The sequence below is a fragment of the Pseudarthrobacter siccitolerans genome (assembly GCF_001046895.1).
In the GTDB taxonomy this organism is placed as follows: domain Bacteria; phylum Actinomycetota; class Actinomycetes; order Actinomycetales; family Micrococcaceae; genus Arthrobacter; species Arthrobacter siccitolerans.
Genome location: NZ_CAQI01000044.1, coordinates 168031 through 224998 on the forward strand (window position 1 = coordinate 168031; position 56968 = coordinate 224998).

Consider the following 56968-nt stretch of genomic DNA (forward strand, 5'->3'; position numbering starts at 1 on the left):
GAAGAAGCCGGTGGATTCAATCACGATGTCCACGCCCAGCTCGCCCCACGGGAGGTTCGCGGGATCGCGCTCTGCCAGGACCTTGACGACGTTGCCGTTGACGACGATGTTGCCGTCCTTGACCTCGATGGTTTCCTTCAGGCGGCCGCCCACGGAGTCGTACTTGAACAGGTGGGCCAGGGCCTCCGGGCTGGTGAGGTCGTTGACTGCAACGATCTCCAGGTCCGCGCCCTGTGCCAGGGCTGCGCGGAAGTAGTTGCGGCCAATACGGCCAAAGCCGTTGATACCAATACGGGTCGTCACTTTTTCAGTCTCCTTGGTGCTTTGAGAAGCACAACTAGTTGAGCGGGCTATCAAGCCAACTAACAGATCCCGCACGCCATTGGGCAGAGATGATTTACAAACGGAGGGCGACCAGCCTCATTGCTGAAGGCTAACCGCCTTCCGTGACCTATCTTACGTTTAACTGGGTCCGCCCCCGCAAGTGCGGGGGCGGACGGTCCACATCGCGGTTGGTTTAAGTCCGAATGTGAAGTTTGTTACACCGGGGTGCAGCCCGCTACCGGAGGGTGATGAGTCCGGTGGCGTTGGTGCGGGCAGCTTCGAAGCGCTTGGCGACGTCGGCCCAGTTCACGATGTTCCAGAACGCCTTGACATAGTCGGCCTTGACGTTGACGTAGTCCAGGTAGAAGGCGTGCTCCCACATGTCCAGCATCAGCAGCGGGGTGGTGCCCAGTGCGGTGTTGCCCTGCTGGTCGTACAGCTGCTCGATGACCAGGTTGCCACCGATGGGCTCGTAGGCCAGGAAGCCCCAGCCGGAACCCTGCAGGCCGAGCGCGGCTGCGGAGAACTGGGCACGGAACGCGTCGAAGGAGCCGAAAGCGTCGTCGATGGCAGCAGCCAGCTCACCTTCGGGCTTGTCGCCGCCGTCCGGGGAGAGGTTGTTCCAGAACACGGAGTGGTTGATGTGTCCGCCGGTGTGGAACGCGAGGTCCTTGGACAGCCGGTTGATGTTGGCGAAGTCGCCCTTCTCGCGGGCTTCGGCCAGCTGGGCCAGGGCGTTGTTGGCGCCGGCCACGTAGGCGGCGTGGTGCTTGCTGTGGTGCAGCTCCATGATGCGCGCAGAAATGTGCGGCTCCAGGGCAGCGTAGTCGTAGCTGAGTTCAGGCAGTACGTACTCGGTCACAAAATCCTCCAATATCGTGGACCCTTGGTCCGGTTGGTAACTCTCGGATTGTGCATCCGGGCGTCTGGCGCCCGGAATCTTTTTGATTCTATGGGCCGTTTACTCGTCCAGCATTTCCGGCGTCACATTGGCGTCCGTTCCCGGGATGCCCAGGTCAAGGGCACGCTTGTCCGCCATGGCCAGCAGCCGGCGGATCCTTCCGGCGATGGCGTCCTTGGTCATCACGGGATCGGCCAGCCGGCCCAGTTCGTCCAGGCTTGCCTGCTTGTGCGCCACCCGGAGTTCGCCGGCGTACTTCAGGTGCTCCGGCACGTCGTCGCCGAGGATCTCCAGCGCCCGGTCAACCCGGGCGCCTGCAGCGACGGCGGCCTGCGCTGAGCGGCGCAGGTTGGCGTCGTCGAAGTTGGCCAGGCGATTGGCCGTGGCGCGGACTTCCTTGCGCATCCGGCGTTCCTCCCACACCATCAAGGCATCGTGGGCGCCCATCCGGGTGAGGAGGGCAGCGATGGTATCGCCGTCGCGGATGACCACACGGTCCACACCCCGGACCTCGCGGGCCTTCGCCTGGATGTCCAGGCGCCGGGCGGCGCCCACCAGGGCCAGCGCCGACTCCGGGCCCGGGCAGGTAACCTCCAGCGAGGAGGAGCGGCCGGGTTCGGTCAGTGAGCCGTGGGCCAGGAAGGCACCCCGCCACACTGCTTCGGCGTCGGCTGCGGAGCCGTTGACGACGGCGGACGGCAGCCCCCGCACGGGGCGGCCCCGGCCGTCCAGGAGCCCTGTCTGCCGTGCCAGCGCCTCGCCGTCGCGCACCACACGGACCACATAGCGGCTGGCGCGGCGCAGTCCCCCGGCGGAGACCACAATGATTTCGCTCTGGTGCCCGTAGACTTCGGCGATGGCCGCGCGGAGGCGGCGGGCCGTTGAGGCCAGGTCCACTTCGGCTTCGATGACGATCCGGCCGGAGATGATGTGGAGCCCGCCGGCGAAGCGCAGCATGGCTGAGACTTCCGCTTTCCGGACTGATGACTTCTTGATGTCCAGACGGGAAAGTTCTTCCTTGACTGATGCTGTCAGTGCCATGGCACCTTCCTAACTGTTCCCGAAAATGTCGTGGTACGCCGTGGCCAGACGCAGGGGGTCATGGACGGGTCGGCGGCCCGACGCCCCTACTTTACCCAAGACAACCTCGGCTCCGATCATCGCGGCGGCCTTCTGGAACTCCGGCAGGTCGGGAACGGACGCGGGGTCGGCGAGGACCACGTCAACGCTGAACTCCGGGGCGTACCGCCGCAGGACGTGGAGGTGGTCCGCGGCCGTCATGCCGCTGGTTTCCTTGGTGTCTGTGGCCAGGTTCATGGTCAGGAGGCGCTTGGCCGGGGTGTGGCACAGCGCCTGCCGCATCTCGGGGAGCAGCAGGTGCGGCAGCACGGAGGTGTACCAGGAGCCCGGTCCCAGGATCACCCAGTCCGCCAGTTCGATGGCGGAGAGGGCTTCCACGCAGGCGGGTGCGGCTTCGGGCAGGAGGCGCACCGCCTCCAGCGAACCGGCCACGGCACACCGCGCCTGGCCATGGAGGGTCTCCAAATGGGAGGTTCCGTCCGCGGCGGTGACCCGCACGTCGCCTTCGATGGTCAGGGGCTCGGTGGACATGGGCAGGACCTGGCCGCGGGCCCCGAGCAGCGCGCCCGCCCACCGGAGCCCGGCGACGGCGTCGCCAAGCAGCTCCCAGAGAGTAACGATCAGCAGGTTCCCCGTGGCGTGGTCGTCCAGCGAGCCGCCCGGGCCCTTTCCAGGGCGGAAGCGGTGCTGCATAACATCCCGCCACGTTCGGCCCCAGTCCGTGTCGTCGCACAGGGCGGACAGGGCCATCCGGAGGTCTCCCGGCGGGAGGACGCCGTACTCGTCACGCAGACGCCCGGAAGATCCGCCGTCGTCCGCCACTGTGACGATGGCCGTCAGCTCACTGGTGAGCAGGCGCAGCGCCGAGAGGGAGGCCGACAGGCCGTGGCCGCCGCCAAGCGCTACAACGTTCCGCCCTTTGACCTGCGGGTTCGCGGCCGTCGCGGCCGGTGGAACCAGCGGCAGGGCACCGGTGAAGAGCGACATTACTCCCGGCCCAGGTCCCGGTGCGTGGTGGTCACGGTGACGCGGGGAAACTGGGCCAGTTTCTTGGAAAGCTCGACGGCGACCGCCACCGAGCGGTGTTTGCCGCCCGTACAGCCCACGGCAATGGTGGCGTAGTGCTTGTTCTCGCGGCGGTAGCCGTCCAGGACGGGCTCCAGCGCCATGACATAGCGGTCCACGAAGTTCTTGACGCCTTCGGCTTCGAGGACGTAGTCGCTGACGTCCTTGTCCAGCCCGGTGTGCGGGCGCAGCTGGGGCACCCAGTGCGGGTTGGGGATGAAGCGCACGTCCGCCACGTAGTTGGCGTCGACCGGCAGCCCGTACTTGAAGCCGAAGCTCATGATGTTCAACCGCAGGGCCACCGGGCCGGTCTCACTGAAAAGCTCGGTAATGGCGGTGGCCAGGCCGTGGACGTTGTAGCCCGAGGTGTCCAGCACGACGTCGGAGCTGTCGCGCAGTTCCTGCAGCAGCTCCCGTTCGGCGGCGATGCCGTCGAGGATGCGGCCGCCGCCCTGCAGGGGGTGCGGCCGGCGTCCCTGTTCAAACCTGCGGACCAGCACATTGTCGCTGGCATCGAGGAAAAGGACGCGGAAGGTCACACCGCTGGCAGCCAGCGCGCCCAATGCTGCGCGGATGTCCGCGAAGAGTCCCTTGCTGCGCACATCGATGACCACGGCCAGCCTGGGGATGGACTGCGGCGCGTGTGAGACGAGCTCGGCGAGCGTGCCCAGCATCTGCGGCGGCAGGTTTTCCACGACGTACCAGCCATGGTCCTCGAGCGCGTCAGCAGCTGTACTCCGCCCGGCTCCGGACATCCCGGTGACCACCAGCAGTTCCGCTTCGAGCGGCTTGACGGGCTGCATCCCGTCCTCGCCTGCTCCGGATTCCGCCGTTGTGTCTGCCATTAAGTCCGCCCCGTTTCTTCAGTTGCCTGGTGGGGCGGCCTGCGTTGGCCCGCACCCCTCCCCAACCCTAGCTAAGAATCGCTGAAGTCCGCTAAGTTTCAGTGGACGTGGCTGGATTTTGGTCAATCTACTGAACTTTTTGCGCACTCCGGCGTGGCCCGGAACACCGTCAGGTTTCGATGACCTCGCCGGTGGTCATGTTGATCGCGGGCACCGGGGCCGCTTCGGGTCCGCTGCCGGAGAAGTGGTTCACGATGGCGCTGGCCAGGGCCGGGCCGATGCCCTTCGCTTCGGAAAGTTCCGCAGCCGACGCTGCCTTGACGCCTTTGACGGATCCGAAGTGCGCCAGGAGGGCTTTCCGTTTGGAAGCTCCCAGCCCCGGTACGCCGTCCAGGGCGGAGACGGTCATGGCCTTTCCACGCTTCTGCCGGTGGAACGAGATGGCGAACCGGTGGGCCTCGTCGCGGATCCGTTGCAGCAGGTACAGGCCCTGGGACGTGCGGGGCAGGATCACGGGGAAGTCGCTGTCCGGCAGCCAGACTTCCTCCAGCCGTTTGGCCAGGCCCACCACGTAGACGTCGTCGATCCCAAGGTCCGCGAGGGCGCGGGCCGCTGCATTCACCTGGGGCTTGCCGCCGTCCACCACCACCAGGTTTGGCGGATAGGCGAACTTGGCCCGCGGCGCCGGCGTGGTGGTGTCCAGCAGGGCGCCGTCCTGCCGGACCGCTGCGTCAGCTGCTTTCGCCTGGCCGGGTCCTGCCTGGACGGGTTCTGCCTGATCCGGTCCAGCTCCTGCAACGCCAGGGTCTCCTGCGTTGAGGACGGATTCGTCCACCTGCGCCGACTTGTCCTTCAGGTAGTGCCGGAACCGCCGGGTGAGGACGTCGTGCATGGCCGCAGTGTCATCGGACGCCGCGTCGCCGGTGATGGAAAACTTCCGGTAATCGGACTTCTTGGGCAGCCCGTCCTCCACCACCACCATGGAGGCCACGACGTTCGTGCCCTGCACGTGCGAAACGTCAAAGCATTCGATGCGCAGCAGCGGCACGGGCAGGTCCAGGGCCTCCTGGAGTTCCTGCAGCGCCTGGGACCTGACGGTGAGGTCGCCGGCGCGGCGGGTCTTGTGGAGTTTGAGGGCATGTTCGGCGTTTTCGCGGACCGTGGACATCAGCGCGGCTTTGTCGCCGCGCTGCGGCACCCGGATGTCCACCTTGGCGCCGCGCATTCCGCTGAGCCAGACCGTCAGTTCCGCCTCGTTACTGGGCGCGACAGGCACCAGCACCTCGCGGGGCAGCCTGCCGTGGCTCTGGTCCTCATCCCCGTACACCTGCTGCAGGAGGTGTTCCACCAGGTCAGGAGTGGTGGAATCCTCCACCTTCTCCACCACCCAGCCGCGCTGGCCGCGGATCCGGCCGCCGCGGACATGGAAAACCTGGACGGCGGCTTCCAGCTCGTCCTCGTGGAGGGCGAAGACGTCAGCGTCGGTGTCTTCCGCGAGTACCACCGCGTTGCGTTCAAAGACCTTGCGAAGCGCGGTGATGTCATCGCGCAGGCGCGCCGCCCGCTCGTAGTTCAGCTCGGACACGGCTTCGGCCATCTGCTTTTCCAGCTTACTGATGAAACGTTTGGCTTCGCCGCCCATAAATGCGCAGAAATCCTCGGCGAGGGCCCGGTGGTCGTCCGGCGAGATCCGGCCGACGCAGGGTGCGGCGCACTTATCAATGTAGCCCAGCAGGCAGGGCCGGCCGCTGGCCTCGGCGCGCTTGAACACGCCGGCACTGCAGCTGCGGACCGGAAAGACGCGGAGCAGGGTGTCCATGGTTTCCCGGATGGCACCGGCGGTGTAGGGGCCGAAGTAGCGGGTGCCCTTTTTCTTGTCTCCGCGCATCACCTGCACCCGCGGATACTTTTCGCCCATGGTTACAGCGAGGTAGGGGTAGGTTTTGTCATCCCGGAAGACAACGTTGAACCGGGGCTTGAATTCCTTGATCCACGTGTATTCCAGCTGCAGCGACTCCAGCTCGCTGCCTACCACGGTCCATTCCACACTGCTGGCCGCATGGACCATGGCATAGGTCTTGGGCAGCAAACCGGCGGGGTTGGCGAAGTACGAGTTCAACCGGGAGCGGAGGCTTTTCGCCTTGCCCACGTAGATAACGCGTCCGTTCGGGTCGCGGAACCGGTACACCCCCGGGTTGGTGGGAATTTCGCCCGTTTGGGGCCGGTAACTTGCTGGATTTGCCACCTATCCATTCTACTGAGGCACGCGGGGTGCCTTGGCAGGCAGGGCAGCTAGTCGATGACCTTGCTCTGGTTGTAGCTGGCGGAGCGTTCCTGCCCGCTGAGCTCGGCGACGGCGTCCATGATGCGGTCCGTGACCTGCCTGCGGGCCGGGAGCGAGTGGTCCGGCCCGGTCTTGTCGAAGTACAGCGGCTCCCCCACCTTCATGGTGAAGTGTTGCGGCCGGACTCCCTTTTCGCCGGCGCGCTGCAGGTTTTCGGTCCCGATGAGACCCACGGGGATCACGGGGGCGCCGGTGGTCAAGGCCAGCCAGCCCACTCCGGTGCGGCCGCGGTAGAGGATGCCGTCGCGTGAACGGGTCCCTTCCGGGTAGATGCCGATTCCGCGGCCGGACTCGAGGATGTCCATGAGGGTCTTGAGAGCCTGGACACTGGCGGCCTGTTCGCCGCGTTCCACCGGGATGGAACCCACCGATTCGAAGAAGGCCTTCATGACCTTGCCCTTGACGCCGCCCGTGGTGAAGTACTCCGCCTTGGCGAAAAAGGCGACCGGGCGGGGCATCAGCGCCTGGACAATGACGCTGTCAAAGAAAGAGAGGTGGTTGGGTGCCACGATGAAGGGCCCGTCGGCGGGGACGTTTTCGATGCCGACGACGGTGGGCCGGCAGGTGCCGGCAATCAGGCTGCGCGTGGTCCAGCGGACAGCTTCAAACATTTCCATCGTTGGTCACCTCGCTCATTGCGGCCGAGTGGATGGATTCAAGGCGGTCTATAGTGCCCACCAGTTCGTCCGCGGTTGCCACCACGGCCACAGCTCCGGCAGTCTCCAGTTCGCCGTCGGGTGCGAAACCCCAGGCAACCCCGATGCAGTCCAGGCCGTTGGCGATGGCACCGGCGACGTCCTGCGCGCGGTCCCCCACCATCAGCGCGTGATGCGTGCCCAGGTCCTTCAGGGCGGCAGCGATGATTTCCGTCTTTCCGACCGGGACCCCGTCCACGGCAGACTCGTCATCTGCCGAGCCGTGGATTCCCTGGAACAGCCCGTCGATCCCGTGATGTGCCAGGACGGTGTGGGCGAGCCCCTGGGGTTTCTGGGTGGCCACGGCAATCGGCCGGCCTGCAGCCACATAGGATTCCAGCACTTCGCGAACGCCCGGATAGAGGCGGCTCTGGCCGATTCCGGTAGCCACGTAGTACTCACGGTAGCGGCGGATAACCTCATCCAGCAGCCCGGCCGGAACCCCGGCCACGTTCAGCAGCGAGTCGCTCAGCTTCGGGCCGATCATCGCTTCGAGCAGTTCCTGGCCGGGAACTGGAAGCCCCAGCCCCTGAAGGGCCGCAGCAATTCCATCTGTTATCCCACCGGCCGGATCGACAAGAGTGCCGTCCAGGTCAAAGATCACGGGCACTGTTGTTTGAGTCACCGGGTTAGTTTCTCATGACAGCACTCGTGCCTGAAACTCGCATTCCCGCCACGGAATATTTCCGCGGCGGGTAGGCGATCTATGGCAGGATTTCGGCCAGGAACGCAGCAGTGTGGCTGGTGGTGGACTTGGCGAGCTGCTCAGGCGTGCCGGCAGCGACAATCTGGCCGCCTCCCGAGCCGCCGTCGGGACCCAGGTCCACAATCCAGTCGGCACTCTTGATGACGTCCAGGTTGTGTTCGATGGTGATCACCGTGTTGCCCTTGTCCACCAGTCCCTGCAGCACCATCAGCAGCTTGCGGATGTCCTCGAAGTGCAGGCCTGTGGTGGGCTCATCCAGGACGTAGACGCTGCGTCCGTTTGACCGCTTCTGCAGTTCCGCTGCCAACTTCACGCGCTGGGCCTCGCCGCCGGAGAGTGTGGTGGCAGGCTGCCCGAGCCGGACGTACCCAAGCCCCACGTCCACGAGCGTGTTGAGGTGGCGGGCGATCGGAGAAAACGCCGCGAAGAACTCGGCGCCCTCCTCGATGGGCATGTTCAGGACGTCCGCGATGGTTTTGCCCTTGTAGTGGACTTCCAGCGTTTCGCGGTTGTAGCGCGCACCATGGCACACTTCGCAGGGCACGTACACATCCGGCAGGAAGTTCATCTCGATCTTCAGGGTGCCGTCACCGGAGCATGCCTCGCACCGCCCGCCCTTGACGTTGAAGGAAAAGCGCCCGGGAAGGTAACCGCGGACCTTCGCTTCGGTGGTTTCGGCGAAGAGCTTGCGGATGTTGTCGAAAACGCCCGTATACGTGGCCGGGTTGGAGCGCGGCGTCCGGCCGATGGGGCTCTGGTCGACGTGCACCACCTTGTCCAGGTGTTCCAGGCCCTGGACCGTTTTGTGCCGGCCGGCAACCTGCTTGGCGCCGTTGAGCTTGTTGGCCAGCACCTTGTAGAGGATTTCGTTGACCAGGGTGGACTTGCCGGACCCGCTGACGCCGGTCACGGCGGTGAAGAGACCCAGCGGGAACGCGGCGTCGACGTTGACCAGGTTGTTTTCCCGGGCGCCGATCACCTTGAGTTCACGCTTTTTGTCGTACTTCCGGCGCTTCTTGGGGACCTCAATCTTCTTCCGCCCGGACAGGTAGTCGCCTGTCAGCGAAGCCGTGTTTTCCAGCAGCTCCTTGTAGGAGCCGGAGTGGACCACCTGGCCGCCGTGCTCGCCGGCGCCCGGTCCAATGTCCACCACCCAGTCGGCGACATGGATGGTGTCTTCGTCGTGCTCCACCACGATGAGCGTGTTGCCCATGTCGCGGAGCCTGGTCAGGGTGTCGATCAGGCGCCGGTTGTCGCGCTGGTGCAGTCCGATGGACGGTTCGTCGAGAACGTACAGGACACCCACCAGGCCGGAACCGATCTGGGTGGCCAGGCGGATGCGCTGGGCTTCGCCGCCGGACAGCGTGGCGGAGGGCCGTTCGAGATTCAGGTATTCCAGCCCGACGTCCAGCAGGAAGGTCAGGCGTGCCTGGATCTCCTTCAGCACCTGATGCGCGATCTGCGCTTCGCGGCCGGTCAGCACCAGGTTGTTCAGGAAGTCGGCGCAGTCCCGCATGGGGAGGGCGGCGACGTCGGCAATGGACTTGCCGTTGATGAGAACCGACAGGGACGCAGGATTGAGGCGTGCGCCGTTGCAGGCAGGGCAGGGAATCTGCCGCATGTACTCTTCGTACCGGTCGCGGGCCCACTCGGAGTCCGTCTCGCCGTGTTTCCGGTGGACGTACTGGATGGCACCTTCAAAGCCGGTGCTGTATTTCCGTTCGCGGCCGAACCGGTTCTTATACTGCACCACCACTTTGTGGTCCTTGCCGTGCAGCACTGTCTGCCGGACATCACTGCCCAGCTTCTCCCATGGAGTGTCCATGGAGAAACCGAGTTCCTTGGCGAGGCCTTCGAGGAGCCTGTTCCAGTACTCGGTGGTGGCAGTGCCCAGGGACCACGGAGCGATGGCGCCCTCGGACAGCGAAAGCTCGGGGTTGGGGACGATGAGTTCCTCGTCCACCTCCAGCTTGGTGCCGATGCCGCTGCAGGCCGCGCAGGCGCCGAACGGGTTGTTGAACGAGAAGGACCTCGGTTCGATTTCGTCAATCGCCAGCGGATGCTCGTTGGGGCAGGCCAGGTTTTCGGAGAACGCCCGGAGCCGGTGGGGATCGTCAGCTTCGAGGTCCACGAACTCGGCGAGCACCCTGCCCTCGGCCAGGCCCAGCGCGGTTTCGATGGAGTCGGTGAGGCGCTGGCTGATGCCTTCCTTGACCACCAGGCGGTCAACCACTACTTCGATGGTGTGCTTGAACTGCTTTCCCAGCTTGGGCGGGTCGTTGAGCTGGACCAGGTTTCCGTCCACGCGGGCGCGGGAGTAGCCCTTGGCGGTGAGTTCCTTGAAAAGGTCAACAAACTCCCCCTTCCGGCCGCGCACCACGGGAGCGAGGACCTGGAAGCGGGTGCCTTCGTCCAGCTCGAGCAGCTGGTCCACGATCTGCTGCGGTGTCTGCTTGGCCACGGGCTCGCCGCAGACAGGGCAGTGCGGCCGGCCCACGCGTGCCCAGAGCAGGCGCATGTAGTCGTAGATCTCGGTGATGGTCCCCACGGTGGAGCGGGGGTTTTTGCTGGTGGACTTCTGGTCGATGGAGACTGCCGGGGAGAGCCCCTCGATGAAGTCGACGTCGGGCTTGTCCACCTGGCCGAGGAACTGGCGGGCATACGCGGAGAGCGACTCGACGTAGCGGCGCTGGCCCTCGGCGAAGATGGTGTCGAAGGCGAGGGAGGACTTGCCGGAGCCGGACAACCCGGTGAAGACGATCATGGCGTCCCGGGGCAGGTCCAGGTCCACATTGCGCAGGTTGTGCTCCCGCGCCCCCTTGACCACCAGGCGGGACAGGTCCGGGCGCTTGGGCGCGGCGGACCGGGCCAGGGAAACTTCAACGGATTGGATGGCAGATTCTTCAGCTACGGCTTTAGGCACCCACTAATGCTAATCGAAAACTTCTTCGAACACCCACGCGGGGCGCTCAGCCGCCGTCGTAGGCCGCAGCCAGCAGCTGTACGGCCTCTGCGAACGAGGCGCCCTGGGCCTTGGCGGCGGCCGCATAGTCTGCTGCCGCGGCGGACAGGCCGCCCAGGCGCTCGTCGCGGGCGCAGACAACGGTGCCGTTCCTTCCCCGGGTGGCCACGACGCCCGCAGCTTCCAGTTCCTTGTAGGCCCTGGCGACGGTGTGGGGAGCGACGTCCAGCCGTTCCGCCAGTGCCCTGACGGCGGGGAGCCGGGTTCCCGGCGGCAGCTTTCCGCCGTCGGCCAGGTGGATTACCTGCAGCCTCAGCTGCTCGAACAGCGGTACGGAACTGGCTGCATTGGGCTTCCACGTCCCCGGGAACTCGGCCGGCGCGTTCAAATGCCGGCCTCGAGCGCGCCGCTGCGTCCCGCCTGCAGCGTGAACTGTGCGTTGTAGAGGCGGGTGTAATAGCTGTTCGCAGCGAGGAGGTCCCGGTGGGTGCCCTGCTCGACGATGCGTCCGTGATCCATGACCAGAATTAGATCAGCGTCGCGGACTGTGGACAAACGGTGCGCAATGACGAAGCTGGTCCGGCCCTGGCGCAACCGGTGCATGGCCTGGCGGATCAGCAGTTCCGTCCTCGAGTCCACGGAACTTGTTGCCTCATCGAGGACCTGTACGGGACGGGCCGCCAGCTGTGCCCGGGCGATGGTGATCAGCTGCCGCTGTCCCTGGCTGAGGCCGTCGCCGCCGTTCTCGAGGACGGTGTCGTACCCTTGCGGCAGCGACCTGACAAAGCGGTCCACATAGCTGGCCTCGGCAGCGGCAAGGATGTCCGCCTCGGTGGCGCCCGGCCTGCCGTAGGCGATGTTTTCCCGGATGGTGCCCGCAAACAGCCACGCGTCCTGGAGCACCACGCCGAAGCGGGCCCGCAGGCAATCGCGGGGAACCTCGGCAATATCCGTTCCGTCGATGGTGATCACGCCGGCATCCGGTGCACAGAAGCGCAGCAGGAGGTTGATCACCGTGCTCTTGCCGGCCCCGGTATGCCCCACCACAGCCACCGTCCGGCCCGGTTCCACTGTGAAGGACAGGTTGCGCACCGCGGGCGCTGCTCCCTGATACCCGAACGTCACATTGTCGAAGACGATGCGGCCTTCCGTGCCTTGGGCGTCTGGAGCAGGAGGCGCACCTGCAGCCGGGGACGGCGCGTCGGCGGGCTCCTCCTGCGTATCGAGCAGTGCGAAGACACGGGCCGCCGAGGCCGCGCAGGACTGCATCAGGTTGAGCATGCCGCCGATCTGGCCAACGGGCTGGGTGAAGAGCCTGCTGAACTGGATGAAAGCCTGGATCCCGCCGATGGTCATGGCCCCGGCGATCACCTGGAGGGCGCCCACCACCGCCACGGCGATGTAGCTGAGGTTGGACATCAGGACCATCAGGGGCTGCACCACCCCCGCCGAGTACTGAGCCCTGGTGGCTGCCCTGGCCAGCCGCTCATTGCTCAGGGCCACAACGTCCGCTGCCTGTGCCTGCCGCCCGAAGGCTTTGATCACCTCGTGGCCGCTGATGAATTCCTCCATGTGGGCGTTCAGCTGTCCCGTTTCCCTCCATTGCTTCTCGAACTGGGCCTGGGATTTCCGGGCCACCTGCACGGTGATGAGGGTGGACAGTGGAACCGTCGCAATCGCAATGGCCGCCAGCACGGGCGAGATCCACAGCATCATGGCCAGCGAGCCGCACAGCATCAGGACAGACATGATGAGTTGGGTGAGGAGCTGGTTGAGGGCCTGGGTGATGTTGTCGATGTCGTTCGTCGCCCGGCTCAGGACGTCGCCCCTGGAGCGCCCTCCGAAGTAGGTGACCGGCAGCCGGTGCAGTTTGCCCTCCACCGCTTCCCGGAGTCCGTACATCAGGCCCTGCACCGAGCGGGCGGAGAGCGCACCCTGGATCCAGTTGAAAAGGGAGGCGCCCACGTACATGAGCGCTACTGCACCCAGGATCAGCGCGAGCACTTCCTGGTCGAGGTTCCCGCTGAGCACGCCGTCCACCACGACGTCGGTGGCGTCCCCCAGGTACTTCGGCGCAGCCACGTTGAGGCCTGCGAACGCGCAGGTGGAGGCAACGGCGCCCAGCATATGCAGCCGGAACGGACGGAGGAGCCCAAGGAGCCGCCGGGCGGTGGGCCAAAAGCGCGCCTCCGCTCCGGCATCGGCTCCGGCGGTCACCGGCGGCCGTCCAGGGCCAGCTGCGACTCCGCTATTTCCCGGTACGTGGCGGACATTTCCAGTAACTCCTGGTGCGTTCCCTGCGCGACCAGGCGCCCGCCGTCGAGCACAAGGATCAGTCCCGCGCCTTCGACCGCGGAAATCCGCTCCGCCACCACCACCATCGTGGCCGCTGCCAGCTCTGCCTCAAGGGCCTGCCGCAGCCGGGTATCGGTGTCGTAGTCGAGGGCGGAAAAGCTGTCGTCAAAGAGGTACAGCGGAGCCCGGCGCAGCAGTGCGCGGGCAATGCACAGCCGCTGGCGCTGGCCGCCCGACAGGTTCATGCCGCCCTGGCCCAGCGGCGTGGCCAGCCCCAGCGGCAGGTCCCGCATAAAGCGCATGGTCTGGGCAGTTTCCAGGACTTCCCAGAGTTCGGCGTCCGTCGCTTCAGGTTTCGCCATCCGCAGGTTGCTGGCGATGGTGCCCGTGAAGAGGTGGGACCGCTGCGGGACTATCGCCATGGATTCCCGCAGGCTGTCCAACGACACCCTCTGGATGTCCACCCCGCCCAGGCTGATGCGCCCCGCCGTCGAATCAAGGAATCGCGGAATGAGGTTGAGGAGGGTCGATTTTCCGCTGCCGGTTGAACCCACGATGGCGGTGATGGTACCCGGGCAGGCGGTGAAGCTGATGTCGCTCAGGACGGGCGCCTCGGCCCCCGGGTAGGAGAAGCCTACGTGGCTGAACTCCAGCGTGGCCGGCAGGGGCTGCGGCAGCCGCTGGCCGTCGCCTGCGCCGGCGTGCTGCAGAAGAACCGGCTGCAGCGGATCGTCGGCCACGGGAAGCGGCTGCAGTGGCTGGAGGGAAAGGGCCTCCGGGTTCTCCGGCTGGCGTACCGATGGCTCGGTATCCAGGACGGCGCTGATCCGCTCGGCGCTCACTGATGCGCGGGGCGCCGTCATCAGGACGTACATGGACATCATGATGGCGAGCAGGATTTGCAGGATGTAGGCGATGAAGGCCGTCAGGGCGCCGATGTTCATCTGGCCGGTTTGGATCCGGTGCCCTCCGAACCACACCACGGCCACCGAGGAGATGTTGACCACGAGCATGACCAGCGGGAGCATGCCGGCAACCAGCAGTGCCGATGCGAGGTTGTTGGCGGTGAGGCTCCCGTTGACCCGGGCAAACCGGCGGACCTCGTGGTTTTGGCGGACAAAGGAACGGATCACGCTGGCACCCATGATCTGTTCCCTGAGGATGCCGCCGGCCCGGTCCAGCAGTTCCTGGCCTTCGCGGTAGAGCGGAATCAGCCGCCGGACAATGAGGTACATGATCAGCAGGAGCAGGGGCACAATAAAGATCACCACCGACGACAACGCCACGTCCTGCTGTACGGCCAGGACCACCCCGCCCACGCCCATGGCCGGACCGGCCACCAGCATGGTGAACACCAACACGGCGAAGGCCTGGATCTGCTGGGTATCGTTGGTGGCCCGGGTGGTGAGGCTTTGGGTTCCGAAGACGGCGACGTCCTGCGAAGACAGCGACTGGATCCTGGCGAAAATCTCATCGCGGAGCTGCCGGCCCATCTTCATGGCCACCACAGCAGCAAGATATCCGGCTGCTATGGCGGCCGCGGCCTGCAGGACGGCGATCACGGCCATCACTACGCCCAGGCGGGAAATGACTGCCGTGTTGCCGGCCACGATGCCGTGGTCGACGATAGCCGCATTGACGGTGGGCAACAGCAGGTTGGCCGCGGCCTGCACCAGTTGCAGCAGGACGATGGCGGCAATCCGGGTTTTATGACCCTGCAGCAGCCGCCTCATCAAAGCGATCAGCACCGTACCTCCACAGCGGTTGGGCACACCGGCCAGGGCGGCTGGCAGCCGTCCCCCAATCGGCCAACCCGGCAATTGTAAGGCAGATCACTTTCTTCTGCTGTCATGCGGCGTGACCGGCGTGTAGAGAATTTCAAGCGAATGGACTTCTGCCGGTCATCCCTTGCGCCCTACCGCGAAGATCCTGCGGAAAGGGAATACTGTGCCGTGCGGAGTGGGTGGATAGGCTTCCCGCAGCGCTGCGGCATATTCGGCCTCGAATTCTGCGCCATCTTCCGGTGACAACACTGCCAGGACCGGGCGAAGTGCGGTGCCCCGCACCCACTCCAGGACAGGATCCGTGCCGGGCAGCACCTGCTGGTAAGTGGTCTCCCACGCATCGGCGGTGAACCCGGCGTCGAGCAGGATCCGCAGGTACTCCCCGGGTTCACCGACGGACTCGCCGCCCCGCAGCACTCCGCGCAGCTTCGGCTCCCAGCGGGACGAACCGGCCAGTTCGCGCATCAGCGTATGGGACGGGGCATTGAAGTTTCCGGGGACCTGCATGCCAAACCACGAGCCGGGGCGAAGCGCGGCGAGCCAGTTCCGCATCATGTCCTGGTGGCCGGGCACCCACTGCAGGGCAGCGTTGCTCACCACTACCTCCGCCTCCGCGGAAGGCTCCCAGTCAGCAATATCCGTCAGTTCAAAGCGCAGGGAGGGTGTTCGGGCCGCGACCGCCGCGGCCTTGGCGAGCATCTCGGCCGAGGAATCAAGGCCCACGACGTCGGCCCCCGGCCAGCGCTCGGCCAGGGTGGCGGTGAGGTTCCCCGGACCGCACCCCAGGTCCACTGCCTGCACCGGCCGGTCGGCGTGGATCCTGCCGGTGAGGTCAAAGAATGGGCGGTCCCGGTAATCACCGAACTGAACGTACTTTGCCGGATCCCATTTCATACGCTTCTCCACTTTCTGGTGCCGCAGGTACCGGGAAGCCTAACCCGCGCCCGGGCGGTTTTCCGGGCACGTCCGGGCACTAAGCTGGAAAACAATGAGACTTGTTGATCAACTGCCCGATGCCTCCGCCCGGGATCTGCCCGCGTCCGCCGCCGATCCTGATGCCCTGTACTCCCGGTTCCTCGACTGGACGGCGAGCCGGGGCCTGGACCTGTACCCCGCGCAGGACGAGGCGATCATGGAGCTGGCCACCGGCGCCAACGTGATCCTTGCCACCCCGACGGGATCCGGGAAGTCGCTGGTAGCCATCGCCGCGCACTTCCAGGCCATGGCCCAGGGCCGGCGCAGCTACTACACCGCCCCCATCAAGGCGCTCGTCTCGGAAAAGTTCTTTGCGCTGTGCGAGATCTTCGGGGCCGAAAACGTGGGGATGATTACGGGCGATTCGGGGGTCAACCAGGACGCGCCGATCATCTGCTGCACGGCCGAAATCCTGGCCAACACCGCGCTCCGCGAAGGGGCAGCCGCCGATCTGGGATCCGTGGTCATGGACGAGTTCCACTTCTACTCGGACCCCCAGCGCGGCTGGGCCTGGCAGGTACCCCTGCTGGAGCTCCCCCAGGCGCAGTTCCTCCTGATGTCCGCCACGCTGGGTGACGTCAGCAGGTTCGAGAAGGGCCTGACGGACCTGACCGGGCGTCCCACCACAACAGTGAGCTCCGCTGAGCGGCCTATCCCGCTGCATTACTACTACCACGAGACTCCCGTCCACGAGACGCTCGAGGAGCTGCTGTCCACCCGGCAGGTGCCGGTCTACGTGGTGCACTTCAGCCAGATCGAAGCGATCGACCGCGCCCAGACACTGATGAGCATCAACGTCTGCACCCGCGAGGAGAAGGACAAGATCGCGGAACTGATCGCCAACTTCCGCTTCGCCGCCGGCTTCGGCAAGACCCTCAACCGGCTTGTCCGTCACGGCATCGGGGTGCACCACGCCGGCATGCTGCCGAAGTACCGCCGGCTGGTGGAACAGCTGGCCCAGGCAGGGCTGCTGAAAGTCATCTGCGGCACGGACACGTTGGGGGTGGGCATCAACGTGCCCATCCGCACCGTGGTCCTGACCGCCCTGAGCAAGTACGACGGCGTCCGCACCCGGCTGCTGAACCCGCGTGAGTTCCACCAGATCGCCGGCCGCGCCGGGCGGGCCGGCTACGACACCGCGGGCACGGTGGTGGTGCAGGCTCCCGAACACGTCATCGAGAACGTGAAGGCGATGGCCAAGGCCACCGCCAAGTTCGGCGACGACCAGCGGAAGCTGCGGCAGGTGGTGAAAAAGAAGCCGCCGGAAGGCTTCGTCTCCTGGGGCGAGCCCACCTTCAAGCGGCTGGTCGAATCGGTGCCGGACCCGTTGACTTCCAGCTTCACGGTGACCCACGCCATGCTGATGAACCTGATGGAACGGCCCGGCGACCCGTTCGCGGCCGCCCGCCGGCTGCTGACGGAAAACCACGAAACCCGGTCCTCCCAGCTGCAGCTGATGAAGAAGGCGCTGGGAATCTACCGCGAGCTGCTGGCCGCCGAAGTGGTGGAGCGGATTCCCGCTGGGCAGCAGGGGCCGGATGGCCGTACCGTCCGCCTCACTGTCCATCTGCAACCGAACTTCGCCCTCAACCAGCCGCTGTCCCCCTTTGCGCTCGCGGCGCTGGAGCTCCTCGACCCGGAATCGCCGTCGTACGCCCTGGACGTGGTGTCCGTGATCGAGGCGACGCTCGAAAAGCCGCGCCAGATCCTGTCCGCGCAACAGAAGAAGGCGCGCGGCGAGGCCATCGCGGCCATGAAGGCCGACGGCATCGAATACGACCAGCGGATGGCCATGCTCGATGAGGTGACGTATCCGCAGCCGCTGGCTGAGATCCTGGGCGAAGCGTTCGAGGTGTACCGCAAGGCTGCCCCGTGGGTGGGCGACTTTGAACTGGCTCCCAAGTCGGTGGTGCGGGACATGTACGAACGCGCCATGAACTTTGGCGAGTTCGTCCAGTTCTACGGACTGGCCCGCTCGGAAGGCATCGTGCTGCGCTACCTCGCCGATGCCTTCAAAGCGCTGCGGCAGACGGTGCCGCAGGACATGCTGCGTGATGACCTCGAAGATCTCAATGCCTGGCTGGGCGAACTGGTCCGTCAGGTTGACTCGAGCCTGCTGGATGAGTGGGAGGAACTGACCTCGGGCGCGGCTCCCACCCCGCGCGACGCGCCGCCGCCTCCCCCGCCGTCGCTCACGTCCAATATCCGCGCTTTCCGGGTGATGGTGCGTAACGAGATGTTCCGCCGGGTGGAGCTGTTCGCAGACGAGGACGCGGAAGCCCTGGGTGACTTGGACGGTGCCGCCGGCTGGGACGCCGGCCGCTGGGAGGACGCGCTGGACGAATACTTCGACGAACACAACGACATTGGCACGGGCCCCGATGCCCGCGGTCCCGGGCTGCTCATCATTAATGAGGAACCCGGCGTGTGGAAGGTCCGGCAGATCTTTGACGACCCCGCCCGGAACCACGACTGGGGCATTTCCGCGGAAGTGGACCTGGACGCGTCGAACGACACCGGAACAGCTGTCATACGGGTAACGGACGTCAACCGGCTCTGACCGCTGGCCACGGCACGCCGTGCTGCCGGCTGGCTGCATCTGCTGACTGCACCGGCACGGGTGGCGGCGGTAAGCTCGAACAATGAGTGTAATCCGCCCTGCAACCCCGCACGACGTCCCCACGATCCTCCGCATGATCCACGAACTGGCGCACTACGAGAAGGAACCGGACGCCGTCCGGAACACCCCGGAAATGCTCGAACAGGTTCTGTTTGGCGACAACCCGCGGGTCTTCGCTGCCATGGCGGAGAACACTGACGGGGAGGTCCGCGGCTTCGCCCTGTGGTTCCTGAACTACTCCACCTGGGAGGGCGTGCACGGGATTTACCTGGAGGACCTTTACGTCAGCCCGGAAGCCCGCGGTGAGGGGCACGGCAAGGCCCTGCTGCAGCACCTGGCCGGCATCGCCGTCGACAATGGCTACGCGAGGGTGGAATGGAGCGTCCTGGACTGGAACGAGCCGTCCATCAACTTCTACCGGCGGCTCGGCGCCCGGCCCATGGATGGCTGGTCCACGTTCCGGCTCACCGGCGAGGCGCTGGAGCAGTTCGGCAGCGCCGTCCCCGCCGCCGCCAATATCTGACGCACATGACTGAAACACGCGTGGCCGCCGGCCGCCTCACCTCCGGAACTGCGGCCGTCCGTCACGAGGTCAGGGCCCGGCACGAGTTCCGCGGCCTGCGGACCGTGGAGCACTACTTCACCGTGCCCCTGGACCATTTCGACGCTTCCGGCAGCTCCGAAACAATAACCGTCTTCGCCCGGGAGTACGTCTCGGCGGCCCACAGCGCCGAGGAAGCAGCAAGGCTCCCGTGGCTGCTGTTCCTGCAGGGCGGCCCGGGCGGCCGCGGCAACAGGTTCGGTTCCCTGGGCGGCTGGAGCAAGGCCGCCGGCAAGGACTTCCGCATCCTGATGCTGGACCAGCGCGGCACCGGGTTGTCCACTCCCCTGGACCGGAACACGCTGCCCCTGCGCGGGTCGGCGGCGGAGCAGGCAGCGTACCTGGAGCATTTCCGGGCGGACTCAATCGTGGCCGACGCCGAGCTGATCCGCGCCGCCCTGGGGTCGCCGCCCTGGAGCATCTACGGGCAGAGCTATGGCGGTTTTTGCGCCCTCACCTACCTCTCCTTCGCCCCCGAGGGGCTGCGTGAGGCGTTGATCACCGGCGGACTGGCACCGCTTGCCGGCCCGGCGGACAACGTGTACCGGGCAACGTTCAAGCGGGTAGCGGCACGCAACGCCGAATACTTCACCTGGTACCCGGAGGACCGGGCCACGGTGGACAGGATTGCGGACCACTTGCGTAGCGCCCAGGAGCTCCTGCCCGACGGCGGCGCCCTCACCGTGGAGCGTTTCCAGATGGTGGGTGCCTTCCTGGGCGGCAATACGAGGGTGGACAGCCTCCACTACCTGCTGGAGGATGCGTTCACGGAGGCTGCCGGCGGCCCCCGGCTGACGGACTCGTTCCTGGAACAGGTGCAGGGCATCGTCTCGCGCCGCTCCAACCCGCTCTATGCCCTGATGCACGAGTCCATTTACGGACAGGGAGAGGCCACGGACTGGTCCGCGTGGCGGGTACTTCGCGAGTTTCCGGAGTTCCGGCCGGACGCGGACCCGCTGCTGCTTACCGGTGAAATGGTGTACCCGTGGTACTTCGACCAGGACCCGGCCCTGCGGCCGCTGCGCGAAGTCGCCGGGCTTCTGGCAGCCAAGCCGGACTGGAAGCCGCTGTACGATGCCGGCCGGCTTGCCGCCAACACGGTCCCTGTAGCGGCCGCCGTCTACTCGGACGACATTTACGTGGAGCGCGACCTTTCCCTCGAAACGGCCGCAGCGGTCCGCGGGCTGCAGGTCTGGGAAACACCGGACTTCCATCATGACGGGATTGCCGACGACGGCGAGGGGATCTTCAACCGCCTGCTCGGCATGGTGCGCGGAGTCCGGAACTGACCTGCGGCCGGGCCGGTGCACGTCTTCAGGGCGTCAAAGAATCCCGCCGCCGCGCCACCCGCGCCACGACGGCGGCGGCCAGGACTGCAGCTCCCACCACCGCACCCGCCAGGTTCAGCCCCAGGTAGCCGGTCTGGCTGAGGACGAGGCCTGATGCGGCACCGCCCACCGCACCGGCGACGCCCATCAGCATGTCCGACACACCCTGAACCACCACGCGGGATTCCTGGCCCACGCTCTCGGCAAGGAGGGTGGAGCCCGAGATGGTGGACGCGGACCAGCCGACACCGAGCAGCACCAGCCCAATGGCCACCGCGGTGGTGGAGGCTTGGCCGAATCCGGCAACGGCGACAGCCGTGATGATCGTCGCGAAGCCGATCATGATGGTCTCAGTCCTGCCGGCCTTGTCCGTCAGCCAGCCCATCACCGGTGACAGCGCGAACATCCCGGCAATGTGCAGGGAAATGGTGAAGCCGATGACCACCAGGACGTCCCCGGTGGGCGCATGGCCGGCGTGGCCCGGCCCGGCCACCAGCTCCTGCAGGTGGAGCGGAGTCATGGACATCACGCCCACCATCACCCCGTGCGCTCCCACCAGGGCGGCCACCGCCAGCAGGGCTGCCCGCGATGCGCGGATGGCCCGAATCCCCCGGACCAGCGAGCCGGGTGCCCGGGCCTGCAGGGCTGCCGGCTGATTAACGGGGCGGCCTACGGGCTGGCTGGCATCCTGGTTTCCTGCCGTCGCGGCAGCGAGATCGCGCGCCAGCAGCAGTGGGTCCGGCCGCAGGCCAAAGAACAGCAGGACGACGGCGAGGAGCAGTCCCACGGCGGAGATGACAAAGGGACCCGCCACAGGAGGCAGGCCGAGGGCCTGGCCCACCACGGCCCCTGGCTGGATCAGATTGGGCCCGGTGACGGCTCCGACTGTTACGGCCCACACAACGGCGGACAGTGCCCGGCCGCGGTGTTCGGCGTCCGCGAGGTCGGCGGCGGCAAAGCGCGCCTGCAGGCTCGCGGCGGTGCCTATCCCGACGCCCGCTGCGCCCAGGATGAGCAGGACGAAGAGGCCCGTGACCACGGAAAGGACCATCAGCAGGGCGCCGGCCATGGCGGCCGACAGTCCCGCCACCTGGCCAATGCGGCGGCCCCGCCGGTCAGCCAGGGCGGCCAGCGGCAGGGCAGCCAGCGCCGCGCCCAGGGTCATCACCGTGGCCACCGCGCCCGCCCACGCGTTGGAGCCGGAGAGTTCGACGGCGAGGATGGAGCCGATGGACACTGTGGCGCCGGTCCCGATGCCGCCAAACACCTGGGCTGCACTCAACAGCACCACGGTGCGCCGCTGCACCTGGCGCACTCTGCTTTCCGTCATCAAAGTGCCCGCCATGATCCGAGCATAGACCCCGGCGCATCCGTCCTGCAGTGCTTTTTAAGCAAGTAATCCCGGCCGCGGGTGCGGCCAGGATTACTTGTCTGAGCAGTTGCGCCGAAGTTCTAGTCGACGTCGCTGTGGCTCTTCCGCACGTCTTCCTCAAGCCGCGGATCGAGATGTGCTTCCTTGGCCTTGGAGCTGAGGAGGCTGGCCACCACTGCGATCAGGATGGTGCCCACGATGACTGCCAGGGACACGAAGGTGGGGATCTCCGGAGCCCATTCGATGTGCTGGCCGCCGTTGATGAACGGCAGTTCGTTGACGTGCATGGCGTGCAGGACCAGCTTGACGCCGATGAACGCCAGGATGAAGGACAGTGCGTGCTTCAGGTAGATCAGGCGGTTCATCAGGCCACCCAGCAGGAAGTACAGCTGGCGCAGGCCCATCAGGGCGAAGAGGTTGGCCGTGAACACAATGAACGGGCTCTGGGTGAGTCCGAAGATGGCGGGAATGGAATCGACGGCGAACAACAGGTCGGTCATGCCGATGGTGATGAACACGATGACCATCGGGGTGAAGACCTTCTTGCCGTTCACCACGGTGCGGAGCTTACCGCCGTCGTACTTCTCCGACATCGGGATGATCGTGCGGATCTTCGCGATGAGCGGGTTTTCCCGGTCCTCTTCGTCTTCGCCCTCATCCTGGGCCTGCTTCCAGGCGGTCCAGAGCAGGAACGCGCCGAAGATGTAGAACACCCAGCTGAACTGCTCGATCACGATGGCGCCGAGCAGGATGAAGATGCCGCGCAGGATCAGGGCGATGATGATGCCCACCATCAGCACTTCCTGCTGGTACTTCCGGGGCACCGAGAACCTGGCCATGATGATGATGAAGACAAACAGGTTGTCGATGCTGAGGCTGTATTCGGTCACCCAGCCGGCGACGAACTGGCCGCCGTATTCCGGTCCGGTAAACGCGAACATGGCACCAGCGAACGCCAGGGCCAGGGTGACGTAGAACGCCACCCACAGGCCGGCTTCCTTCATGGAGGGTTCGTGGGGGCGGCGGACCACCAGGAGAAGGTCAATCAGGAGGATGAGGCCGAGGACGACAAAGGAGCCGACCTCGAACCAGACGGGCAAATCGAGCACAGGGTAGCCTTTCGCAGGGTACAGAGATGCGTTGTAAGTCTCTCCGGCCTGCCTGTGCACTTGGTGCTGATGCGGCGGCCCGCTACGCCCGGCGGGGCAACTATGCCCTGCGTGTTGACGATCGTAGCGCTTGGGATACTCCCCTACGTGACGTTAACTGTACCCCAGGCGGCTGCCGGCCGCGCCCGCGTGCGTGTCTGCGTCAGGCGTGTCCGGCGGCCTGCATCTGGCGCAGTTCCTTCTTCAGCTCGCTGACCTCGTCCCTGATCCGCGCGGCAACCTCGAACTGTAGCTCGGCGGCTGCCCCGTGCATCTGCTCGGTCAGCTGCTCAATGAGGCCCACCAGATCCTCGGCCGGAGCGGCGGCCAGTCCGTCCGAACGCACCTGTGCCGCGCCTTTGGCTGCGGCCTTGCGCTTGCCTCCCTTGGCCAGCCGGTTGTTGTTGAGCAGCTCCTGCGTGTCCGCGTCTTCCCGGGCCAGCTGGTCGGTGATGTCGGCGATCTTCTTCCGCAGCGGCTGCGGGTCCACACCGTTCTCTTTGTTGTAGGCCACCTGGATGGCGCGGCGCCGGTTGGTTTCGTCGATGGCGTTCGCCATGGAATCGGTGATCCGGTCCGCGTACATGTGGACCTGGCCGGACACGTTGCGCGCCGCACGGCCGATGGTCTGGATCAGCGACGTCGAGGACCGGAGGAAGCCTTCCTTGTCCGCGTCCAGGATGCTGACGAGCGAGACTTCCGGCAGGTCAAGGCCTTCACGGAGCAGGTTGATGCCCACCAGCACGTCAAAGCTGCCCATGCGCAGTTCACGCAGCAGCTCCACGCGCCGCAGGGTATCGACGTCGGAGTGCAGGTATTCCACCTTGATGCCGTGTCCAAGGAGGTAGTCCGTGAGGTCCTCGGCCATGCGCTTGGTCAGCGTGGTGACCAGGACCCGCTCGTCCTTCTCCACCCTGGTCCGGATCTCGCCGAGGAGGTCGTCGATCTGGCCCTTGGTGGGTTTGACGATGACCTCGGGATCGATCAAACCGGTGGGGCGGATGATCTGCTGGACGTAACCGTCGGCCTTGCCCAGCTCGTACTTGCCAGGGGTGGCGGAAAGGTAGACGGTCTGCCCGATGCGTTCCAGGAACTCGTCCCACTTCAGCGGCCGGTTGTCCATGGCGGACGGCAGCCGGAAGCCGTGGTCCACCAGGGTGCGCTTGCGGGACATGTCCCCTTCATACATGGCCCCTATCTGCGGGATGGTGACGTGGGATTCGTCCACCACCAGCAGGAAGTCGTCCGGGAAGTAGTCAATGAGGCAGTGCGGGGCGGTTCCGCCGGCGCGGCCGTCGATGTGCCGTGAGTAGTTCTCGATGCCGTTGCAGAAGCCCATCTGCTGCATCATTTCGAGGTCGTAGGTGGTGCGCATCCGCAGGCGCTGCGCCTCCACCAGCTTGTTCTGCCCCTCCAGCACTGCCAGCCGGCTGGCCAGTTCGTCCTCGATGGACTTGATGGCGCGGGTCATCCGCTCGGGTCCGGCCACGTAGTGCGAGGCCGGGAAGACGTACATCTCGGTCTCTTCCCGGATCACTTCGCCCGTGACGGGGTGCAGGGTATAGATGTTCTCCACTTCGTCGCCGAAGAACTCGATCCGCAGGGCCAGTTCCTCGTACATGGGGATGATCTCGACGGTATCGCCGCGTACCCGGAAGGTCCCGCGGTGGAAGTCCATGTCGTTGCGGGAGTACTGCATGGAAACGAACTTGCGCAGCAGCGCATCCCGGTTCATTTCCTGGCCTCTGCGCAGTGTGACCATTCCGGCGATGTACTCTTCCGGCGTGCCCAAACCGTAGATGCAGGACACTGTGGCCACCACAATGACGTCCCGCCGGGTAAGCAGGGCGTTGGTGGCGGAGTGGCGCAGCCGTTCCACTTCCTCATTGATGGAGGAGTCCTTCTCGATGAAGGTGTCCGTCTGCGGCACGTAGGCTTCGGGCTGGTAGTAGTCGTAGTAGGAGACGAAGTACTCCACTGCGTTGTTGGGCAGCAGCTCCCGGAACTCGTTGGCCAGCTGCGCGGCGAGGGTTTTGTTCTGCACCATCACCAGGGTGGGCCGCTGCACCTGCTCGATGAGCCAGGCCGTGGTGGCGCTCTTGCCGGTACCGGTGGCACCCAGCAGGACCACGTCTTTTTCACCGTTATTAATGCGCTCCGTCAGCTCCGCAATCGCGGCGGGCTGGTCGCCCGCCGGCTTGAACTCGCTGATCACCTCGAAGGGTGCTACAACACGGTTGATCTCCTGCGCAAGGCTCATGGATCTAATCTACAACCGGGCACCGACACTGTACGGGCCAGTCCGTTACGGGCGAACAAGCAGGGCAGGTCCAAGGCAACGATTCGACGGCGGCGGGACGGTGCCCGGCGGGTCAGGAGCCGGACGACGGCGGCTGCCAGCCGGAGGCTTCGGCCCACCGTTCCAGGGCTTCTTCGGCGGCGGTGAACCAGTCTTCCTTCGCCTCCGCGTAACCTGCCGTGGACCGGTCACCGGAGTGGGCGGCCGCCAGCTGTCGCTTCAGCGCCAGATATTCCGCGGCAGCGGCGGGTTCGGCGCGGAGCCAGTCCCGGAAGCACAGGGCGAAGCGCCAGCCCGCGGAGCCTTCGGCCCGGACGTGGAGGTTGACGTCCCGCCCGGGGTCAGCATTGACGTGGAAGCGTTTTTGCCAGTCCCGGCGGTCTGGGCGGCTGCGTTTGGGGGTGTCGGCGGTGATGCCGGGAACCACGGGGAACCCGGCGGCGGCCAGAGCGGGAGCCAGGGCATCGGCGGCCTGAATGTCGGGCACGGTCAGCTGCAGGTCGATGACGTCCTTGGCCTCCAGGCCGGGAACCGACGTGGACCCGATATGGTCCAGCCGCACTGCGTCCCGCTGCTCCACGGGAAGGGCCTTGGCAATCCGGCTCATCAGCCGCTGAGCCTGCTGGGCCCACAGCGGATCCGCGGGCACCAGCACGGGACCTCCATGCCGGTTGGCGCGCGCTCCCGCCGCAAGGTTGCCGGCGAAGGGCACTAACCTCTGGTCCCAGAGCCGGTCCACCTGGTCCACCAGGTCCTGCAGGCTTTCGGAGTTATGCAGGACGACGTCGGCAGCGGCCAGCCGGTCCTCGCGGCTTGCCTGGGCTCCCATCCGTGAACGGGCAGCCTCCGCCGTCATCCCCCGATGGTCCAGCATCCGCTGCAGCCTGATGTCCTCCGGTGCGTCCACCACCACCACGAGGTGGAAGTCGCTGCCCTGCCCGGTCTCGACGAGGAGCGGAATGTCCTGCACCACCACGGCATCGTCTTGCGCTGCCGCAACGATGGCCGCAGCGCGCGACCGGACCAGCGGATGGACGATCCCGTTCAGGACCGCGAGGCGCTCCGGGTTTCCGAACACCAGGGCGCCCAGTTTCGGCCGGTCCAGGCGGCCATCCTGGTCGAGTACCCCGCCGCCAAACTCGGCGACGACCCGCGCAAGGCCTTCGGTGCCCGGCTCCACCACTTCCCGTGCCAGTGCATCAGCATCCACCAGCACCGCGCCGCGTTCCCTGAGCCGCGCCGCAGCGACTGACTTCCCTGATGCGATTCCGCCCGTCAACCCGATTTTCAGCACTCCACCACCCTAATCCCCACCGCTTCCCTGCCCTCGCAAGCTCGGGCCGGGGCCCTCGCGGCGTGGGCCCACCCACCGCTTCCCTGCCCTCGCAAGCTCGGGCCGGGGCCCTCGCGGCGTGGGCCCACCCACCGCTTCCCTGCCCTCGCGGCATGGCCCACCCGCCACAACTAGACTTGGGCGGGTGGAAGAGAACGAGAGCCGGGCTGCCAGCTACACCACACTGGTTCCCGGCCCTGACTTCCGCCACGAGATCGAGATCAAGCGCTCCAGGTTCATCACTGTCCTGCGCCGGGCAGGCACGGAAGAAGCCGCCCGGGACCTGGTGGCAGGCCTGCGCCGCGAGTTCCACGATGCCCGGCACCACTGCTCAGCCTTCATCATCGGCCCGGACCGGGACATCCAGCGTTCCAGTGATGACGGCGAACCGTCGGGAACAGCAGGGATCCCCATGCTTGAGGCACTGGCCAAGAGGGAAACGGCACCCGGCGCGGCCGACCTCAGCGACGTCAGCGCCGTCGTCGTGCGCTACTTTGGCGGGGTCCTGCTGGGGGCGGGCGGCCTGGTCCGCGCGTACTCGGAGTCCGTGTCCTCAGCGCTGGCGCTGGTGCCTATGGTGCGCCGGAGCCGGTTACGCATCTGCGCGGCGGACGTGCCGCACACTGCTGCGGGCCGGCTGGAAAACGACCTCCGCGCCGCCGGGTTCGTGATGGCCGAGACAAGCTACGCCGCCAGGCACACCGTCCTGCGGGTGGCCGTACCGGATAACACTGCGGCCATCGCCGGCGCCGCGGAGCGCCTCCAGCTGTTGAGCGCAGGCACCGCCGTCCTGACCCCCGAAGGAACGGAATGGGTGGATGTCCCGCTCTCCTGACGTATCCCTGGTAGACGTGGATGAAACGGTCCTGGAGCAGCTCCTGGACCTGGCCAAACGCGATGCCTCCCCGGACGAGGTGGCTCCCCCGCTCGGCGGGCCGGGCTGGAACCTGGAACGGACCGCATGGTTCATCAGCTACCACCGGGCGGCGTCAGAGGGACTGGACGGGGAAGCCAGCGAGAAGACCTGGGCCATCTTCACCGGCGGCAGCCCCGCCGGTTCCATTCGGCTTAAAAAGGTCGACTCCGGGAACGGCCGGAAAACAGCGGAAACCGGGATTTGGCTCGGCAGGAGCTTCCGCTCCCGAGGTATCGGAAGCGCCGCCCTGCGCCTTGTCCTGGCCGAGGCGCGCAAGGCCGGACTCACCGAGGTAGCAGCCCGCACCCTGGCCGGAAACATCGGGGCCCAGCGCATCCTGGCTGCGGCGGGGGCAACACTGACTCCGGACGAGGATGGAACGGTACGGGCCGTCGTCGTGCTCTAGAGGGAAGCCGCTGACCGGCGAAGAAGCTGGTTAAAACAACGGACCCCCTGCCCGAAGGCAGGGGGTCCGTTGTGTCAGCCCGGAAAGGGCCTGTGGCAATTAGTTGCCGGTCAGCTTCTCGCGGAGAGCAGCAAGTGCCTCGTCCGAAGCCAGGGTGCCGGCACCGGTGTCGGTGGCAGCAGGCTCGGAGGAGTAGCTGGTGGTGCCGGAGTCGCTGTCGCCGGACGTTGCAGCTGCAGCGTCGTCGGCAGCGTGCTGGGCAACCTGCTTCTTGTGTGCTTCCCAGCGGGTCTGGGCGTCAGCGTACTGCTGCTCCCAGGCTGCGCGCTGTGCTTCGTAGCCTTCGAGCCATTCGTTGGACTCGGGGTCGAAGCCCTCGGGGTACTTGTAGTTGCCCTCTTCGTCGTACTCTGCGGCCATGCCGTACAGAGCCGGATCGAATTCGGTGCTGTCGGCGTCGACGCCCTCGTTGGCCTGCTTGAGGGACAGCGAGATGCGGCGGCGTTCGAGGTCGATGTCGATGACCTTGACGAACAGTTCGTCGCCAACGGAGACAACCTGCTCTGCCAGCTCCACGTGGCGGACAGCCAGCTCGGAGATGTGGACCAGGCCTTCGATGCCGTCTTCGACGCGGACGAACGCACCGAACGGAACGAGCTTGGTGACCTTACCCGGAACAACCTGGCCGAGGGCGTGGGTGCGGGCGAAGGTCTGCCACGGGTCTTCCTGCGTAGCCTTGAGCGACAGGGAAACACGCTCGCGGTCCAGGTCCACCTCGAGAACCTCGACGGTGACTTCCTGGCCAACTTCGACAACCTCGGACGGGTGGTCGATGTGCTTCCAGGACAGCTCGGAAACGTGAACCAGGCCGTCTACGCCGCCAAGGTCCACGAAGGCACCGAAGTTGACGATGGAGGAAACGACGCCGGGACGGACCTGGCCCTTTTCCAGCTTGTTGAGGAAGGTGGAGCGGACCTCGGACTGGGTCTGCTCGAGCCATGCACGGCGGGACAGGACCACGTTGTTGCGGTTCTTGTCCAGCTCGATGATCTTGGCTTCGATCTGCTGGCCGATGTACGGAGCCAGGTCGCGCACACGGCGCATCTCGACGAGGGATGCGGGCAGGAAGCCGCGCAGGCCGATGTCGAGGATAAGACCACCCTTGACGACCTCGATGACGGTACCGGTGACAACACCGTCTTCTTCCTTGACCTTCTCGATGTCGCCCCAGGCACGCTCGTACTGAGCGCGCTTCTTGGAGAGGATCAGGCGGCCTTCTTTGTCTTCCTTGGTGAGCACCAGGGCTTCGACCTGATCGCCAACGGAGACGACGTCTCCGGGATCAACGTCGTGCTTGATGGAAAGCTCGCGGGAGGGGATGACACCTTCGGTCTTGTAACCGATGTCGAGCAGAACTTCGTCGCGGTCGACCTTGACGACGGTACCTTCGACGAGATCTCCGTCGTTGAAGTACTTGATGGTCGCGTCGACTGCTGCGAGGAAGTCCTCAGCGGTACCGATGTCGTTAATGGCGACTACGGGGGTACCGGGCTTCTCGGTGGAGGTGATGGTCATGTAGTAGGGGCTCCGTTGTGGATAGTTAGTCGGTCAGGTGACCACCACTTCCGGGTACTGACCTGGAGGCGGAGCGCGGCGGATTGCCGGGTCATCCTGATTGCGTGCGTTCAAATGCGAACCAAAGCGATGCACACGTAACACACGCCCGTTTATTCTAGTCGCTGCCCATTACACGGGTCAAAGCGGCCGCTTCTGCTTCCAGGGCAGGTCAGAAGTGGGTGAGGCAGTGCGTGGACCGTTCGACGGCAAACATCTGCCGCGCCTTCAGCGCCGAGCCCGGAGTGTCCTCCCCGATCCGGCCGGCCGCCGTCAGGGTGACCGGACAGACGGCGCCCAGATAGATGGAGGACAGGGAAGAGATGTCCAGGGACAGGTCCGCCGGGGAGCCTTCCGGGAGGCGTTCGACGGCGGCCTGGCCGCTGACAACATCCAGGGCGAACGTTCCTGCCGTGAGGCCGAGGGGATCGTTGACTTCGAGGACCAGCCGGCCGGCCGCCGGGTAGTGCCTGGCTTCGAGGGCCTTGCCGGCGTCGAGGATGCGGAGCCACAGCATGTCCCGGCTGTCCGAGGAAGCGATGCAGCGGGGATCGGTCAGCGCCCAGGCCAGTGGATCATCCAGCGGCGCCTCAGCCCAGGAGACGCGCTCCACCAGGTCGATGGCGGCGAGGAACTGCCATAGTTCCAGGTACGCGCTGTTTCCGGCCGCCACCAGGTCAACCACTTCCACGGTGTAGGGCTCGGTGTCCCACCCCAGGAATTTGTAGGAGACGTAGCCGTCCACCGTTCCGTCTTCCGAGTAGTGGAGGGCTACCTTGATGGCCGGGTCCTCCTTGCCGTCCCTGCCGAGCGACCCCGATGCCAGCTGGCGGTACCAGTCCTGCCGTCCGATGGACCCCGGGGTGAGCCTGTGCACGCGGCCGAACACCTCGGGGGCCACCTGCAGCAGCACCTTAGGGTCGGCGATCTCCACGCTGCCCACGGGCTGGTGCCGGAGGCTGAACCGCGCCGTGGTGTCCACCGAGACCTTGCGTTCGAAGCTGGCCACGCCATATCCGAACCGGCCGTAAATCGATCCTTCCGACGCGGTCAGTGCCGCCATCGCAATGCCGTCCTCCTGTGCGCGGCGCAGGTCCTCGCTCATCAGGCGGCGCAGGAGGCCGCGCCGGCGGTGCGGGGTACGGACGGTGACGGACGTGACGAGCTGGCTTTCCAGGGTCCTGCCGAAGCCGATGTTGAGGCTCTTCCGGAAGGTGGCAAAGGTGGCCACCGGAACGTCTGCCGGCAGCGACGACGGTGCCACCGCTCCCGTCTGGTACGCGCCGGTCAGCACGCGGCCGTCGGCTTCGTAGGTGGCCAGTGCCTTTGCCACATGCTCAGGCGTCCGGGTGGACTCGTGGAACCCGAAGGACACGGCCCGGGCCCAGGTGGCCGCCTCCGCGTAGCCGTCCTTGCCTTCGGATACCGCGGGGAAGCGCCGGATTTCATAGTTACCGCTCAGTTCAGCCACCCGACCGAGCCTAGCCAATGACTCCCCCGCCCCGCCACCAGCGACACGGCCCTTAGTGACCGGCGTCGTACCAGCTGGGACCCACGCCGATCTGGACTTCCAGCGGAACGCTGAGGTCCGCGGCGGCGGCCATCTGGTCGGTGACCAGCTTCTCCACTGCTTCCCGCTCCCCTGCGGCCACTTCCAGGACCAATTCGTCGTGGACCTGGAGCAGCATCCGTGACTTCAGTCCCTGCGACTGGATCTCCCCGTGCACGCCGAGCATGGCCCGCTTGATGATGTCCGCGGCCGAGCCCTGGATGGGGCTGTTCAGCGCGATCCGTTCGGCGTTTTCCCGGGCCTGCCGGTCCGTGCTGGTCAGGTCGGGCAGGTACCGGCGGCGTCCCTCGATGGTTGCCGTGTAGCCGTCCACGCGGGCCTGGTCCACCACGCCCCGCAGGTAGTCGCGGACCGCGCCGAACCGGTCGAAATAGTCCTTCATCAGTGTGCGGGCCTCATCCACGGAAATCTCCAGCTGCTTGGACAGCCCGAACGAGGTCAGCCCGTAGGCCAGGCCGTAGGACATGGCCTTCACCTTGGAGCGCATGGCGCTGGTGACTTCCTCGGTGGGCACGTGGAAGATGTTCGAGCCCACGAACCGGTGCAGGTCCTCGCCGTCCTTGTACGCCTGGATCAGGCCGGCGTCACCGGACAGGTGCGCCATAATGCGCATTTCGATCTGGGAGTAGTCCGCGGAGAGCAGGCACTCGTAGCCGTCGCTGACCACAAAGATCCCGCGGACGCGGCGGCCCTCCTCGCTGCGGATGGGGATGTTCTGCAGGTTGGGGTTGTTCGATGAGATCCGCCCCGTGGCCGCCACGTTCTGGGCGTAGGTGGTGTGGATCCGGCCGTCTTCCGCCACCGATTTCTTCAGCGACTCCAGCATCTGCCGCAGCTTGGCTGCCTCACGGTGGGCCATGAGCTGGACCAGGAACTCGTGGCCGGTTTTCTCCAGGAGGTTCTTCAGGGAGGCGGCATCGGTGGTGTAGCCGGACTTGATCTTTTTGGTCTTGGGCAGCTGGAGTTCCTCGAACAGCACGGTCTGCAGCTGCTTGGGCGAGCCGAGGTTCACCTCGTGGCCGATCGCCGCGAACGCCTGCTCCTGCGCGTTGTCGATGACCCTGGCCAGGTCTGCGATCTGCTCGTCCATCCGGGCCATATCGATGCCGATGCCCGCCAGCTCCATGTCGGCCAGTACACGGCTGACCGGGAGTTCGAGGGTGGACAGCAGTTCCTCGGCGCGGCGCTCCTTCAGTTCCGCTTCAAAGTAGCGGCTCAGTTCAAGGACCACGGCGGCGGCCTGCACCAGCGCGCCCGCGGCGGCTTCGTCGTCGCCGTCGAAGGACAGTTCCAGCTGGCCTGCCTTGGCGGTGGCGGCCGGGATGCCGACGTTGAGGTGGTGCTGGGCAAGTTCGGCGAGCTCGTAAGTGCGCCGGTCCGGCTCGATGAGGTAGCCGGAGATGGAGGTGTCGTCCACCACCCCGTCGAGCTCAAGTCCCCGGGAGGTCAGGGCTTTCAAGGCGGCTTTGAAGCCGTGCATCACTTTCGGCGATCCGGGGTCGCGGAGCCAGGCCGCCAGGACGTTTTCGGCGTCGGCGTCCTGGCCGGCGAGGTCGATGTAGGCCGCGGCGCCGTCGCGGACGATGGCCAGCCCGGCGGCGTCCTCGCCGATCCGGCCGGGAACCAGGTCCACGGCGAGGGCGGACCGCTGGCCGGCGCCCGCCGCCAGGAAGGCTTCCAGTTCCGCAGCGCCCGACGGCGTGATGAAGTCAGGCGTTTCGATGCTGGCGCGCTCCGGGGCGGGTGTGTCGTCGTCGCCATAGAGGGCGAAGAGCCGCCCGCGGATGGCTTTGAATTCGAGCTGGTCGAACAGGTCCTCAAGTGCTGCCTGGTCGGGGCGCGGCTCGTACAGGTCATCCAGGGTGACGGGAAGTTCCAGATCGGTGTGCAGCCGGTTCAGGCGGCGGTTCCGTTTGACCGCTTCCACGTTCTCGCGCAGAGCATCGCCCACTTTGCCGCCGATGGAATCCAAATTCTCCAGCACGCCTTCAAGGCCGCCGTAGAGGTTGATCCATTTGGCAGCCGTCTTGGGCCCCACGCCGGGCACGCCAGGAAGGTTGTCTGCCGTCTCCCCCACCAGCGCCGCGAGGTCCGAATACCGGGCCGGGCTGACGAAGTACTTTGCCTCAATGGCGGCGGCGTCCATCCTGGGGATGTCGCTGACACCCTTCTTCGGGTAGAGCACAAACACGTTGTCAGTGATCAGCTGGAACGCGTCCCGGTCGCCGGTGACCAGCAGGACCTCAAAGCCCGCCTTGTCGCCCATGGCTGCAAGGGTTGCCAGGATGTCGTCCGCCTCGTAACCGGGCATCTTGATGGTTTTGATGCCCCAGGCCTCCATGACCTGGCCGATGAGGTCGATCTGGTTGTTCATCTCCCGGGGCGTTTCGTTGCGGCCGCCCTTGTAGTCGCTGTAGTCGGCCTTGCGGTGGGTGGTTTCATCCGAGACGTCGAAGGCAACGGCAATGTGCGTGGGCTGCTGTTCCTTGATCAGGTTGATCAGCATGGACGTGAACCCGTGGATCGCATTGGTGTGCTGCCCGTTGGCGGTGGAGAACTTGTCCGCGGGCAGGGCAAAAAAGGCGCGGAAGGCCATGGAATGTCCATCCAGCACCAGCAGCCGCGGCTGGCCGGTGATGGGAACCACAGGGGCGGCAGTTGCTGATACCGATCCGCCGGCCTCTGCCGGGCCCTTGTCCTGATCTGCGATGTCCTGGAGGGCGGTTGAGCCCTGCGGGGCGTTGTGGTCCGGGAGGACACTGGACGGGAAAGGGGCCGGTTTGGTTGTTTCACTCACAGGTGCCAGCCTAGTTGCCATGATGGACAATTTCACGCCCGGCCCCTACGCCGGGGAGCTCACTGCCGCCGGAGTCCCGGAGCATCTTCACCGCTGGCTTGGCCAATTCGGTATTGGCGCGCTGGTGGTGAAAATGGGCATCCATTTCCTGGAGATGAGCCCGGAGCGGACGGTGGCAACCATGCCGGTGGAGGGCAACACCCAGGTGGCCGGAATCCTCCACGGCGGCGCCCATGTGGTGCTCGCGGAGACGCTGGGTTCGTTTGCGGCCGGAATGCACGCGGGTCCGGGCCGTCACGCGGTGGGCATCGAGGTCAGCGCCACCCATCACCGTTCCATCGCGGCGGGCACAGTGACCGGAACCTGCACGGCAATCCACCTGGGCCGGACGCTGGCAACGCACGAAATCGTGATGACGGATGAGCAGGGCCGCCGGCTTTCCACGGCCCGCATCACCAACATGCTCCGGGACAACGCGGCTCCGCCGCAGGTTTAACCGGCGCAACGGCTTTCGATAGGCTCAGCCACCGAAAAGAACAGACTCAACCACCGGTAGGGACGCTCAACTGTCAGCCGCGCTGCCGTTAAGCAGGTACCGCAGCTCGACGATGCCCCTCCCCATGGCGCGCGATGCAGTCAACTCAAGCGGCGGCGTCGGGCCCGCCAACGGTAAAAGGCGCTTGCCGTTGCCCAGGACCACCGGGATGACGGAGAGGATGAGTTCATCCAGCAGGCCGGCGTCGGCGAACTGGGCGGCGAGGTCGCCACCGCCCACAACCCAGACGTTCTTGCCCGCGGCATCGGCCCGAAAGTCCGCAATGAATTCGCTCACGTTCCCGCGCACGAAGGTAATATCCGCGCCGGCAGGCGCAGTGTGCTCGTGCCGGGTGAAGACATAACAGGGCGTCCCGGGATAGGGCCAGTTGTCCGCCTCGTGCTCCATGAGCCAGGCGTAGGTGGCGCCGCCCATCACGATGCAGCCAACACCAGCCATAAAAGCCTCGTAGCTTTCCATGCCGCCGTCGAAACCGTCGAACTGCAGGAGCCAGGCAAGGTCATCGGTGGGGGTGGCGATAAAACCGTCGAGGGACGCGGCGACAAAGTACTGGATCCGTGACATTGCTCCAGACTAGCCACTGGCCCCGGTCTGGCCAATGGGCACCCGCCGGCTCACACGGCCGGCAGGCGCTGATTCCCTGGTCTAGCCCGAGAAGTACGGAATGATCAGGTACAGGCCGAAGAGCACGGCCAGCCCGCAAAGACCGAAACAGGCGTAGGCGAGGGACTTTTTCAGGCCCGGGGAGGTCTGCTGCGCGTCGCCGGCGATGGCGGTAAGCCGGACGCCGAGCGAGTAGAGGACCACCACAGTTACTGCCGCTACCAGCGTGGCACCGGCCACGGTCAGCAGTTCCAACCATTTCATCGCTGGACATCCTTCGTTGTGATGGCGTCAGCTTCCGCGTCAGCCGGGCTTTCCGCCTTGGCCGGGGTTTCCGGTGCGGCTTCGGGGTTGGCTTTGGCCTTTGCCTTGGCTTTTGCCTTGGCTTCTGCTCGGGCGCGGGCCATCGCCTTCTTCTTGGCGAAGCGGACGGCCTGGCCGGCTTCCTCCACCTCGATGGCGTTGTGGTGGCCGACGGCGGACTTGCGTGAGTAGAAGAACATCAACAAAACGGCTGCAGTACCGGCAACAGCCGCAATCAGGACACCCACTACACCGGTCTTGACAAGCAGCGCAGTCAGCGCCCCCACAATGCCGGCTGCCGGAAGGGTAAAGAGCCAGCCCAGGGCGATCTTGCCCACCATGCTCCACCGCACGGTGGTTCCGCGGCGGCCCATGCCCGAACCGATGACCGAGCCGGACGCGACCTGTGTGGTGGAGAGGGCGAAGCCGAGGTGGGAGGATGCCAGGATGGCGGAGGCGGTGCTGGTTTCCGCGGCAAAGCCCTGGGCGGGCTTGACCTCGGTGAGGCCCGATCCCATGGTGCGGATGATGCGCCAGCCGCCGGCGTACGTGCCGATGGCAATGGCAAAGGCACAGGCGGCGATCACCCAGAACTGCGGACCGGACCCCGGAGTCTGCGTGCCGGCCGCAATCAGGACCAGGGTGATGATGCCCATCGTCTTCTGGGCATCATTGGTGCCGTGGGCAAGTGCAACCAGGCTGGATGTGAAGATCTGGCCGGTCCGGAAGCCGCCGCGCTTTTGCGTGAGCTTACTGCCGGTTTCGGGATCGTGCCGTGACGTCAGGGCGTAGGCGAGGCGGGTGCAGACGTAGGCAACGATGCCGGCGATGAGCGGTGCAAAGATCGCCGGCAGGATGACCTTCTGCATGAGGCCTTCGAGGTTAATGGAGTTGAAGCCGATGCCGGCAATGGCCGCACCGATCAGGCCGCCGAACAGGGCATGCGAGGAACTTGACGGGAGGCCCTTCAGCCACGTGATCATGTTCCACAGGATCGCTCCCATGAGGCCGGCAAAGATAATGTCCGGCGTGATCTGCACACCGTCGGAGCCTTCACGGATGATGCCGCCCGAGACCGTTTTCGCCACTTCCGTGGACAGGAAGGCGCCCACGAGGTTCAGGATCGCTGCGAGCGTTACGGCGGTCTTCGGTTTGATGGCACCGGTTGCGATGGGCGTGGCCATGGCATTCGCAGTGTCATGGAAACCGTTCGTGAAGTCGAAAAATAGTGCCAGTGCGATGACCAGCGCCACCATTAAGGTGATATCCACCTGTTGCCCAATCTGCAGAGTCGACGTTCAGCAGTTTCTATCCCCCGGCTGCCTTGCACAGCATAATTCACCAGCTGTTCGCTTGGAATGACTTGCGGCGCTAAACAGCCGGCGTGAAACCTTATCGATCGTACGCGCCCCGGGCAGGAGGTCAAAACAGCGGCTGTCCGAGGAAGGAACTGACTGCCGCCAGCTCCGACGGCGAGATTCCCTGCCGGGGATCCGGTGAGACTGTGAGCACCCGGCGGCCCATGATCGTGGCCCACGCCAGGGCTTCGGCTTCGTACCCGAGCTGGTCGTCCACCCATACGACGGCGTCGGGCGCGGTCCGTTCCACATCGTCCTGGATGGCGTCGAGCTTCCACCAGCCGGGGCCGCTCCCGGTTCCTTCGGCCGTCAGGTAGGGCCAGCCCCCGCCGTCCAGGCCGATCGCCGGGCAGAGGTACTGCGGCGCCAGCTCCTCCCAGCTTGTAAGCCAGACGCAACGCAGCTCCGCCGCCGCGAGGGTGTTGAGCCCAGCCACGAGTTCGGGTGCGAAGGCAACGGGCAGCAAGCCGGCGTCTGCGCGCCGCCACGGGGTTCCCCAGCCGTTGTGCCCTGTCGGACCAAAGGGACAGACGACGCCGTCGACGTCGAGATAGAGCGTGCGGAGGGGCACGGGATGTTCCGGGTATCAGCCGCGCGGGGTATCCGCGGGGCGTTCACCCTGGCCGAGCATGGGCGCGATCCTCTCCTCCAGCGCTGCCACGGTGACGTCCGGCAGGACGATGAGGCCGTCCAGTTCACGGCGGGCCCGCTTGTACGCGGCCTGCCGTTCCGCGGGCGTCGCCGCATGGTTCTCCGCGATCTTCAGCAGCTGCCGTGCGGTGGCCAGCCGCTCGCGTTCCGGGCCGGTGAACTTGCTGTCCCGCAGGCGCCTGGCCTCGCGCTCCGCCACATCCAGTGCCACGGCGAAGCCGTCCACTGCTTTCCGGTAGGCCTCAACGCGGGAAGGGGAAGCCATGTCCGCAGCCGACGCCGGCCGCAGCCCGTCGGCTTCGCGCTTGGCACGCAGGAATGCCACGGTGAGGGGCTCCCGGACATCAGTCATGAGGGGAAAATCGATCAGCTTGCCCACATCGAGCTCGTACTCCAGCCAGCGCTTGTTGGTGGCGTCGTGGGCGGCCATCAGCGACTCCACGTCAGCGGTCGAGGCCCTTTCCGCCGCCTGCGCCTGGTTTCGGAGCTTGTACAGCTCCACTTTCCGCTGGTGCCGCCGGTCCCCGGCCTTGCGCCACGTGTTTGCCCAGTGGCCGGCCAGCGCGCTCATCGGGAAAACAAGCCACCATTTGTCTGAGAGGAAATCGAAGAGGGACTCCACGCGTACATCGTCGCACTGCGTGGCGTCCCTCCTCAAGGAAGTCGGGCCGGGCCGTCCCCGGCGGTTATGCGGTTCCGGCTGCCTGCGGAGTATTGACGTTGACCAGCCAGGCCACTCCATACCTGTCCGTGCACATGCCGAAGATGTCGCCCCAGGGAGCCTGTTCCATGGGTACTGTCACCGTGCCGCCGCCGGTGAGTTTGTCGTAGTAGCCGCGCAGCTCAGCTTCATCGTCCCCGCTGAGGGAGATGGAGATGGACGAACCTTCGCTGAACGGCATGCTGTTGGGAGTGTCCGCGCCCATCAGCACCAGGCCCTGCGTGGTGGTCAGCATGCCATGCATGATCTTTTCGGCTTCAGCCGGGTCCTCACTGGCTTGGAATTCCCCAAAAGTGCTGAGCGTCAGCTCACCGCCGAAAACTGACTGGTAGAAGTTCATGGCCTCGCGGGCGTTGTCACGGAAACTGAGGTAGGGGTTGAGGGTAGTGGGCATGGCTGGATCTCCTTGAGTTTGAACTGAAAGGAATGGAACCAGACAACATCCTGCCCCAAAGGGATGCCCCCTGGGTAGGGGGGGCATGACCCCTGCCCTTGCCCGTCTTCAGGGCACGAAGCGGTACCCGATGCCCGGTTCGGTCAGCAGGTGGCGGGGGTTGCCGGGGTCCGCCTCAAGCTTCCTGCGGAGCTGCGCCATGTATACCCGCAGGTAATTGGCTTCCTTTTGGTACGCGGGCCCCCAGGCATGCGCCAGCAGTTGCTGCTGCGTGATGAGGGTTTTAGGATTCCGCACCAGGATTTCAAGGATGTTCCATTCGGTGGGCGTGAGCCGCACCGCGTTTCCGTCGCGCAGCACCTGCCGGTGCACGAGGTCCACGGTAAAGCCGGAGGATGCCACCACCGGAGCCGATTCCGGACCCGGGACCCGCCGCAGCAGCGCCCGCAGCCGGGCCAGGAGCTCGTCCAGCCCGAAAGGCTTGGTGATGTAGTCGTCGGCACCGGCATCCAGTGCTCCCACTTTGTCCGATGAGCCGTGGCGCGCCGACAGGACCAGCACGGGGACAGAGCTCCACCGGCGGAGATTGCCAAGGACGTCCGCGCCGTCCATATCCGGCAGCCCGAGGTCCAGGACCACCACGTCCGGCACGTTGCGGCCGGCGGCGAGCAGGGCGGCTGCGCCGTCCTGTGCCACGGCCACGTCATAGCCGTGCGCCGCGAGCGTGATGCGCAGCGCCTTCAGCAGATGGGGGTCATCATCAACCACGAGGATTTTCGCGCCCCGGCCCGGCGGCGCCTCATCGGCGGCCGGCGCCCGCCGTCCCGCCGCCTGCGGTCCGGTCACGTCAACACCGTGCCCGTCCCTGGAATGGTGTCCACCGCCGGGCCCGCACTGCCGGCATCACCGCGGCTGCCGGTGGAGAGCGGCAATCGGATGATCATCGTCAGGCCTCCCCCGGGTGTCCCTTCGGCCGTAAGGGTCCCCCGCATCGCCTGCACGAATCCCTGCGCGACGGCCAGTCCCAGGCCCAGGCCGCTGGCGTGGGGAAGGTCGTCCGCCCGCTGGAACGGCCTGAACATGTCCAGCACTTTCCGTTCGGGGACGCCGGGGCCGTGGTCCACGATGCGGAGTTCGCCGCAGGGGTGCCCTTCAAGGGTCACACCACCGAGCCCGTCCGCCGTCGTGGTGACAGCCATTGCCGAACCAGGCGCGTGTTTGATCGCGTTCTCGAGGATGTTCGCAATGACCCGTTCCAGCAGCCCCCGGTCCGCCTCCACTGGCGGCAGGTTGGCCGGCAGCGCTACTGCCACGGCCCCCTCAGGAAGCCCGCGCAGTGCGGCATCAAGGGCCTCGCTCCACCGCACCGGTCCCAGCAGCGGTTCCACTGACCGGGCAGTTATCCGGGACATGTCCAGCAGGTTCCCCACGAGCGCATCGAGCCGGTCGGTACACGCATCGATGGTTTCCAGCAGCTCCCGCTGCTCGGCCGGCGTGTAGGCAACACCGTTTTGCAGGAGCCCGCCGGCCGCCAGCTTGATCCCGGCCAGGGGTGTGCGCAGGTCGTGCGACACCGCCTGCAGGATGGCGGTGCGCATGGTGTTTCCCTCGGCAAGCCGAAGGATCTCGTGCCGGCTGGCCTCCAGCTGCCGGCGTTCCAGCTGGGCCTTGACGTGCACCGCGAAGGCGCCAAGCAGCCTCCGGCCCGACGGCGGAACCTCCCGGCCGAACAGGACCAGCCACGTCACCGGGTCCACCTGGACAGTTGTGGTCCCGGTGACGCCGCGCAGGTCCTGAGTTCCGTCCTGCCAGCCGGAAATATCACCGGCTCCGGCCAGCAGGATCGGCTTGGGCTCCGGTCCCTTCCCCTCCGGAACCCTGTGCCCGGCTGCGGGAAGGTTGCTGACGACGGCGGCGCCGGAGGCAGCGAAGGCGTCGAGGGCTTCCGCGAGCAGGCCGTAGAGGGTGTCCTCGGACCGGGATGCACCCAGGGCAAGGTCCCCGAGGGTGGCAGCTTCAGCCTGTGCCCGGGACGCCTCCTTGGACCGCCGTGCAGATCCGTCCACCACACCTGCCACCGCAACCGAGACGCCGACAAAAACCGCCAGCGACAGGAGGTCCTGGGGGTCATGGATAGCGAGGTCGCCCAGGGGCGGAGTGGAAAAGTAGTTCACCAGCAGGCTGCTCCACAGCGCACCGGCAACGGCCGGCCATAATCCGCCCACTAAGGCTACGGCGACCGCGCCCGTGAGCTGGATCAGTACGGCGGTAGCAACACTGTGCTCGAACATGGCCAGGAGGAGCTGCAACAACGGCGGAAGGACTGCTGCGAGGGCAAACCCGAACCCGGTCCGCACGCCGCCCAGTTCCGTCCGCCTTCCGCGGCTGCCGGAGTTCCGGGCCAAGGGCACTACCTGGACGTCAATGTCCGCCGCGTCCCGCACCACCTTGGTGTCCACGCCCAGGCTGAACGGAGCTGTCATCCGGTGGCGGCGGGACTGCCCCACGATGATGTGGGACGCTTCTGCCGAGCGGGCGAACTCCACCAGCGCGCCGGCGGCCTCGGGCGCGGAGACGGTATGGTAGCTCCCGCCCAGGTCCGCAACCAGCCTGCGCTGGGCTTCGAGTGCCTGCGGAGACTCGGACCGTGTCCCGCCCGGGGTGCGGACGTGGACGGCGAGCAGCTCGCCGCCGTCGCCCCGGTGGAGGAGCCTCGCGGCGCGGCGCACCAGGAGTTCCCCGTCCTCGTCGCCCTGGAGCCCTACGACGATCCGTTCCATAGCCATGAGCCACATTCTGCCACCCCGCCCCCGCGGGGATGCGGCATCCCCGCGGCCCCTGTGACCCGTGGTCCAGAGCCCAGGTGGTGCGGCGGCACCGCGCGGGAACGTAGGCTCGGGTGCATGGCCAGATACTTTGACGTTCATCCGCAGGATCCGCAGCCCCGCGCCATTACCCAGGCAGTACGCATGGTGCTCGACGGCGGCCTGATCGCCTACCCGACCGACTCCTGCTACGCGCTGGGGGCCCAGCTGGGCAACAAGGACGCGCTGGACCGGATCAGGAGCATCCGGAAGCTGGACGACAAGCATCACTTCACGCTGGTGTGCAAGGACTTCGCGCAGCTGGGGCAGTTCGTGAACATCGGCAACGACGTGTTCCGCAGCATCAAATCCGTGACCCCGGGGAGTTACACCTTTATCCTGCCGGCCACCAAGGAGGTCCCACGGCGGCTCCTGCACCCCAGGAAGAAGACCGTGGGCGTCAGGATTCCGGACAACAGGGTGGTCCAGGCGCTGCTGGCAGAACTCGGTGAGCCCCTGCTTTCAAGCACGCTGCTGCTCCCGGACGAGGAAGACCCCCTGACTCAGGGCTGGGAGATCAAGGAGCGGCTGGACCACCAGGTGGACGCCGTGATCGACGCCGGCGACTGCGGGTCGGAGCCCACTACGGTAGTGGACTTCTCGAGCGGAGTTGCCGAGGTAGTCCGGCGCGGTACCGGGGATCCGTCCCGCTTCGAATAGCCTGCTAGTCCTGCTTCCGGGCGCGGCTGGGCTGCACCCGGGGCGGCTCGCCCGGCATCTTGGGGTAGTCGGGCGGGAATGGCATCTCCTGAAGCCCCGCCTTGACGTCGCGGTCCCACCATTGCAGCAGTGTGTCGATGGTGCCTGCTGTGCCGTGCATGTCCGCCCAGGGGTCCCCCACGGTTTTGAGCCGCTCCGGGACCGTCAGGATGGTGAAGTCTTTCGGGTCCGCGGTTTCCAGCTCGTCCCAGGAGATGGGGCAGGAGACCGAGGCGTGCGGCAGCGCCCGGGGGCTGTAGGCCCCGGCAATGGTCCGGTCGCGGTTGGCCTGGTTGAAGTCCAGGAAGATCCGTTCTCCCCGTTCTTCCTTCCACCAGGCGGTGGTGACCTTCTCCGGCATCCGGCGCTCCACCTCCCTGGCGGCGGCAATCACTGCGTGCCGGACGTCGAGGAACTCCCGCGTGGGCTCGATGGGCGCGTAGAGGTGCAGCCCGCGGTTGCCGGAGGTCTTGATGAAGCAGGTCAGCCCGGCCTCGGCCAGGACCTCTTTCATCGCGAGGGCGGCGGGGACGGCATCGCCGAAGTCCGTGCCCGGCTGCGGGTCCAGGTCGATCCGCAGCTGGTCCGGGTTGTCAGTATTCGCGGTCCGGGAGGGCCAGGGGTGGAAGACCACCGTGTTCATCTGGACGGCCCACACTGCTGCGGCGGGCTCGTCCAGGATCAGCATGGGATGCGACCGGGCACTCGGAAAAACCACTTTCTGCGTCCGGATGAAGTCCGGCGTCCCCTTGGGCGGGTTCTTGGAGAAAAACATTTCGCCGTCGATGTTGTCCGAGTACCGCTGCAATGCCACTGGCCGGTCACCGTTTGCGGCGATAAACGCCTCTCCTACATCGCACATGTAGCGTGCCAGGTCCAGTTTGGTGAGCCCCAGGTCAGGCCAAAGGACACGGCTGGGACTGGAAATGCGCATTTCGCGCTCCCCTTGGGGGCCCGGAACGGTAATGGTGGTCTGTTCGCTCGCCATGGGGACAACGTACACCCCGGCTGCGGCAACCGGTCAGATTTCAGCCCCGCGGTCCGGCATGATGGAGGAATGCCAGCACCGGAAATGCCCCTCACCATCACGGTGGGCGACGTCACCGTCACCGCCGCCTATGCCCGCCCCGACAATCCGTCCGCCACCATCGTGGTGGCCCATGGTGCCGGCGCCGGTATGGAGCACCCGTTCCTTACGGGGTTGACGGCGGCCTTGAACGGGCTTGGCCTTGCGACACTGCGCTTCAACTTCCCCTACCGGGAAGCGGGCAGCAAGTTCCCGGACCGTCCGCCCGTGGCCATCGCCGCCTGGCGTGCTGCCATGGGCACTGCCGCGGAGCAGGCAGCGAAGCATCAGGACACGGGCCCCCTCTGGGCAGCGGGAAAATCCTTTGGCGGGCGGATGGCGTCCATGGCCGTAGCGGACGGCATGGACGCTGCCGGGCTCGTTTACCTGGGTTATCCCCTGCATCCGCCGGGCAAACCTGAGAAGCTGCGGGACGAGCACCTGTACGGGCTGGCCACGCCCATGCTGTTCCTGCAGGGCAGCCGCGACACTTTCGCTACTCCGGAGATACTGGCGGACGTGGTGTCCCGCGTCGGCCCCCATGCCGTCCTTCAGTGGCTGGACGGAGGCGACCACTCGTTCGCTGTCGCGGGCAAGAAGCGTCCCGCAACCGAGGTGGGCGCCTCACTGGCCCAGCCCATCGCCGCATTCATCCGGGACACGTCCCCGTCAATGCGGTCCTGATCCAGCCAGCACCGCAACCGCAGGCTCAAAGGGCCTCACGCTGCGGCCTCCTCGTGCCACCAGCCTTCCCAGGCTGCGGAGGTCAGGCGGCCCTCGGGAAACGCACTGGTTCCGCTGGCGCCGTTCTGGGACCGGCCGTCCTCATTGGGGCGGCCGTCGAGCAACAGGTTAAGGCTGTTCAAGAGAAACATCTTTGGGTCCTTCCATGTCTGATGTGGACCACGCTGTCCAGGTAGGAACGAGCCTAACCGGGCCATGTTTCAACGCATCGACGCGACGTTTCGAGTGTGTATCTTAGTTCTCACGGCGCTGGAACCGGCCGGCAAGACGAGCCCGGAACGCAGCTACTGACGTGGTTTGACCCGTGCGGTTGCGGTTGCCTGCCAGGGATCCTCCGGCCAGGGGTGCTTGGGGTAGCGCCCCCGCATTTCCGCCCGGACCTGCGCATAGGGTCCGGACCAGAAGGATGCGAGATCGTCGGTGACGGCCAGGGGGCGACGGGCCGGTGACAGCAGATGGAAGAGGACCGGCACACGGCCGCCAAGGAGCCGGGGCGTCTCCGCCCACCCGAAACACTCCTGCAGTTTAACGGCCACCACCGGGCGGGCTGTGTCATCCGCGACGTCCGGGTACTCGACCCTGATCCGCGACCCGCTGGGTACCTCGAGCCATTCCGGTGCAAGGTCATCGAGTTTCGCCGCTGCCGGCCAGGGCAGCAGCCGGTGCAGCGGGCGGGCCAGCTCGATGGAGCGTGCGGCCGCTCCGCCCGCGAGGGCTTCCAGCTCCGGCCCCAGCCACTCGTCGAGCCGATGCAGCAGGGCGTGGTCCGAGACATCCGGCCACGGCGCGCCCAGTCCCCGGTGCAGGAAGGCGAGCCGGCGGCGCAGCCCTTGGGCCGCCGTCGACCATTCCAGGACACCGAGGCCTTCTTTCTTGAGCGCCTCAGCGACGGCGGCCCTCCCTTCAGCGGGAGATGGCCGGACCGGGGTGGATGCCAGGACGATCGCTCCGAGGCGCCGCACCCTGCGTGCCGAAACGCGCCCGCCGGCGAACTGTGCGGTCACGGCCTCGGCCAGGAGATGCGCAGCGGCTGCTTCGGCGAGACCGGAGGCCAGCGGCGCAGCGGACCGGATCACGGCGCCGGTACCGGCGGAATCCCTCCCGTCGGCCCGCGCTACCTCAGCGACGGCCAGCCATTCGTGGCCTGACAGGGAGCTTCCGGCCGGCAGCCCGGCACGGGTTCCGGAGGACAGCAGGTAGCGGTTCGGCGGGCCGGCATCGACCAGGCGCGCCACCCTGTCCGGGAAGGCGAGTGCGACGACGGCGCCCACCACTGCGGTTCCGGTCACCGGCGAGGGCAGTGCGGAAGAAGCGGAGAGCGGACCACGTTGCGCCAGGGCAGCAAGGCGGCGGGTGTCCTCGGCCCAGCGCCGGGCGGCTGCTCCCGGCTCGTTGCGCAGCTGTGACAGGAGGCGCGTGAGGTCGGCCCCGGGGGCACGGTGGTCACCCGACACCAGGGCCATTGCCTCCGCGGCGGCCAGCGGACCTGCGGCGGCTGCACCGTCGAGCAGTGCCCGGCCCAGGCGCGGGTCCGCCGGAATGGTTGCCAGGAGCCGTCCCATGCCGGTAGCGTGCCCGTCGTCCGTCACGGCGCCAAGCTCGCGCAGCACTTCCATGGCGTCGTCCATGGCCTGCTGCGGCGGTTGGTCCGGAAGCGCGAGGCCGGCACCTCGCGGAGCACCCCAGGCAGAGAGCAGCAGCGCGGCTCCGGTGAGGTCCGCCACCCTGATTTCCGGCGTGACGTGGGCCGGGGCCGCACCGTAGGCCTGCTGGTCATAGCACCGCACCACGCGGCCCGGACCCTGGCGGGCCGCACGGCCGGCGCGTTGGTCCGCAGAGGCGCGGGAACAGGAAACCGTGACCAGGCCGCTCATGCCCCTGCCGGAATCACGGCGGGGTTCCCGGGTCAGGCCCGAATCGATGACCAGCCGGACACCCGGAACAGTAAGGGAGGACTCGGCCAGGTCGGTGGAGACAATCACCCTGGCCTTGCCACCGGGCAGCCGCCCGGAAACCGCCCGGTCCTGTTCGGCGGCCGGCACTTGTCCATGGAGCTCCAGGACGTCAGCCCGGGTGTCCAGCCGCCTCCGAAGATCTGCGGCCACCCGGGAAACCTCCCGGGCGCCGGGGAGGAATACGAGGGCGTCTGCCGAGCTGTCCGTGCTGAGGGTGCGGGCGAGTTCCTCCTCGGCCGTCCGCGCCACGTGGTCCAGGAACGCGGGCGTTACGCCCCTGCTGTCCAGCCGCGGTCCCGGTGCGGGACGCCAATCGGTTTGAAGGGCGTGGAGCACCGAAGGGCAATCCACCACGGGAGCCGGCCCCCCGCCGTCGTCCTCCCCGGCGTCGGTGGTGGCGAGCAGGGCCGCGAAGCGGGGTGCGTCAAGGGTGGCTGACATGGCGACCACGGTGAGGTCACCGCGCAACTCCCTGACTTCGGCGAGCATGCCCACCAGCAGGTCCGTTTCCAGCCCGCGTTCGTGGACTTCGTCCAGCACCACGGCTGCGACGCCGTCGAGGCCGGGATCGGACAGCAGGCGGCGCAAGAGGATGCCGGGGGTAACAAACTCGACGACGGTTCCCGGGCCCGCCTGCCGCTCGCCGCGCACGGAGTAGCCGACGCGGCCGCCCAAAGGGCTGCCGTCCAGCATGGAGAGGCGCCTGGCGGCGGCCCGGGCGGCAACACGGCGGGGCTGCGTGACCACGATCCGCCCGCCGGCATGCGCCGGGAGGTTGGCGAGCAGCGGCGGGACGAGGGTGGTCTTGCCGGTGCCGGGCGGCGCCTGAAATACTGCCGTCCGGCCCGCACTGCTTCCGAGCGCGCGGGTGAGGGCAGGCAACGAGTCTGCGAACGCCAATCCGGCACCAACGGCCGTCAGGGCGAACGGTTTGCCGGCGAACGCCTGGTGCTGCCTGCCCGGAGAAGTCATCCGTCCATTCTGCCCGGAACTGCGGCTAGGGTTTGGCCTTGCCCTTGCCCTTTGCTTCCTTGGCGGCATCGGGCAGCACCGGCTGCTGCTGCACCGGAGCCGGGACGGGGACCGGAATAACGGCCGGCTGGTCGGGTTGAACCTGTGGCGCCGGTTGAGGTTGCACGGCCGCCTCTGGTGGGGACGTGTCCGATGCGGTCGTCGCAGGGGCTTCGGCGGAAGCCGCTGCCGCTGCCGCCAATTGTCCGGTGATGTCTACCCGCACCGCCTCCACGGCGGCGTCGATCCCCCGGTACCGGGACAGCGAGATCAGGCCCTGGCCGGCAGCATCGTTCAAGTCCTTCTCCAGCGCTTCCAGCGCCGCAAGGGCGCCGTCCATCCTGTTTTCAGCTGCGGCCTGGCTGATATTCAGGACCCTGATCTGCAGGCCCCGAAGCGTAGCCGCGTCCGAATCCGCGGGCCTCAGCAGCGGGGAAGCGGCATAGAGCACTCCCGCAACGCAGGCGGCACTCACCAGGAGTACGGCCGCGCGCCAAAGCCGGAACCGCCGCCGGCCCGGCACTGCGCCGTCAGTGGCACCGGCCGACGCCGGAGCCTCAGGCGGCATGCCGGCCACGGAGCGACACCAGCGCCGCCGACGGCGCCGGCAGAACTGTCACCGAAGCAGCGGACGCCTGGGCCGCTTTTGCCGGAGCCCTTGTTGCCCGTGGCGTTGTTGCCCGTGGCGTTGTTGCCTGTGCCATGGTTGCCTGTGCAGCTGCTGCTGCCGGAACCATAGCTGCCGGACGGGCAGGCAGTTCCTCCGGGGCCATCAGCCCGGGAGCCTTAGGGGCAGACCGCACTGCCCGCCGACCGAACAGGCGCTTAACCGCGGTCCGCAGCAGGATGGCGATTGAGTGCCCGAGGCCCAACCCCAGCAGCACGTGGCCGGCAAGATACTGGCCCCCGTGGCCGGCAGCACCAAAGGGAGCGCTGAGAGCGGCGGCGGCGCCGGCAGTGGCGACCGCCAGGGCCGAGGCGGCGGCAAGAACTGTACCCATGGCCTACTCCTGTCCTCAATTAATCAGCAGGCTTACTAGTATTGGTCAGCAAGCTTACTACCTGATCGCAGTGAAGCAAGAACGGGAGCCAGCGCTGGAAGGAGTGGGGCACCAGCGTGGTTCCTTCCTCCCTTCGGGGCCCGGCACGGATTCCGGACGGCACCTGCGCCCCGCCTGCGGCGAGGTGGACGCGGCGCAGCTGGAAGAGGCAACAGCGCGGGCGCTGTAGAAGCAGTAATCCACCACTCTCAAAACATTTTCCCGAATTCTTCATGCATCTGCATCCAAATGGCTGCTGGCGCCGGTAGTAGGTGTGTAAGCAAAAACCGCCCGCCTGGCGGGCCGAAGAAGGAGAAATCATGCGAACCAGCATTTTTGCATCAGGAGCAGTGGCAGTAGCGGCGGCACTGGCTTTCGCCGGCCCCGCCCAGGCTGCCGAAGGGGACGCCCAGCTCTCCGTCCTGCACGGGGTTCCCGGGCTGACGGTGGACGTGTGGGTCAACGGCGAACGGACGCTGGACGACTTCACGCCCGGCACTTTGGCCGGTCCCCTGGCACTTCCGGCAGGAAACTACGCTCTTGCCATCACCGCCGCCGACGCAGCAGACGCGTCCGCCGCGGTAATCGGCCCGGTCAATGTGACCCTTGCCGCCAACGGAAACTACACCGCGGTGGCCAACCTGGATGGCGCCGGGAAGCCCACGGCCAACCTGTTCACCAATGACGTCTCGGCGATTGCCGCCGGCAAGGGCAAGCTGACGGTGCGGCACACGGCTGCCGCGCCCGCCGTCGACGTCCTGGCAGCCGGGTCGGCAGTCATATCCAACCTGGTAAACCCGAACGAGCAGACGCTCACGCTTGACCCGGGCACCATCCCGGCTGCAGTGGCGGCGGCCGGAACCACCCAGCCCGTCATCGGCCCGGCTGACGTCACGGTGGCCGAGGGCACGCACACCATCGTGTATGCCTGGGGCAGCCTGGCGGACAACAACCTGCAGCTGGCCGTGCAGACCATCGAGGGCCTGCACTCAGCTCCGGGAGCAGTTCCGGGCGGACGCTCAGGTGCGGCGGATGAAGGTACCACCGGACAGGCCATGGCAGTTGCCGGGTTCGGTGCAGCAGGCCTTGCGCTCATGCTCGGAGCTGTGGCTGCTTCCCGCACCGCGGCCCTGCGCAAGGCCGGCCGTAAGTAGCTGACTGACATGGAAAGCACGACGGCGGCGCCCCGGTTCCGAAGGTCTACTGACCTTCCGGCCCCGGTGTCCACAGCGCGGGTGGCCACGGCGGAGACTGCCGCAACAAGCCGTTCCATCCGCGCCCGGGCGGGTGCCGCCGTCGTCCTTGCCGCAGCCCTCCTCACTGGATGCGGCACATCAGCACCAACCGTGCCGGAAGCTGTCCCGTCCGGGACCGCCTCCCCCGCGGTCCAGGCCGGTGAATCCGCTACCGCGCCGGCTCCTGTTCCCGTAACGTCACTCCCGCCCGCCGCTGTACCGGAGGTTCCCGTCCGCCAGGCCACTGCCGTCCCCGCTGCTCCGCGGGACCCGGCACCCCGTTTCCTGACAGTGGAAGGCACCAGCATCAGCATGGAGATCGTGGACGTGGGCACCTCCCCGGACGGGGCGATGGAGATTCCGGAAGCCTTCAACCAGGCAGGATGGTACCGGTATGGGCCGGCTCCGGGCGCAGTGGCCGGGGCAGCCGTGATCGCCGCCCACGTGGACACGGCGTCGGACCGGGCACCGTTTTCGCAGTTAAGGGGCCTGCCGGCCGGAACCCTCGTCACCGTCGAGCGCCACGGCGCCCCTGCGCTGAACTACCGGGTGCGTTCCGTTGAGCTGATGGCCAAGGACAGGTTCGACGGCGGTTCCCTTTTCCGCCGAGACGGGCCGCACCAACTCAGGCTGGTGACGTGCGGCGGCCGGTGGCTGGACGAGAAACAGGACTACAGTGACAATGTCATTGTCACTGCGGAACTTGAATGAGCCGCGAGTCAGCCCTGACACTCATTGCCGAGGAAGGGAAGGAGGCCGGTTTGGCATCTTCTGCCCAGCCGTCTTCCGGCGACGAGCAGCACCATGGCGGACAAGCGCAGCCCTCCGCCGGCGGCACCTGGAACCCGCAACTCGACCACTCGTTTTCCGCCGGGGATGAAAAGGCCCTGGCTGAGGCCTACCGCCAGTTTTCGCCGCTCGTGTACACCCTGGCCCTCCGGGCGCTGCGGAACCGCAGCGCCGCGGATGACGTGACGCAGGAAGTCTTTATCCGGGTATGGAAATCCCGGACCATGTTCGATCCGCGGAAGGCCGCGCTGCCGGCCTGGATTGTAGGTATCACCCGGAACGCCATCTCCGATGCGCTCGCCGCCTCTGCCCGGGAATCCCGCAAGGTGCTGGCCGCAGTGGAACTGCAGCCAGAGGCGGAGGACGCAGCGGCATCCGCGTCCGCCGAAATCCTGGCGGACCGGCTGATCCTGGACGGCGAGCTGGCCCGGCTGGGCGAACCCCAGGGCTCCATCATGCGCCTGGCTTTTTACGATGACCTGACCCACGACCAGATTTCACGCGAACTCAACCTTCCCCTTGGTACGGTCAAGAGTCATATCCGCCGCAGCCTTAGCCACCTGAGACACCGATTGGAGGTGGACCATGCAGCACCTTGACCCTGAAGCCCTGAGCCTGTTCGCCCTAAACGAGCCAATGGACGCCCGGAGCGCTGACCACCTCCGCTCCTGCCCCGAGTGCAGCACTGAGGTTGCGGCGCTGCGGCGCGCCGTGAACGCGGTGCGGACCGTCCCGGACTCCGGCGGACTGGAAGCCCCGGGTGCGAATGTCTGGGAAGGGATCCACCGGCAGCTTGGGCTCACAGACGCGGTGGCGGCTGATCCGCTGGGTCCCGCCCGCGGCCGGGGGGCCACCACGGGGGAAACCGGACCGGAAGAACAGCGTCACGCAGGACAGCAAACAGGAAAACCCCGCAGCAATGTGGCCTGGCTGCGCCGGCCGGCGACGTGGCTGGCGGCCGCCGCTGCAGCCGTCCTGATCACCACCGGGGTTGTGCTGGCAGTCAACCGGACGGCCGTTCCGGTGACCCTCGCCTCGGCCCAGCTTGAACCGCTGGACCGCTACACTGCCACCGGTTCGGCCACGGTGACTGAGGCCAGCGACGGCTCGCGGACCATCGAAGTACAGCTCAACAAAACCGAAGCCAGCGGTTACCAGGAAGTCTGGCTGATCGCTCCGGACCTGTCCCGGCTGGTCAGCCTGGGGATCATGAACTCACCGTCCGGCCGCTTCGAGGTGCCGGCCGGCCTGGACCTGTCCGGCTACCCCATCGTTGACGTGTCCGATGAACCGCTCGACGGCAATCCGGCACACTCCAGCGTCAGCATTGTCCGGGGCACACTCAGCTCCTGACACCCGGCCAGCGCTCCCGGCACTGCGTGAGGGGATCGGTCAGCGGCCTGCAGCGGCCAGGTTCCCCGGCACGGGATCGTGCCGGAGGTAATGGCGGCTGAACGTGCCCGTGCCGGCTGTGAGGGCGCGCAGCTCCACCGCATATTTAAGGAGTTCCTGGTCCGGGACCTCCGCCGTGATCTCGGTCCGGTCCCCACCGGAGGAGGAGGTCCCGGTGAGCCGGCCCCGGCGCCCGGAAAGATCGCTCATCACCGTTCCCACATGCTCGTCCGGAACGCTGAGCACCACCGATGAGACGGGCTCGAGCAGCTGGATGCTCCCTGCGGCGGCTGCCTCCCGCAACGCCAGGGCGCCTGCCGCCTGAAATGCTGCATCGGAGGAATCAACACTGTGCGCCTTGCCGCCCACCAGCGTCACGCGCAGGTCCACCACGGGGAAGCCGGAGGCAACGCCTCGCTGCATCTGGGCGCGGACCCCCTTTTCCACCGATGAGATAAACGTTCCCGGGATGACTCCGCCCACTGTTTTGTCGACAAATTCGAACCCTGCTCCCCTGGCCAGCGGTTCCACTTCGATGTCGCACACCGCGTACTGGCCGTGGCCGCCGGACTGTTTGACGTGCCGCCCGTGCCCGGCGGCCGGCGTGGCGAAGGTTTCCCGCAGCGGCGTCACCACATCCACCGTGTGCAGCTTCACGCCCTGGTCGCGGAGCCTGTCCAGCACTACTTCGGCGTGCGCCTCCCCCATGCACCAGAGGATCAATTGGTGGGTTTCGGCGTTCCGTTCCACCCTCAGCGTCGGGTCCCCGGCGGCCACCTTCCCCAGGCTGCGGGCGAGGGCGTCCTCATCACTGTGGGAGTCGGCTTCGATAGCCACAGGCATCAGCGGCTCCGGCATCTCCCAGGTGGCCAGCAGCAGCGGCTGGTCCTTCGCTGAGATCGTGTCCCCGGTCTCGGCGGTGCCCAGTTTTGCCACGGCAGCGATGTCACCGGCGACACAAAAAGGGACGGGCCGGAGGGTCGCACCCAGCGGCGAGTAGAGGTGCGTGAGCCGTTCGTCCGTGTCGTGGTCCTGGTGTCCGCGGTCCGCCAGCCCGTGCCCGCTGACATGGATGGGGGTGTCCCCGGTCAGGGTTCCGGAGAAGACCCGCACCAGGCAGACCCGCCCCAGGAAGGCGTCCACCGTGGTGCGGACAACCTCCGCGGCGAGCGGCCCGCCAGGGTCGCAGGCAAGGGGACGGAGCGGGGATCCGGACAGGTCGGTGGCCCGCGGCAGGCTGCGCTCGGGCGGAGACGGGAATGCCTTGGTCAGGAGCTCCAGCAGTTCGGCCGTTCCCAGCCCGGTCAGCGCTGAGGAAGGCACCGCCGGGAAGAAGGATCCGCGCGCGACGGCGGTTTCCAGGTCCGAGATGAGGACGCCGGCATCGATGTCCTCGCCGCCGAGGTAGCGGTCCATCAACGTCTCGTCTTCGCTTTCGGCAATGATTCCCTCGATCAGCTCGGCCCGGGAAGGCTCCGCTGCCGCGAGTTCCCCCGGTTCCGCCGCACGGGCGGCCCGGCCGGAACCCTCTGCCGGGTACTCGACGACAGTTCCCGACAGCAGGCCCAGCAGGCCGCCGGCATTCCCGCCGGCCCGGACCGGCACATACAACGGAAGTACCGTCTCGCCGAACGCATCACGGCAGGCGGCCAGGACGCCGTCGTAATCAGCCCGCGGATGGTCCAGCTTGGTGATGACCACGGCGCGGGGCATGCCCAGGTACTGGCATTCGTGCCAGATCGCGGTGGTGCCCGCATCCACTCCGTCCACGGCGGAGACGGTGAAGAGGACGGCGTCCGCGGCGCGCAGCCCCGCGCGCAGTTCGCCGATGAAGTCCGGATAGCCGGGCGTATCGAGGAGGTTGATCTTCATGCCCCCCACCGGGAGCGGCACCACTGACAACGCCACTGACCGCTGCTGGTGGATGGCGGCGGGATCGGAATCGCTCACGGTGGTTCCGTCAACCACCGAGCCCTTCCGCGTGATCATCCCGTTGGCTTCCAGCAGCGCCTCGATGAGGGTGGTTTTACCGGCACCCGAACGGCCCACCAGTGCCACGTTCCGGACCAGGGCAGGGTCCCTGGGCGTGATGCCGGCGGAGCCATTGCCCTGGCGTCCTTCCGGCCCGCCCCGTCCTGCAGCGTCCTTGGTGCTTTTGACCGACATCGGAACCTCCTGGCGTCTTTGCCTGGTTGTTGTACTGGCCGCTGCTTCTACTTGCCGCGGGCCTTGCGGGTTGCGGCGTCGTTCGCCTTCTGCAGCGCTTTGACGAGTTCTTCCTTATCCATGGAGGAGCGGCCGCTGATGTCCAGCTCCCTGGCCCGCTCCAGCAGGTGTTTCTTGGAGGCGTTGGCATCCACGCCGCCGGCGGTGGGCTCATCCGCGCCCAGGCCCTTTTCCGCCCGCTCGTCCGATGGGCCGCGCTTTTCCTTGGGCTCCCAGTGGTCTCCCACCTTTTCGTAGCTGTGCTTCAGGGAAGCGTAGGCGGCGCGCGCGGCGCGGCTTTCGTCGTTGTCGTAGGACTCCATTGCGGAGTCGTAGGTTTTGGCGAAGGTGTCCTGCGCCTTCTGGTCCGAGCGTTGCAAGGTTGAGGGAAGCTCGTCCTTGCGGGCGTGATCGTTCTTTCCCGTCTTCGGCATGGCACTCACCGCACTTTCGTCAGCAGCACTGATCATGGCAGAACATACCCAGCTTAGCCACGCCCGGCTTGGCTTGTCTGCTGCCGGCCATGTGCACTCTTCCCGAAGCCTTGATCCGGCCCGGCATCAGTTCGGTTCCGGCCATTGGTCCGGATCGTAGCCGTAAAGGCGGGGAGGACGGGGTGCCTCCTCCGGGTCTGCTGCTTCCTCCGGCCCGGGCTTTTCCTGCTGCACGTCCTCGGCATCGGCCGGTCCACGTCTCTTCCGGCCTTCGGTTTTTGCCGGTGCCGCGCTGCGGGCTGTCAGCCATGACCCACTCCAATCCCCCGATGAAGAGGTCCGGCTTCTTGAACCAATGAAGCCCACCCTAGCCGCAGGGATGCCCGCCAAAGATGTCACTTTTGCTCAAGAAATGGGCAGTTTCCGCGCACTCCGGCCAGGCATCCTAAAGCCGGGCCGGTGATCTTCAGGCAGGACCGGTCCGGTCCAGTGCGTCGAGGAGGCGCCGGACCGAGCCGCCCAGGTTCCAGTCCACGGCCAGGCGTTCCAGCCCGGCGCGGGGCTCCCCTGCGACCGGGTGCAGCCGGGCCCCGGCCTCCTCCAGGGACGGCAGCTCGAGGTCCCGGACAAGGCGGACGACGGCGGGCGCCGCCTTGAGGTACTCCGCGGCGGCTTCCAGCTTCGCGCGGACCGGTGACGAGAGCCCGCTGTCCGCATCCGCTGCTGCCTCGAGCAGGTTTTCCAGGGTGCCGTACTTCAGCAGCAGTGACGCCGCCGTTTTTTCACCGATCCCCGCCACACCCGGCAGCCCGTCGGAGGCGTCGCCGCGGAGGGTGGCATAGTCCGCATACTGCTGTGGCAGCACGCGGTACTTTCCCACCACCACTTCTTCGGTCATCACATCCAGGTTCCGCATGCCGCGCGCCGTGTAGATGACCCGCACCTGGCGGGAGTCATCGCAGACCTGGAAGAGATCGCGGTCCCCCGTCACCACGTCCACCGGAATGCCGGCATGGCTGGCGTAGGTGCCCACAACGTCGTCGGCCTCGTGCTCGGCCGCACCGACGATCGCAATACCGGCCAGGCCCAGTACCGTCCGGATCATGGGCAGCTGCGCTTCGAGGGCATCCGGCACCACCTCCACGTCCGGAGCGCCGGTGTTCGCCTCTGCCACCCGGTGGGCCTTGTAGGTGGGGAGCAGGTCCACCCGCCATTGCGGCCGCCAGTCGTCATCCCAGCAGGCGATGAGGTGGGTGGCCCCGTAGTCGGTGGTGAGCCGTGCGATCATGTCCAGCAGGCCCCGGACCGCATTGACGGGTGTCCCGTCCTCGCGGCGGATGGAATCGGGCAGGCCGTAGAAGGCGCGGAAGTACAGCGAGGCGGTGTCGAGCAACATCAGGCGGTCAGGCATACCCTGATCCTGACATGGAACAGGGCGTGCCAGGGCAGCACGCGCAGCCCGCCACGCCGCCGACCCGTCAGGGGTGCCCGGTAGCCGGCTCTGGCACAGCGGGCTGATCGGGGCGAGAATGGCCTCGTGTTCCCCGCCCTGCGAAGTGCGGACAGCGAACCCATGAACGCTGCCGCCCGAAGGATCCAGCGCATCTACCTGACGCTGACGCTGGGCAATACCCTTGCGGCTTCCTTCATCTGGGGCGTGAACACGCTGTTCCTGCTGGACGCCGGCCTCAGCAACTTCGAAGCCTTCGCCGCGAACGCGTTCTTTACGGTGGGCATGGTGATTTTCGAAATTCCCACCGGCGTGGTGGCCGACGGCTGGGGCCGCCGGGTGTCGTTCCTCCTGGGCACCGTGACCCTGGCCGGCTCCACTTTCCTCTACTACCTTTTGTGGCAGTTCTCGGCGCCGTTCCCGCTCTGGGCGGTCGTATCGGTGCTGCTGGGCCTGGGTTTCACGTTCTTCTCGGGTGCTGTTGAAGCGTGGCTCGTGGATGCTCTGCGCTATTCAGGCTATGAAGGCGGACTGGAGGCAGTGTTCGGTCGGGCGCAGATGGTCGCCGGGGTGGCCATGCTTGCCGGTTCCGTGGCCGGCGGCGTAATCGCCCAGGCCACTGACCTCGGTGTGCCGTTCCTGGTGCGGGTGGGTGTGCTGCTGGCGATGTTTATTGTGGCCTTCAGCCTGATGCACGACGTCGGATTCACCCCCGAGCGCTCCAGGCACCCGCTCCAGGCGACCCGCACCGTCCTGACCGCGTCGATCGACAACGGCCTGAAAATCCCGCCCGTGCGGTACGTGATGCTCGCCGCCCCGTTCAGCGCCGGCGTCGGAATTTACGTCTTCTATGCCCTGCAGCCCTACCTGCTGGAACTCTTCGGCGACCCCCGCGCCTACTCGATCGCGGGCCTCGCGGCAGCCATTGTCGCCGGCGCCGAGGTGGTGGGCGGCTGGCTCGCGCCATACGCCCGGCGGCTGTTCCACAAACGCACCTCTGTGCTGATCGTCAGCGGCAGTATCAGCGCTGCACTCTTGCTGGTGCTCGGCTTTACCCGGGTGTTCTGGGTGGCCCTGGTTCTGCTGACCCTCTGGGCGGTGATTGACTCCGCCGCCACCCCGGTGCGGCAGGCCTATATCAACGACATGATCCCGTCCAAGCAACGGGCCACCGTGCTCAGCTTCGACTCGCTCATGGGATCCAGCGGCGGCGTGGTGGTGCAGCCGGTTCTGGGCAGGAGCGCGGACCTGTTCGGTTATCCGGGGTCACTGGCGCTGGCCGGCGTTTTCCAAAGCCTGGCGGTTCCGTTCCTGCTGGCCAGCCGTCGGCAGGGTGCTCCTGCCGATCGGTCCACTACGCCCTCCGCCGACGCCCCGGACCCGGGGCCCGCCGAAGGGTCCCGCGCCTGAAGCTGCCGGCCCCGTGCTGGGTATAGTTGTTGGTCTCCCCGAGGAAGGCGCCCGCATGATCGAGATCCTGAGTCCCACCGAAATCACCCGGGCAAGGGAAACAGGAGC

The 56968-nt window shown here is 66.7% G+C and carries 50 protein-coding genes (2 of these 50 running past the window's edge); 14 read left to right on the top strand and 36 right to left on the bottom strand.

The features are described 5' to 3' along the window. The 13 genes from gap to ARTSIC4J27_RS11625 form a co-directional block, all read right to left on the bottom strand. On the bottom strand, window positions 1–303 hold the start of the coding sequence (gene gap / locus ARTSIC4J27_RS11565) for a type I glyceraldehyde-3-phosphate dehydrogenase (RefSeq protein WP_050055344.1). 708 nt of this gene lie to the left of the window's left edge; the window shows 303 of its 1011 coding nt (coding positions 1–303); it begins with the start codon at window positions 301–303; its stop codon lies off the left edge, out of view. Between the two features lie 256 nt (window positions 304–559). Beyond that, a complete protein-coding gene (locus ARTSIC4J27_RS11570) occupies window positions 560–1186 on the bottom strand; it encodes a superoxide dismutase (protein ID WP_050055345.1) in 627 nt (208 codons plus the stop codon). A gap of 99 nt (window positions 1187–1285) precedes the next feature. Continuing rightward, complete coding sequence (whiA, locus tag ARTSIC4J27_RS11575) at window positions 1286–2266, bottom strand: DNA-binding protein WhiA (protein WP_050055346.1); 981 nt, start codon at window positions 2264–2266, stop codon at window positions 1286–1288. A gap of 9 nt (window positions 2267–2275) precedes the next feature. Continuing rightward, on the bottom strand, window positions 2276–3292 hold the full coding sequence (locus ARTSIC4J27_RS11580; RefSeq protein ID WP_050055347.1) for a gluconeogenesis factor YvcK family protein: 1017 nt from the start codon (window positions 3290–3292) through the stop codon (window positions 2276–2278). Further along, window positions 3292–4215 carry an RNase adapter RapZ gene (gene rapZ / locus ARTSIC4J27_RS11585; RefSeq protein WP_050055348.1) on the bottom strand — a complete coding sequence of 308 codons (924 nt, stop codon included), beginning with the start codon at window positions 4213–4215 and terminating at the stop codon, window positions 3292–3294. The genes ARTSIC4J27_RS11580 and rapZ overlap by 1 nt, the downstream gene beginning before the upstream one ends. Before the next feature lie 169 nt (window positions 4216–4384). Then, on the bottom strand, window positions 4385–6460 hold the full coding sequence (gene uvrC, locus ARTSIC4J27_RS11590; RefSeq protein WP_050055349.1) for an excinuclease ABC subunit UvrC: 2076 nt from the start codon (window positions 6458–6460) through the stop codon (window positions 4385–4387). A gap of 47 nt (window positions 6461–6507) precedes the next feature. Beyond that, window positions 6508–7176 (bottom strand): lysophospholipid acyltransferase family protein, encoded by a 669-nt coding sequence (locus tag ARTSIC4J27_RS11595; RefSeq protein WP_050055350.1) that lies wholly within the window; start codon window positions 7174–7176, stop codon window positions 6508–6510. Further along, window positions 7163–7879, bottom strand: a complete 717-nt coding sequence (locus ARTSIC4J27_RS11600) for an HAD hydrolase-like protein (protein ID WP_050055351.1) — start codon at window positions 7877–7879, stop codon at window positions 7163–7165. Before ARTSIC4J27_RS11600 ends, ARTSIC4J27_RS11595 begins: the two co-directional genes overlap by 14 nt. 79 nt (window positions 7880–7958) lie before the next feature. Continuing rightward, on the bottom strand, window positions 7959–10883 hold the full coding sequence (gene uvrA / locus ARTSIC4J27_RS11605) for an excinuclease ABC subunit UvrA (RefSeq protein ID WP_050055352.1): 2925 nt from the start codon (window positions 10881–10883) through the stop codon (window positions 7959–7961). 46 nt (window positions 10884–10929) lie between these two features. Beyond that, window positions 10930–11310, bottom strand: coding sequence for a GntR family transcriptional regulator (locus ARTSIC4J27_RS11610; protein WP_050055353.1), 381 nt, complete (start codon window positions 11308–11310; stop codon window positions 10930–10932). Beyond that, window positions 11307–13049, bottom strand: a complete 1743-nt coding sequence (locus tag ARTSIC4J27_RS11615; protein WP_407681129.1) for an ABC transporter ATP-binding protein — start codon at window positions 13047–13049, stop codon at window positions 11307–11309. The genes ARTSIC4J27_RS11610 and ARTSIC4J27_RS11615 overlap by 4 nt, the downstream gene beginning before the upstream one ends. Window positions 13050–13135: 86 nt before the next feature. Further along, on the bottom strand, window positions 13136–14950 hold the full coding sequence (locus tag ARTSIC4J27_RS11620) for an ABC transporter ATP-binding protein (protein ID WP_050055592.1): 1815 nt from the start codon (window positions 14948–14950) through the stop codon (window positions 13136–13138). Window positions 14951–15118: 168 nt separating this feature from the next. After that, a complete protein-coding gene (locus ARTSIC4J27_RS11625; RefSeq protein ID WP_050055355.1) occupies window positions 15119–15895 on the bottom strand; it encodes a trans-aconitate 2-methyltransferase in 777 nt (258 codons plus the stop codon). A 94-nt stretch (window positions 15896–15989) separates the two neighbouring features. On the opposite strand from ARTSIC4J27_RS11625, the gene ARTSIC4J27_RS11630 reads away from it, so the two are divergent. The 3 genes from ARTSIC4J27_RS11630 to ARTSIC4J27_RS11640 all read left to right on the top strand — a co-directional run bounded on the left by ARTSIC4J27_RS11630 (window position 15990) and on the right by ARTSIC4J27_RS11640 (window position 20486). Continuing rightward, window positions 15990–18536 carry a DEAD/DEAH box helicase gene (locus tag ARTSIC4J27_RS11630; protein WP_050055356.1) on the top strand — a complete coding sequence of 849 codons (2547 nt, stop codon included), beginning with the start codon at window positions 15990–15992 and terminating at the stop codon, window positions 18534–18536. 82 nt (window positions 18537–18618) lie between these two features. Continuing rightward, the gene (locus tag ARTSIC4J27_RS11635) at window positions 18619–19119 is read left to right on the top strand and encodes a GNAT family N-acetyltransferase (RefSeq protein ID WP_050055357.1); all 501 of its coding nucleotides are present in this window, start codon (window positions 18619–18621) and stop codon (window positions 19117–19119) included. 5 nt (window positions 19120–19124) lie between these two features. After that, window positions 19125–20486 carry an alpha/beta fold hydrolase gene (locus ARTSIC4J27_RS11640; RefSeq protein WP_050055358.1) on the top strand — a complete coding sequence of 454 codons (1362 nt, stop codon included), beginning with the start codon at window positions 19125–19127 and terminating at the stop codon, window positions 20484–20486. A gap of 25 nt (window positions 20487–20511) precedes the next feature. Here ARTSIC4J27_RS11640 and ARTSIC4J27_RS11645 read toward each other — a convergent pair whose 3' ends face one another. The 4 genes from ARTSIC4J27_RS11645 to coaE form a co-directional block, all read right to left on the bottom strand. Further along, window positions 20512–21870 (bottom strand): MFS transporter, encoded by a 1359-nt coding sequence (locus ARTSIC4J27_RS11645; protein ID WP_050055359.1) that lies wholly within the window; start codon window positions 21868–21870, stop codon window positions 20512–20514. Window positions 21871–21977: 107 nt separating this feature from the next. Next, window positions 21978–23006: a TerC family protein gene (locus ARTSIC4J27_RS11650; protein WP_050055360.1), complete on the bottom strand. Its 1029-nt coding sequence runs from the start codon at window positions 23004–23006 to the stop codon at window positions 21978–21980. 202 nt (window positions 23007–23208) lie between these two features. Then, window positions 23209–25305: an excinuclease ABC subunit UvrB gene (gene uvrB / locus ARTSIC4J27_RS11655; protein ID WP_050055361.1), complete on the bottom strand. Its 2097-nt coding sequence runs from the start codon at window positions 25303–25305 to the stop codon at window positions 23209–23211. A 112-nt stretch (window positions 25306–25417) separates the two neighbouring features. After that, window positions 25418–26638, bottom strand: coding sequence for a dephospho-CoA kinase (gene coaE / locus ARTSIC4J27_RS11660; protein WP_050055362.1), 1221 nt, complete (start codon window positions 26636–26638; stop codon window positions 25418–25420). Window positions 26639–26822: 184 nt separating this feature from the next. Here coaE and ARTSIC4J27_RS11665 point away from each other — a divergent pair, with 184 nt between their 5' ends. Together ARTSIC4J27_RS11665 and ARTSIC4J27_RS11670 are read left to right on the top strand one after the other, a co-directional pair. Further along, window positions 26823–27512, top strand: coding sequence for an IMPACT family protein (locus ARTSIC4J27_RS11665; RefSeq protein WP_050055363.1), 690 nt, complete (start codon window positions 26823–26825; stop codon window positions 27510–27512). Then, window positions 27496–27999 (top strand): GNAT family N-acetyltransferase, encoded by a 504-nt coding sequence (locus ARTSIC4J27_RS11670; protein ID WP_050055364.1) that lies wholly within the window; start codon window positions 27496–27498, stop codon window positions 27997–27999. Before ARTSIC4J27_RS11665 ends, ARTSIC4J27_RS11670 begins: the two co-directional genes overlap by 17 nt. Before the next feature lie 99 nt (window positions 28000–28098). On the opposite strand, the gene rpsA is transcribed toward ARTSIC4J27_RS11670, so the two are convergent. The 3 genes from rpsA to polA all read right to left on the bottom strand — a co-directional run bounded on the left by rpsA (window position 28099) and on the right by polA (window position 33830). After that, complete coding sequence (rpsA, locus tag ARTSIC4J27_RS11675) at window positions 28099–29574, bottom strand: 30S ribosomal protein S1 (RefSeq protein WP_050055365.1); 1476 nt, start codon at window positions 29572–29574, stop codon at window positions 28099–28101. A 211-nt stretch (window positions 29575–29785) separates the two neighbouring features. After that, window positions 29786–31075, bottom strand: coding sequence for a GNAT family N-acetyltransferase (locus ARTSIC4J27_RS11680; RefSeq protein ID WP_050055593.1), 1290 nt, complete (start codon window positions 31073–31075; stop codon window positions 29786–29788). Between the two features lie 61 nt (window positions 31076–31136). Further along, window positions 31137–33830, bottom strand: coding sequence for a DNA polymerase I (gene polA / locus ARTSIC4J27_RS11685; protein WP_407681130.1), 2694 nt, complete (start codon window positions 33828–33830; stop codon window positions 31137–31139). A gap of 169 nt (window positions 33831–33999) precedes the next feature. Here polA and ARTSIC4J27_RS11690 point away from each other — a divergent pair, with 169 nt between their 5' ends. After that, window positions 34000–34476 carry a hotdog fold thioesterase gene (locus ARTSIC4J27_RS11690; RefSeq protein ID WP_050055366.1) on the top strand — a complete coding sequence of 159 codons (477 nt, stop codon included), beginning with the start codon at window positions 34000–34002 and terminating at the stop codon, window positions 34474–34476. A 66-nt stretch (window positions 34477–34542) separates the two neighbouring features. Here the strand turns inward: ARTSIC4J27_RS11690 and ARTSIC4J27_RS11695 are convergent, their stop codons facing one another. The 8 genes from ARTSIC4J27_RS11695 to ARTSIC4J27_RS11730 form a co-directional block, all read right to left on the bottom strand. Beyond that, on the bottom strand, window positions 34543–35100 hold the full coding sequence (locus ARTSIC4J27_RS11695; RefSeq protein ID WP_050055367.1) for a dihydrofolate reductase family protein: 558 nt from the start codon (window positions 35098–35100) through the stop codon (window positions 34543–34545). Window positions 35101–35181: 81 nt separating this feature from the next. Further along, the gene (locus ARTSIC4J27_RS11700; RefSeq protein ID WP_050055368.1) at window positions 35182–35403 is read right to left on the bottom strand and encodes a hypothetical protein; all 222 of its coding nucleotides are present in this window, start codon (window positions 35401–35403) and stop codon (window positions 35182–35184) included. Next, complete coding sequence (locus ARTSIC4J27_RS11705) at window positions 35400–36713, bottom strand: inorganic phosphate transporter (protein ID WP_050055369.1); 1314 nt, start codon at window positions 36711–36713, stop codon at window positions 35400–35402. Before ARTSIC4J27_RS11705 ends, ARTSIC4J27_RS11700 begins: the two co-directional genes overlap by 4 nt. A 151-nt stretch (window positions 36714–36864) precedes the next feature. Further along, complete coding sequence (locus ARTSIC4J27_RS11710) at window positions 36865–37371, bottom strand: HAD domain-containing protein (protein ID WP_050055370.1); 507 nt, start codon at window positions 37369–37371, stop codon at window positions 36865–36867. Window positions 37372–37386: 15 nt separating this feature from the next. Continuing rightward, window positions 37387–38073, bottom strand: a complete 687-nt coding sequence (locus ARTSIC4J27_RS11715) for a hypothetical protein (protein WP_050055371.1) — start codon at window positions 38071–38073, stop codon at window positions 37387–37389. A 64-nt stretch (window positions 38074–38137) separates the two neighbouring features. Further along, window positions 38138–38566 carry a VOC family protein gene (locus tag ARTSIC4J27_RS11720; RefSeq protein ID WP_050055372.1) on the bottom strand — a complete coding sequence of 143 codons (429 nt, stop codon included), beginning with the start codon at window positions 38564–38566 and terminating at the stop codon, window positions 38138–38140. A gap of 108 nt (window positions 38567–38674) precedes the next feature. Then, complete coding sequence (locus ARTSIC4J27_RS11725; protein WP_050055595.1) at window positions 38675–39340, bottom strand: response regulator; 666 nt, start codon at window positions 39338–39340, stop codon at window positions 38675–38677. 68 nt (window positions 39341–39408) lie between these two features. Beyond that, window positions 39409–41352 (bottom strand): DUF4118 domain-containing protein, encoded by a 1944-nt coding sequence (locus ARTSIC4J27_RS11730; protein ID WP_050055373.1) that lies wholly within the window; start codon window positions 41350–41352, stop codon window positions 39409–39411. Window positions 41353–41469: 117 nt separating this feature from the next. Here ARTSIC4J27_RS11730 and ARTSIC4J27_RS11735 point away from each other — a divergent pair, with 117 nt between their 5' ends. Continuing rightward, on the top strand, window positions 41470–42090 hold the full coding sequence (locus ARTSIC4J27_RS11735; protein WP_050055374.1) for an L-threonylcarbamoyladenylate synthase: 621 nt from the start codon (window positions 41470–41472) through the stop codon (window positions 42088–42090). Window positions 42091–42094: 4 nt separating this feature from the next. On the opposite strand, the gene ligD is transcribed toward ARTSIC4J27_RS11735, so the two are convergent. Further along, a complete protein-coding gene (ligD, locus tag ARTSIC4J27_RS11740; RefSeq protein ID WP_050055596.1) occupies window positions 42095–43117 on the bottom strand; it encodes a non-homologous end-joining DNA ligase in 1023 nt (340 codons plus the stop codon). Window positions 43118–43186: 69 nt separating this feature from the next. Here ligD and ARTSIC4J27_RS11745 point away from each other — a divergent pair, with 69 nt between their 5' ends. Next, a complete protein-coding gene (locus tag ARTSIC4J27_RS11745; protein ID WP_050055375.1) occupies window positions 43187–43879 on the top strand; it encodes an alpha/beta hydrolase family protein in 693 nt (230 codons plus the stop codon). 35 nt (window positions 43880–43914) lie between these two features. Here the strand turns inward: ARTSIC4J27_RS11745 and ARTSIC4J27_RS22930 are convergent, their stop codons facing one another. The 4 genes from ARTSIC4J27_RS22930 to ARTSIC4J27_RS11760 form a co-directional block, all read right to left on the bottom strand. Continuing rightward, window positions 43915–44070, bottom strand: coding sequence for a hypothetical protein (locus ARTSIC4J27_RS22930; protein ID WP_167344675.1), 156 nt, complete (start codon window positions 44068–44070; stop codon window positions 43915–43917). Between the two features lie 153 nt (window positions 44071–44223). Continuing rightward, window positions 44224–46866: an ATP-dependent helicase HrpB gene (hrpB, locus tag ARTSIC4J27_RS11750; protein ID WP_050055376.1), complete on the bottom strand. Its 2643-nt coding sequence runs from the start codon at window positions 46864–46866 to the stop codon at window positions 44224–44226. A 25-nt stretch (window positions 46867–46891) separates the two neighbouring features. Next, window positions 46892–47473: a hypothetical protein gene (locus ARTSIC4J27_RS11755; protein ID WP_407681131.1), complete on the bottom strand. Its 582-nt coding sequence runs from the start codon at window positions 47471–47473 to the stop codon at window positions 46892–46894. Continuing rightward, window positions 47463–47906, bottom strand: coding sequence for a hypothetical protein (locus ARTSIC4J27_RS11760; protein ID WP_050055378.1), 444 nt, complete (start codon window positions 47904–47906; stop codon window positions 47463–47465). The genes ARTSIC4J27_RS11755 and ARTSIC4J27_RS11760 overlap by 11 nt, the downstream gene beginning before the upstream one ends. A 359-nt stretch (window positions 47907–48265) precedes the next feature. Here ARTSIC4J27_RS11760 and ARTSIC4J27_RS11765 point away from each other — a divergent pair, with 359 nt between their 5' ends. Genes ARTSIC4J27_RS11765 through ARTSIC4J27_RS11780 form a run of 4 tightly spaced genes read left to right on the top strand, consistent with a single transcriptional unit; the run spans window position 48266 to window position 51322 of the window. Next, window positions 48266–49099, top strand: a complete 834-nt coding sequence (locus ARTSIC4J27_RS11765) for a DUF4397 domain-containing protein (RefSeq protein WP_050055379.1) — start codon at window positions 48266–48268, stop codon at window positions 49097–49099. Between the two features lie 9 nt (window positions 49100–49108). Further along, window positions 49109–49891, top strand: a complete 783-nt coding sequence (locus ARTSIC4J27_RS11770; protein ID WP_083435428.1) for a class F sortase — start codon at window positions 49109–49111, stop codon at window positions 49889–49891. After that, window positions 49888–50568, top strand: a complete 681-nt coding sequence (locus ARTSIC4J27_RS11775; protein ID WP_083435429.1) for an RNA polymerase sigma factor — start codon at window positions 49888–49890, stop codon at window positions 50566–50568. Before ARTSIC4J27_RS11770 ends, ARTSIC4J27_RS11775 begins: the two co-directional genes overlap by 4 nt. Beyond that, entirely contained in the window at window positions 50555–51322 is a 768-nt protein-coding gene (locus tag ARTSIC4J27_RS11780; protein ID WP_050055380.1) for an anti-sigma factor, read from the top strand. Before ARTSIC4J27_RS11775 ends, ARTSIC4J27_RS11780 begins: the two co-directional genes overlap by 14 nt. 39 nt (window positions 51323–51361) lie before the next feature. Here ARTSIC4J27_RS11780 and ARTSIC4J27_RS11785 read toward each other — a convergent pair whose 3' ends face one another. The 3 genes from ARTSIC4J27_RS11785 to ARTSIC4J27_RS11795 all read right to left on the bottom strand — a co-directional run bounded on the left by ARTSIC4J27_RS11785 (window position 51362) and on the right by ARTSIC4J27_RS11795 (window position 55411). Further along, on the bottom strand, window positions 51362–53527 hold the full coding sequence (locus tag ARTSIC4J27_RS11785) for an elongation factor G-like protein EF-G2 (RefSeq protein WP_050055381.1): 2166 nt from the start codon (window positions 53525–53527) through the stop codon (window positions 51362–51364). Window positions 53528–53574: 47 nt separating this feature from the next. Further along, complete coding sequence (locus tag ARTSIC4J27_RS11790) at window positions 53575–54000, bottom strand: ChaB family protein (protein WP_050055599.1); 426 nt, start codon at window positions 53998–54000, stop codon at window positions 53575–53577. Window positions 54001–54466: 466 nt separating this feature from the next. Continuing rightward, window positions 54467–55411 carry a 5'-3' exonuclease gene (locus ARTSIC4J27_RS11795; protein WP_050055382.1) on the bottom strand — a complete coding sequence of 315 codons (945 nt, stop codon included), beginning with the start codon at window positions 55409–55411 and terminating at the stop codon, window positions 54467–54469. A 162-nt stretch (window positions 55412–55573) separates the two neighbouring features. Between ARTSIC4J27_RS11795 and ARTSIC4J27_RS11800 the strand changes: the two genes are divergently transcribed. Together ARTSIC4J27_RS11800 and map are read left to right on the top strand one after the other, a co-directional pair. Then, window positions 55574–56860 (top strand): MFS transporter, encoded by a 1287-nt coding sequence (locus ARTSIC4J27_RS11800; RefSeq protein WP_050055600.1) that lies wholly within the window; start codon window positions 55574–55576, stop codon window positions 56858–56860. Window positions 56861–56915: 55 nt separating this feature from the next. Continuing rightward, window positions 56916–56968, top strand: partial view of a type I methionyl aminopeptidase gene (gene map, locus ARTSIC4J27_RS11805; RefSeq protein WP_050055383.1) — the beginning only. The gene runs 730 nt beyond the window's last position; only the first 53 of its 783 coding nucleotides appear in the window; the start codon lies at window positions 56916–56918; its stop codon lies beyond the right edge, outside the window.

Bases quoted from the DNA above. Each gene is read 5' to 3' on its own strand.
- ligD (WP_050055596.1), bottom strand. From the start codon at position 43,117: ATGGCGAGCGAACAGACCACCATTACCGTTCCGGGCCCCCAAGGGGAG.
- ARTSIC4J27_RS11735 (WP_050055374.1), top strand. From the start codon at position 41,470: ATGGCCAGATACTTTGACGTTCATCCGCAGGATCCGCAGCCCCGCGCC.
- ARTSIC4J27_RS11620 (WP_050055592.1), bottom strand. From the start codon at position 14,950: ATGAGGCGGCTGCTGCAGGGTCATAAAACCCGGATTGCCGCCATCGTC.
- ARTSIC4J27_RS11595 (WP_050055350.1), bottom strand. From the start codon at position 7,176: ATGGAAATGTTTGAAGCTGTCCGCTGGACCACGCGCAGCCTGATTGCC.
- ARTSIC4J27_RS11615 (WP_407681129.1), bottom strand. From the start codon at position 13,049: ATGCTGGGCGCCGTTGCCTCCACCTGCGCGTTCGCAGGCCTCAACGTG.
- ARTSIC4J27_RS11755 (WP_407681131.1), bottom strand. From the start codon at position 47,473: ATGCCGCCTGAGGCTCCGGCGTCGGCCGGTGCCACTGACGGCGCAGTG.
- rpsA (WP_050055365.1), bottom strand. From the start codon at position 29,574: ATGACCATCACCTCCACCGAGAAGCCCGGTACCCCCGTAGTCGCCATT.
- ARTSIC4J27_RS11730 (WP_050055373.1), bottom strand. From the start codon at position 41,352: ATGGCTATGGAACGGATCGTCGTAGGGCTCCAGGGCGACGAGGACGGG.
- ARTSIC4J27_RS22930 (WP_167344675.1), bottom strand. From the start codon at position 44,070: ATGTTTCTCTTGAACAGCCTTAACCTGTTGCTCGACGGCCGCCCCAAT.
- ARTSIC4J27_RS11630 (WP_050055356.1), top strand. From the start codon at position 15,990: ATGAGACTTGTTGATCAACTGCCCGATGCCTCCGCCCGGGATCTGCCC.
- uvrB (WP_050055361.1), bottom strand. From the start codon at position 25,305: ATGAGCCTTGCGCAGGAGATCAACCGTGTTGTAGCACCCTTCGAGGTG.
- ARTSIC4J27_RS11700 (WP_050055368.1), bottom strand. From the start codon at position 35,403: ATGAAATGGTTGGAACTGCTGACCGTGGCCGGTGCCACGCTGGTAGCG.
- whiA (WP_050055346.1), bottom strand. From the start codon at position 2,266: ATGGCACTGACAGCATCAGTCAAGGAAGAACTTTCCCGTCTGGACATC.
- ARTSIC4J27_RS11800 (WP_050055600.1), top strand. From the start codon at position 55,574: ATGAACGCTGCCGCCCGAAGGATCCAGCGCATCTACCTGACGCTGACG.
- ARTSIC4J27_RS11625 (WP_050055355.1), bottom strand. From the start codon at position 15,895: ATGAAATGGGATCCGGCAAAGTACGTTCAGTTCGGTGATTACCGGGAC.
- ARTSIC4J27_RS11695 (WP_050055367.1), bottom strand. From the start codon at position 35,100: ATGTCACGGATCCAGTACTTTGTCGCCGCGTCCCTCGACGGTTTTATC.
- ARTSIC4J27_RS11645 (WP_050055359.1), bottom strand. From the start codon at position 21,870: ATGGCGGGCACTTTGATGACGGAAAGCAGAGTGCGCCAGGTGCAGCGG.
- ARTSIC4J27_RS11770 (WP_083435428.1), top strand. From the start codon at position 49,109: ATGGAAAGCACGACGGCGGCGCCCCGGTTCCGAAGGTCTACTGACCTT.
- ARTSIC4J27_RS11745 (WP_050055375.1), top strand. From the start codon at position 43,187: ATGCCAGCACCGGAAATGCCCCTCACCATCACGGTGGGCGACGTCACC.
- ARTSIC4J27_RS11795 (WP_050055382.1), bottom strand. From the start codon at position 55,411: ATGCCTGACCGCCTGATGTTGCTCGACACCGCCTCGCTGTACTTCCGC.
- hrpB (WP_050055376.1), bottom strand. From the start codon at position 46,866: ATGACTTCTCCGGGCAGGCAGCACCAGGCGTTCGCCGGCAAACCGTTC.
- ARTSIC4J27_RS11580 (WP_050055347.1), bottom strand. From the start codon at position 3,292: ATGTCGCTCTTCACCGGTGCCCTGCCGCTGGTTCCACCGGCCGCGACG.
- ARTSIC4J27_RS11635 (WP_050055357.1), top strand. From the start codon at position 18,619: ATGAGTGTAATCCGCCCTGCAACCCCGCACGACGTCCCCACGATCCTC.
- ARTSIC4J27_RS11720 (WP_050055372.1), bottom strand. From the start codon at position 38,566: ATGCCCACTACCCTCAACCCCTACCTCAGTTTCCGTGACAACGCCCGC.
- rapZ (WP_050055348.1), bottom strand. From the start codon at position 4,215: ATGGCAGACACAACGGCGGAATCCGGAGCAGGCGAGGACGGGATGCAG.
- ARTSIC4J27_RS11790 (WP_050055599.1), bottom strand. From the start codon at position 54,000: ATGCCGAAGACGGGAAAGAACGATCACGCCCGCAAGGACGAGCTTCCC.
- ARTSIC4J27_RS11775 (WP_083435429.1), top strand. From the start codon at position 49,888: ATGAGCCGCGAGTCAGCCCTGACACTCATTGCCGAGGAAGGGAAGGAG.
- ARTSIC4J27_RS11640 (WP_050055358.1), top strand. From the start codon at position 19,125: ATGACTGAAACACGCGTGGCCGCCGGCCGCCTCACCTCCGGAACTGCG.
- ARTSIC4J27_RS11785 (WP_050055381.1), bottom strand. From the start codon at position 53,527: ATGTCGGTCAAAAGCACCAAGGACGCTGCAGGACGGGGCGGGCCGGAA.
- ARTSIC4J27_RS11670 (WP_050055364.1), top strand. From the start codon at position 27,496: ATGTCCCGCTCTCCTGACGTATCCCTGGTAGACGTGGATGAAACGGTC.
- ARTSIC4J27_RS11690 (WP_050055366.1), top strand. From the start codon at position 34,000: ATGATGGACAATTTCACGCCCGGCCCCTACGCCGGGGAGCTCACTGCC.
- ARTSIC4J27_RS11765 (WP_050055379.1), top strand. From the start codon at position 48,266: ATGCGAACCAGCATTTTTGCATCAGGAGCAGTGGCAGTAGCGGCGGCA.
- ARTSIC4J27_RS11760 (WP_050055378.1), bottom strand. From the start codon at position 47,906: ATGGGTACAGTTCTTGCCGCCGCCTCGGCCCTGGCGGTCGCCACTGCC.
- ARTSIC4J27_RS11780 (WP_050055380.1), top strand. From the start codon at position 50,555: ATGCAGCACCTTGACCCTGAAGCCCTGAGCCTGTTCGCCCTAAACGAG.